General features: G+C 69.5%; 43 protein-coding genes and 3 pseudogenes. 36 read left to right on the top strand and 10 right to left on the bottom strand.

Features of this window, described 5'->3' with window-relative positions; translation table 11 throughout:
• Positions 1-98: 98 nt before the first annotated feature.
• Positions 99-974: a transposase gene (locus KUM38_RS41280; protein WP_308409167.1), complete on the top strand. Its 876-nt coding sequence runs from the start codon at positions 99-101 to the stop codon at positions 972-974.
• A 54-nt stretch (positions 975-1,028) separates the two neighbouring features.
• Positions 1,029-1,466, top strand: coding sequence for a DUF4259 domain-containing protein (locus KUM38_RS41275; protein WP_217137281.1), 438 nt, complete (start codon positions 1,029-1,031; stop codon positions 1,464-1,466).
• Positions 1,467-1,920: 454 nt separating this feature from the next.
• Here the strand turns inward: KUM38_RS41275 and KUM38_RS41270 are convergent, their stop codons facing one another.
• Both KUM38_RS41270 and KUM38_RS41265 read right to left on the bottom strand, forming a co-directional pair.
• Positions 1,921-2,766, bottom strand: a complete 846-nt coding sequence (locus tag KUM38_RS41270; protein ID WP_217137280.1) for an SDR family oxidoreductase — start codon at positions 2,764-2,766, stop codon at positions 1,921-1,923.
• 98 nt (positions 2,767-2,864) lie between these two features.
• Entirely contained in the window at positions 2,865-3,629 is a 765-nt protein-coding gene (locus KUM38_RS41265; protein WP_217137279.1) for an SDR family NAD(P)-dependent oxidoreductase, read from the bottom strand.
• Between the two features lie 241 nt (positions 3,630-3,870).
• Between KUM38_RS41265 and KUM38_RS41260 the strand changes: the two genes are divergently transcribed.
• Complete coding sequence (locus KUM38_RS41260) at positions 3,871-4,761, top strand: helix-turn-helix transcriptional regulator (RefSeq protein WP_217137278.1); 891 nt, start codon at positions 3,871-3,873, stop codon at positions 4,759-4,761.
• A gap of 287 nt (positions 4,762-5,048) precedes the next feature.
• Positions 5,049-6,635, top strand: coding sequence for an ISL3 family transposase (locus tag KUM38_RS41255; RefSeq protein WP_308409166.1), 1,587 nt, complete (start codon positions 5,049-5,051; stop codon positions 6,633-6,635).
• A 9-nt stretch (positions 6,636-6,644) separates the two neighbouring features.
• Here KUM38_RS41255 and KUM38_RS41250 read toward each other — a convergent pair whose 3' ends face one another.
• The gene (locus KUM38_RS41250) at positions 6,645-6,908 is read right to left on the bottom strand and encodes a hypothetical protein (RefSeq protein ID WP_217137277.1); all 264 of its coding nucleotides are present in this window, start codon (positions 6,906-6,908) and stop codon (positions 6,645-6,647) included.
• Positions 6,909-7,156: 248 nt separating this feature from the next.
• Between KUM38_RS41250 and KUM38_RS41245 the strand changes: the two genes are divergently transcribed.
• The 20 genes from KUM38_RS41245 to KUM38_RS41150 all read left to right on the top strand — a co-directional run bounded on the left by KUM38_RS41245 (position 7,157) and on the right by KUM38_RS41150 (position 23,668).
• A complete protein-coding gene (locus KUM38_RS41245; protein WP_217137276.1) occupies positions 7,157-7,633 on the top strand; it encodes a hypothetical protein in 477 nt (158 codons plus the stop codon).
• 76 nt (positions 7,634-7,709) lie between these two features.
• On the top strand, positions 7,710-8,396 hold the full coding sequence (locus tag KUM38_RS41240) for a hypothetical protein (RefSeq protein ID WP_217137275.1): 687 nt from the start codon (positions 7,710-7,712) through the stop codon (positions 8,394-8,396).
• A gap of 125 nt (positions 8,397-8,521) precedes the next feature.
• Positions 8,522-9,010 (top strand): hypothetical protein, encoded by a 489-nt coding sequence (locus tag KUM38_RS41235; RefSeq protein ID WP_217137274.1) that lies wholly within the window; start codon positions 8,522-8,524, stop codon positions 9,008-9,010.
• 49 nt (positions 9,011-9,059) lie between these two features.
• The gene (locus tag KUM38_RS41230) at positions 9,060-9,554 is read left to right on the top strand and encodes a hypothetical protein (RefSeq protein ID WP_217137288.1); all 495 of its coding nucleotides are present in this window, start codon (positions 9,060-9,062) and stop codon (positions 9,552-9,554) included.
• 144 nt (positions 9,555-9,698) lie between these two features.
• Positions 9,699-11,225 carry a ParB N-terminal domain-containing protein gene (locus tag KUM38_RS41225; protein WP_217137273.1) on the top strand — a complete coding sequence of 509 codons (1,527 nt, stop codon included), beginning with the start codon at positions 9,699-9,701 and terminating at the stop codon, positions 11,223-11,225.
• Between the two features lie 86 nt (positions 11,226-11,311).
• Positions 11,312-11,686: a hypothetical protein gene (locus KUM38_RS41220; protein ID WP_217137272.1), complete on the top strand. Its 375-nt coding sequence runs from the start codon at positions 11,312-11,314 to the stop codon at positions 11,684-11,686.
• A 164-nt stretch (positions 11,687-11,850) separates the two neighbouring features.
• On the top strand, positions 11,851-12,396 hold the full coding sequence (locus KUM38_RS41215; protein ID WP_254398569.1) for a hypothetical protein: 546 nt from the start codon (positions 11,851-11,853) through the stop codon (positions 12,394-12,396).
• A gap of 89 nt (positions 12,397-12,485) precedes the next feature.
• Positions 12,486-12,827 carry a hypothetical protein gene (locus KUM38_RS41210; RefSeq protein WP_217137270.1) on the top strand — a complete coding sequence of 114 codons (342 nt, stop codon included), beginning with the start codon at positions 12,486-12,488 and terminating at the stop codon, positions 12,825-12,827.
• 101 nt (positions 12,828-12,928) lie between these two features.
• Positions 12,929-13,348 (top strand): hypothetical protein, encoded by a 420-nt coding sequence (locus KUM38_RS41205; protein WP_217137269.1) that lies wholly within the window; start codon positions 12,929-12,931, stop codon positions 13,346-13,348.
• 40 nt (positions 13,349-13,388) lie between these two features.
• The gene (locus KUM38_RS41200) at positions 13,389-14,000 is read left to right on the top strand and encodes a cell envelope biogenesis protein OmpA (protein ID WP_217137268.1); all 612 of its coding nucleotides are present in this window, start codon (positions 13,389-13,391) and stop codon (positions 13,998-14,000) included.
• Between the two features lie 29 nt (positions 14,001-14,029).
• A complete protein-coding gene (locus KUM38_RS41195; protein WP_217137287.1) occupies positions 14,030-14,176 on the top strand; it encodes a hypothetical protein in 147 nt (48 codons plus the stop codon).
• A gap of 109 nt (positions 14,177-14,285) precedes the next feature.
• Positions 14,286-15,200, top strand: coding sequence for a hypothetical protein (locus tag KUM38_RS41190; RefSeq protein WP_217137267.1), 915 nt, complete (start codon positions 14,286-14,288; stop codon positions 15,198-15,200).
• Positions 15,201-15,309: 109 nt separating this feature from the next.
• On the top strand, positions 15,310-15,534 hold the full coding sequence (locus KUM38_RS41185) for a hypothetical protein (RefSeq protein WP_254398568.1): 225 nt from the start codon (positions 15,310-15,312) through the stop codon (positions 15,532-15,534).
• A gap of 44 nt (positions 15,535-15,578) precedes the next feature.
• A complete protein-coding gene (locus KUM38_RS41180) occupies positions 15,579-16,118 on the top strand; it encodes a single-stranded DNA-binding protein (RefSeq protein ID WP_217137266.1) in 540 nt (179 codons plus the stop codon).
• A gap of 297 nt (positions 16,119-16,415) precedes the next feature.
• Positions 16,416-17,636, top strand: a complete 1,221-nt coding sequence (locus KUM38_RS41175) for a hypothetical protein (RefSeq protein WP_217137265.1) — start codon at positions 16,416-16,418, stop codon at positions 17,634-17,636.
• A gap of 33 nt (positions 17,637-17,669) precedes the next feature.
• Positions 17,670-18,704 carry a phosphoadenosine phosphosulfate reductase gene (locus KUM38_RS41170; protein WP_217137264.1) on the top strand — a complete coding sequence of 345 codons (1,035 nt, stop codon included), beginning with the start codon at positions 17,670-17,672 and terminating at the stop codon, positions 18,702-18,704.
• Positions 18,705-18,722: 18 nt separating this feature from the next.
• The gene (locus KUM38_RS41165) at positions 18,723-19,064 is read left to right on the top strand and encodes a hypothetical protein (RefSeq protein ID WP_254398567.1); all 342 of its coding nucleotides are present in this window, start codon (positions 18,723-18,725) and stop codon (positions 19,062-19,064) included.
• Positions 19,065-19,433: 369 nt separating this feature from the next.
• Positions 19,434-20,135 (top strand): hypothetical protein, encoded by a 702-nt coding sequence (locus tag KUM38_RS41160; protein WP_217137262.1) that lies wholly within the window; start codon positions 19,434-19,436, stop codon positions 20,133-20,135.
• Between the two features lie 469 nt (positions 20,136-20,604).
• Entirely contained in the window at positions 20,605-21,444 is an 840-nt protein-coding gene (locus KUM38_RS41155; protein ID WP_254398566.1) for a replication-relaxation family protein, read from the top strand.
• Between the two features lie 283 nt (positions 21,445-21,727).
• A complete protein-coding gene (locus KUM38_RS41150; protein WP_217137260.1) occupies positions 21,728-23,668 on the top strand; it encodes a pentapeptide repeat-containing protein in 1,941 nt (646 codons plus the stop codon).
• Positions 23,669-23,855: 187 nt separating this feature from the next.
• On the opposite strand, the pseudogene KUM38_RS41145 reads toward KUM38_RS41150, so the two are convergent.
• From KUM38_RS41145 to KUM38_RS41135, 3 genes and pseudogenes are all read right to left on the bottom strand, one after another.
• Positions 23,856-24,406, bottom strand: a pseudogene (locus KUM38_RS41145) (XRE family transcriptional regulator).
• Between the two features lie 12 nt (positions 24,407-24,418).
• Positions 24,419-26,727: pseudogene (locus KUM38_RS41140) on the bottom strand (helix-turn-helix domain-containing protein).
• Between the two features lie 102 nt (positions 26,728-26,829).
• Positions 26,830-28,302, bottom strand: coding sequence for a hypothetical protein (locus KUM38_RS41135; RefSeq protein WP_217137259.1), 1,473 nt, complete (start codon positions 28,300-28,302; stop codon positions 26,830-26,832).
• Between the two features lie 714 nt (positions 28,303-29,016).
• Here KUM38_RS41135 and KUM38_RS41130 point away from each other — a divergent pair.
• From KUM38_RS41130 to KUM38_RS41090, 9 genes are all read left to right on the top strand, one after another.
• A complete protein-coding gene (locus tag KUM38_RS41130) occupies positions 29,017-29,955 on the top strand; it encodes a conjugal transfer protein (RefSeq protein WP_217137258.1) in 939 nt (312 codons plus the stop codon).
• Entirely contained in the window at positions 29,955-30,293 is a 339-nt protein-coding gene (locus KUM38_RS41125) for a hypothetical protein (RefSeq protein ID WP_217137257.1), read from the top strand. The genes KUM38_RS41130 and KUM38_RS41125 overlap by 1 nt, the downstream gene beginning before the upstream one ends.
• On the top strand, positions 30,290-30,886 hold the full coding sequence (locus KUM38_RS41120) for a hypothetical protein (protein WP_217137256.1): 597 nt from the start codon (positions 30,290-30,292) through the stop codon (positions 30,884-30,886). Before KUM38_RS41125 ends, KUM38_RS41120 begins: the two co-directional genes overlap by 4 nt.
• Positions 30,883-33,585, top strand: a complete 2,703-nt coding sequence (locus KUM38_RS41115; protein ID WP_217137255.1) for an ATP-binding protein — start codon at positions 30,883-30,885, stop codon at positions 33,583-33,585. Before KUM38_RS41120 ends, KUM38_RS41115 begins: the two co-directional genes overlap by 4 nt.
• Positions 33,582-33,941 (top strand): hypothetical protein, encoded by a 360-nt coding sequence (locus tag KUM38_RS41110; RefSeq protein WP_217137254.1) that lies wholly within the window; start codon positions 33,582-33,584, stop codon positions 33,939-33,941. The genes KUM38_RS41115 and KUM38_RS41110 overlap by 4 nt, the downstream gene beginning before the upstream one ends.
• Positions 33,941-36,742, top strand: a complete 2,802-nt coding sequence (locus tag KUM38_RS41105) for a hypothetical protein (RefSeq protein ID WP_217137253.1) — start codon at positions 33,941-33,943, stop codon at positions 36,740-36,742. Before KUM38_RS41110 ends, KUM38_RS41105 begins: the two co-directional genes overlap by 1 nt.
• A gap of 95 nt (positions 36,743-36,837) precedes the next feature.
• Positions 36,838-37,896, top strand: coding sequence for a bifunctional lytic transglycosylase/C40 family peptidase (locus KUM38_RS41100; RefSeq protein ID WP_308409165.1), 1,059 nt, complete (start codon positions 36,838-36,840; stop codon positions 37,894-37,896).
• 263 nt (positions 37,897-38,159) lie between these two features.
• Positions 38,160-38,561: a hypothetical protein gene (locus KUM38_RS42765; RefSeq protein ID WP_254398565.1), complete on the top strand. Its 402-nt coding sequence runs from the start codon at positions 38,160-38,162 to the stop codon at positions 38,559-38,561.
• Positions 38,537-41,161, top strand: a complete 2,625-nt coding sequence (locus KUM38_RS41090) for an ATP/GTP-binding protein (RefSeq protein WP_217137252.1) — start codon at positions 38,537-38,539, stop codon at positions 41,159-41,161. Before KUM38_RS42765 ends, KUM38_RS41090 begins: the two co-directional genes overlap by 25 nt.
• Positions 41,162-41,311: 150 nt before the next feature.
• Here the strand turns inward: KUM38_RS41090 and KUM38_RS41085 are convergent, their stop codons facing one another.
• Genes KUM38_RS41085 through KUM38_RS41070 form a run of 4 tightly spaced genes read right to left on the bottom strand, consistent with a single transcriptional unit; the run spans position 41,312 to position 45,078 of the window.
• Positions 41,312-42,712: an FAD-dependent monooxygenase gene (locus KUM38_RS41085; protein ID WP_217137251.1), complete on the bottom strand. Its 1,401-nt coding sequence runs from the start codon at positions 42,710-42,712 to the stop codon at positions 41,312-41,314.
• Positions 42,705-43,895 carry an MAB_1171c family putative transporter gene (locus tag KUM38_RS41080; protein ID WP_217137250.1) on the bottom strand — a complete coding sequence of 397 codons (1,191 nt, stop codon included), beginning with the start codon at positions 43,893-43,895 and terminating at the stop codon, positions 42,705-42,707. The genes KUM38_RS41085 and KUM38_RS41080 overlap by 8 nt, the downstream gene beginning before the upstream one ends.
• On the bottom strand, positions 43,892-44,503 hold the full coding sequence (locus KUM38_RS41075; protein ID WP_217137249.1) for a toxin: 612 nt from the start codon (positions 44,501-44,503) through the stop codon (positions 43,892-43,894). The genes KUM38_RS41080 and KUM38_RS41075 overlap by 4 nt, the downstream gene beginning before the upstream one ends.
• Positions 44,500-45,078 (bottom strand): hypothetical protein, encoded by a 579-nt coding sequence (locus KUM38_RS41070; RefSeq protein ID WP_254398564.1) that lies wholly within the window; start codon positions 45,076-45,078, stop codon positions 44,500-44,502. The genes KUM38_RS41075 and KUM38_RS41070 overlap by 4 nt, the downstream gene beginning before the upstream one ends.
• A gap of 761 nt (positions 45,079-45,839) precedes the next feature.
• Between KUM38_RS41070 and KUM38_RS41065 the strand changes: the two genes are divergently transcribed.
• The 3 genes and pseudogenes from KUM38_RS41065 to KUM38_RS42760 all read left to right on the top strand — a co-directional run.
• A complete protein-coding gene (locus KUM38_RS41065; protein WP_254398563.1) occupies positions 45,840-46,130 on the top strand; it encodes a hypothetical protein in 291 nt (96 codons plus the stop codon).
• 281 nt (positions 46,131-46,411) lie between these two features.
• A complete protein-coding gene (locus KUM38_RS41060; protein ID WP_254398562.1) occupies positions 46,412-46,972 on the top strand; it encodes a hypothetical protein in 561 nt (186 codons plus the stop codon).
• Positions 46,966-47,395, top strand: a pseudogene (locus KUM38_RS42760) (ATP/GTP-binding protein); the annotation flags it as partial. The gene KUM38_RS41060 and the pseudogene KUM38_RS42760, both read left to right, overlap by 7 nt.

The raw sequence follows: 47,395 nt of genomic DNA, 5'->3' as shown, positions 1-47,395 counted from the left end.
GGCGAAAGTCGCATGCGTCGTTCGGGCTGGGGGCCGTTGGAAAAGGACCTGCTCAGCAGGTACCTCGCTGACGGCCCACCAGTACCCTCTGGCACAACGTGAGCGAGGCTGCCGAACGGGCCGTCGCTCAGCACCGCCGCTGCCTCCGCGCCCTTGTTACGGCCGCCCCCGCCCCCGATCCCGAGCCTGCGCCGGAGAAAGATTCCTCTGGCTCGCCATGGCCGACCGGCCATCGTTTCGCCGACCGCACAAGGGCTCGGCACGCCGATGTTCACGCACTGCTGGAAGCCGGGCACAGCCGTCGCTCTGTCCAGCGGCAGCTCGGCATGACCTGGCGGACCGTCAAGCAGCTCGCCGAGGCCAAGGCTCCGGAGGAGCTGTTCACCGGCCAGTGGCAGAACCGGCCTTCGGTCCTCGATGACTACAAGCCCTACTTGGACGACCGGTGGAACGAGGGCTGCACCAACGCCTGGAAGCTGTGGGAAGAGATCGTGCCGCTCGGCTACAAGGGCAGCTACCAGCGCGTCCGCGCCTACCTGCACAAGAAGCGCACTTCCCCACGACTGGCAGTCGCCCGGCCGCCCTCGCCCCGAACGGTCGCCGGATGGATTCTCCGGCGACCGGAAACCCTTCCCGAGCCCGAACAACTGCTGCTCAAAACCGTGCGCACCCACTGCCCCGAGATCGACGCGCTCACCCGACACGTCCGCGCCTTCGCCGTCATGCTGACCGAGCGCCAGGGCGAGCGTCTCCCGGACTGGCTTGTTGCCGTCCGGCAGGACGATCTGCCCAGTCTCCATACCCTTGCCGCCGGCATCGACCGCGACCGCGATGCCGTCATCGCCGGTCTCACCCTGCCATGGAGCTCGGGCGCAGTCGAAGGCCATGTCAACCGCATCAAAATGATCAAGCGGCAGATGTATGGACGCGCTGGCTTCAACCTCCTGCGCAAGCGGGTACTGCTTGCCTCCTGAGCGCACTGTCAGTGGCCAGTGCGACGATCCCCAGACGACCGCGCGAGGAGAGACATGGGCACCTGGGACATCGGCCCCTTCGACAACGACACCGCCGCCGACTTCGCCGATGAACTGGACGAGGCAGCACTGGAAGAGCGCGAAGCCATGATCCGGGGCGTGCTCAAGCGTGCCGCCGGGCCCGCGGACTTCCTGGGTATCTACGACGGCGAGCGAGCCGTGGGCGCGGCGGCCCTGGTCGCCGCCCAGCATCCTGACTGTGATCGGCCGTGCTCGAACTATGGCCCTTCAGAGCCGCTACCGGAGTTGCCTGCAGACCTTCGAATGCTCGCCGTCGACGCCCTGGATCAAGTGGTCTCCAACCGGTCTGAACTCGCCGAGCTGTGGGCCGAAGCCGCGAACTGGTCGAAGTGGCGCCAGGACATCACTCGCCTCCGCGACGTCCTTGACCCTCCGCTCCCGCCACAAGAGGACGCCCTGTTCGAGATTTAATCGGTGACCCGCAGTCACGGAGAGTGGCCGTGTCACAGAAGTTGAGCCAGAGCCCGAGATTGGGAGGCGCCTGGAGGCCGTCAAGATTCGAACGAGCCCAGCCGCCCGAGCCGAGGGCGGACGCCGCGTCCATGTCGACGGCGCGATTCTCGGCCGTGCCTTCGGCTCCGGTGATTACTTGGTGTATCTGCACAGGGCCAGCCTGAACCCCGATGACATCGATCTGGGCGAGGGCCTACTGAACGAATGGCGCAGCGGAGGGCCGACCCTCTGGACCCCTGACAGCGGCGGGACACGAGCGCAGCAGTACGGGCCGCCACCCAGGGAGAGGCGGCCCGTACCAGCGCGCCGGGGACCACTGGCGCCCGCGCCCGGGGACGGGTCAGCTGACTGTGACCGCGTCTTCTTCGCGCACCGGGCGGGTCGGTTGTCCTGTCCGGTGCGTGGGGTGGTGTCAGGCGTTGGTGTCGTCGTGTGCGAGGTTGCCGCCCAGTTCGCGGGAAGCTTCGGCCTGGGCGAGGAGTTCCTGGGCCTTGGCGGTGACGCCCTCGATGGCGTCGGCGCCGGCGACGAAGCGCAGCGGCGGCTGGTCCTGGCCGGCAAGGGTCAGCAGGGCGTGGGCGAGCTTGACGGGGTCGCCGGGCTGCCGGCCGTTGATGCTCTTCCAGGCTTCGACCGTGGCGGTGGTGCGCTCGGCGTAGTCGTCGATGGTCGGCTCGGGCCAGGTGGTGGAGGCGTCCACGAGCAGCTCGGTGCGGAAGTAGCCGGGCTCGACGATGGTGGTGCGGATGTTGTACGGGGCGATGTCGTGGTGCAGGGCTTCCATCCAGCCCTCGACGGCGAACTTGGACGCGGCGTAGGCGGAGGTGAACTCCGTGCCGACCTGACCGGCGAGCGAGGAGATCGTGATGACGTGGCCGTCGCGCTGGCTGCGCATGACGGGCAGGACGGCGCGGGTGACGTTCATCGGGCCGAAGAGGTTGGTCTCGATCTGCTGCCGCATGTGCTCCGGGGAGACCTCTTCGAAGTAGCCGGCGAAGAAGTTCCCGGCGTTGTTGATCAGGACGTCGATGCGGCCGAAGCGGTCAACCGCAGCCTGAGCGGCCGCGTGCGCGTCGTCCAGGCTGGTGACGTCCAGCTTGGTGACCAGCAGGTTGTCCTGCGGGCCGCCCAGGGTCTTCTCGACCTCCTCGGGGCGGCGGCCGGTGGCGACGACCTGGTGGCCGGCCGCGAGGGCCTGGCGGACGATGTCCGTGCCCAGACCGCGTCCGGCACCGGTGACGAAAATGACCTTGCTCATGAGGGATTCCTTCTCGGGTGCCGCGTGCGGCACCCGGCGGGTTGGGGAAGTTGGCGGGTGGCGTTGGCCAGGCTGTGGCGGGTCGGTGGTGGAGGTGTTCACGCCTGTTCGGTGGGCATGATCCACAGCTCACCGACGGCGGCGTGGCGGGGACGGGTGACCATGTAGGCGACGCCGTCGGCGATGTCCTCGGCGGCCAGGACCTCGGTCCCCTCGAAGTAGGGGTCGATCAGTTCACCGCGGACTTCGGGCTTGTTGTGCGTGCCCAGTTCGCTCTCCACGGCGCCCGGTTCCAGGACACCGACGCGCACGTGGCGCTGGGTGACTTCCTGGCGCAGGGACTCGGTGAAGGCGTGCACGCCGAACTTGGTGGCGTTGTAGACGCCGAAGCCCTTGCTCGCCACGCGCCCGGCGTACGAGCCGATGTTGACGATGTCGGCGACCTGGCGCGGGTCCTGTTCGGCGGCCTTCAGCAGGTGCGGCAGGGCGGCGCGGGTGGTGTAGAGCAGACCCTGGACGTTGACGGCGATCATGCGGTCCCACTCCTCGGCATCCGCGTCGACGACGGGCCCCAGAAGCATCAGGCCGGCATTGTTGACCAGGGTGTCCAGCCGTCCGAGCCGGTCGACGACCTGCTGTACGGCGTCCTCGGCCTGGAGGCGGTCGGTGATGTCCGCCGCCACCACCGCAGCGGTGCCACCGGCCTGCCCGATCTCAGCGGCAAGAGCTTCCAGGCGGTCCTTGCGGCGGGCCACGAGGGCCACCGAGGCCCCGTGCTCGGCGAGCCGGCGGGCGGTGGCGGCGCCGATACCGCTGCTCGCGCCGGTGACGAGTGCGACGGTGTCGGTCAGTTTCGAAGCCATGGGGGGTCCTGTTCTTCAGACGTACGGCGTAAGGGCAGACGGCGGGCGGCGGCAGCGACGATCTCCGACGGCCGTCACGGCGCGTACTTCTCGAATGGTCGGTGCCGTGCACCGGGCCCGCTATCCAGGCAACCACCCGCGAACGTCCCGTGGGCCGCTGTAAAGGGCACCGCTCTTCCAGGGGTCTGCCAGTACCCCTTTCAGCACGCTGACCTGCCAGGTACGGCCGTACGGTGGACCCATGGACCGCAGCAGCGAGATCCGTGAGTTCCTGCGCACCCGCCGGGCCCGGATCACCCCCCGCCAGGCCGGGCTCACCCCGCACGGCGGCGCCCGCCGGGTGCCCGGACTGCGCCGTGAGGAAGTCGCCCAGCTCGCCGGAGTCAGCGTCGACTACTACATCCGTCTGGAGCGGGGCCGCACCCAGGGCGTCTCCGGAACGGTCCTGGAGGCCGTCGCCCGCGCCCTGCACCTGGACGAGGCCGAACGCGCTCACCTCTTCGACCTCGCTCAGCCCACCGCCACCACCCGGGCCCGCCGCCGGCGCCCCCTCGCCCCTCAACGGGTCCATCCGGTCCTCTACCGGACCCTGGACTCCCTCAGCGTCCCCGCGGTGGTGCAGGGGCGACGCACGGACGTCCTGGCCGCCAACCGGCTCGCTCACGCCCTCTACACCGACTTCGAGGCCCGGCCCCGCCGCGAGCGCAACTTCGCCCGCTTCGTCTTCCTCGACGAGGCCGCCCGCGCGCTGTACGCCGACTGGGAGCGGGTCGCCGGTGACTGCCTGGCCATGCTGCGCCTGTACGCCGGACGCCACCCCGACGACCCCCAGCTCACCGAGCTGATCGGGGAGCTGTCCCTCCACAGCGACGCCTTCCGCCGCATGTGGGCCGACCACGACGTCCAAGCCCACACCACCGGCACCAAACGCCTCCACCACCCGCTCGTCGGCGACCTCACCCTCGACTACCTGGTCCTGGCCGTCGAAGGCGACCCCGAACAGACCCTCACCATCTACACCCCCGAACCCGCCTCCCCCTCCGCCGAAGCCCTGGCCCTCCTCGCCAGCTGGACCGGCACCTCCGCTTCCCGGCCGCAGGCTCCCGAAGAGACACACCACCGGGCCGGCTGACCCGAGAGCTCCCGCCACGCAACGGCACCGAACCCCAGCGGGACGTCGGCCCGGCGAGGTTCCGCACGATCGTTCTCACTGATAACCGCCGCTGGACCGATGTTCCCCGAGGCCGTAGTCAGCGAACTCACCTCGACGCTCTCGCACCAGCAGGAGGATTCGAACAGTCACCAGTCCTCCTGCCTCCCGAAGTAGTGAACATCTGCTGCTCGTTCTCGGTTCTGGCACACATTCCGTGAGGACGATCACCTGGGTTCTGCCACGGTGACCTGCCGTCATCTGGGACCGTGGTGCGGTGTGATGACCTCATATCGGTGCTGTTTCCGCACTTCAACGGGGTGCTGGTGGAGCGGGTGTTCACGGAGTGCGGGGTGGTGCACATTGTGGCGAGGACCCTTGATGGCAGTGCTTCGTGCCCTGACTGTGAGCTCCCGTCGGATCGTGTGCACAGCTGCTACGGGCGTCGGCTAGCTGATACCCCGGTCGGCGACCAGCCGGTCGTGATCGAGCTGACCGTGCGACGGTTGTACTGCGACAACGACCGGTGCGGGCGTCGTACGTTCGTCGAGCAGGTCGAGGGGCTGACGTTCCGCTATGGGAGACGGACGTCTGCTTCGCGCCGGCTCCTGGAGGCCGTGGCCGTCGCGCTCGCCGGTCGGGCGGGAGCCCGGCTGGCCGTGGTCCTGCACAGTGTGGTCAGTCGGACGATGCTGCTGAGAATGCTGATGGCGCTTCCTGACCCAGCCTGGAAAGTGCCTAAGGTGCTTGGGGTCGATGATTTCGCGACCCGCCGCGGGCAGCACTACGGGACCGTGCTCATCGACTGCGAGACCCGCAAGCCACTTGGCCTGCTGCCAGGACGGGACGCCGGGACTCTGTCCGCATGGCTGCGTGAGCATCCTGGCATCGAGGTGATCTGCCGAGATCATGCTGGCTCCTACGCGGAAGGCGCCCGCACCGGGGCCCCGCAGGCCGTCCAGGTCGCTGACCGTTTTCACCTGTGGCAGAACCTCGGCACCGCGGTGGAACAAGGCGTGCGCCGGCACAACGGATGCCTGCGATCACCCGCCTCCGGTCCCGGTGACGTGCCGGACACTGAGCCGCCGCCGGCAAAAGAGATGTCACCGTTCGAAGCCCGTATCCGTGCACGTCACGCCCTCGTCCATACGCTCCTCGACCAAGGCCATGGCATACGGGAGATCGCCCGCGAGTTACACATGGGCGGGAACACGGTCCGGCGATGCGCCCGTGCGGCAAGTCCAGAGGAATTGCTCGGTGGCCGGCGGCAACCACGACCCAGCCAGCTCGACCCTTTCAAGCCCCACCTGGACAAACGCTGGGCAGAAGGACTCACCAACGCGATCCAGCTGCACTCCGAGCTCCAGTCTCTCGGCTACCGCGGCAGCTACCAGATCATTAGTGACTACCTGCGGCCACGACGCCGACGTCGCATCCGCGCCGTCGGGCCCGTGCCACCAGGGGCCCGGCAAGTCACCAGGTGGATCATGCGTCACCCCGACCGGCTCTCGGAGAGTGAGAACCAGCAGCTGACTGGAGTCCTCACCCGTTGCCCCGAACTCACGGCAGCCCACCGTCTCGTCCGCAGCTTCGCCGAGATCCTCTCCACCCGCACCAGCCAGCATCTGAAGGATTGGGTCGCCAGCGCGCGAGCCGAGGCACTTCCCGACCTCCACTCTTTCGCCACCGGCCTGGAGAAGGACTGGGACGCCGTCGTCCAGGGCCTGACCAGCCAATGGAACTCCGGCCCAGTCGAAGGCCGGGTGAACCACATCAAGATGATCAAACGCCAGATGTTCGGCCGCGCCAAGCTCCCACTCCTCCGGAAACGGGTACTTCTCACCGCCGCCCGATGACCGTCCTGCTCAGGCAGGACGAAGCCGTCGGAGTACGTAATCCGACGGCCAGCAGAGGGCTCGAACAACCGCATTGGTGACGACGAAGTACTCCGGGCTCACCCAACCGTCCTCTTTGCTCACGAGCCCCGGACCGTCCTCACGGTAGTAGCGGCGCAGCATGCGGCGCCGCAACGGAGTCCCGGCGACCAACAGAACCGGAGCAACGACGATTGCACCGATCGTCACGGCGAGCCGGACTGCCTGGATCCCGACGACGCTCTCTATCCGCATCGCCCCAGTCTGCCGATCAGAAGAGACTCGTCCACCACTCTCACGGAATGTGTGCCAGAACCTCGTTCTCGTGAACAAAGCCACAGGTGCCCGCGCTGCCACACCATCACAGTGGACAGCCCTTCTTCCGGCGAGGTGTATACGTGCTGTAACTGCGGCACCCGGTTCGCCCGTTTCCCCGCCTGCAACGCGCCCTGCGTCACGCCGGCATCACCTGCGAGGCGTGCACCAAGCGGCACCCGATACCCGTGGACGGCCGTGCCTTCGGATTTCTGCGCCGCCACCACGCGGGTGTCGGCACGTCCGCACGACGCCAGTTCGAGGCATGGCTGCATGAGACCGATAAGGTCCCCGACCACCGGGACCGCGTGCGCTACCTGAACACGCTCACCAGTCGCGCGGACGCGATAGCCGAGATCGCCGAGTGGCAGACCTTCTGCCTCCACGAGGAAGAGGACCGCAGCCCCGTGATCGCCGTCGTCGTCGACGAGGACTACGACCGGTGGGGACCCAAAACCCCGCTGGTGGTGCGAGACGGCTTCGTCGACGGCTCACTCGAGGTCTACGGCGTCGGCATCATGGGACCCCATCCCCGGCGCGGGCGTTTCCACGCCGTCCCGGGCACCTTCACCTGGAGTCTGATCGCCCCCTGCGGCCTGGAAGGTCTGTACTCACAACCTCGGCTTCTACCTGAGGCACTGCTCCCGTACGCCCCACAGACCTGACCTCCGTTCGCTCAGGCCACCCCCTTGCCTCTGGGCTGCCCCTGCCGGGGCAGCCCGCACCAGAAGGAGTCCCGTCATGTCCCGCCGCCGTCCCCAGCCGTCCGTCCGGTACGCCGTCGCCGAGCACGAGGGTGCGCACCAGGTGGTGGATCAGCTCCACGGGTACGCGCTCAGCAGCCACACCGCCCGCGAGGCCGCCGAGGCTGCGGCGTGTGAACTGGCCGCCGACCCGGCCGCCGCAGTGGTGACTGTGGAAGCGCTCGACGCCGCCCAGGGCGGTCCGGCGGCCGCCGAGCGGCGCATCCTGCGCCGGTTCGGGTACGCCTGGAGTCTGCGCCAGGACGAGATGCTGTCCCTGATGCGGGAGTTCAGCCACCACCGTCTGGAGGCCCTGGTCTCCGCCGGCCATCTGGCCCTGGTGTTCAGCCCGGTCGGGCAGCCGTACTACACCACGCCCGAGCGCTTCGAGCAGCTGTCGCCGCGCTGGGTCCGCGACGGCGAGGTGTCCTTCCCGGCCGCCGACCTGAGGCGCCTGGAGCGCCCCCGTCCTGCGCTGGAGGCCCTGCCGCAGCGCGAGCGCTACCAGCCGTGCGAGCTGCACGGCATCGCGCTGTGGCGGTGCCTGCTGTGCGGGCCGCGCGAACAGTTCGAGTGCCGATGGGGCGAGTGCACCGCCAACCGCGTGACCGTCTACTGCGAGCAGTGCGCGCGGTTCGACCCTTGGCGCACCTTTCCGCTGCCGCCGCGCCACGACCGCGACTAGCAGCAAAACCCCAGGTCAGAGGCGGGTTCACACCCAACAGAATTACCCTATTATTGGAAGTGTTGGTGATGCGGCAGCCCGGACGGCGGGCCCCGCCGCCACCTCGCACGAGGAGGACGCCACCCATGAACCCGATCGAACTGGCCGGACTGCTGGCCACGCCGACCGAGTCGCCGGTGCGCGACGCGCTGCGCCGCCTCGCACCCAGGGCGCTGGACGCACTGACCATCGAAGCCCTCTCGGCCACCGAGGAGGCGTGGCGGCGGGTCGTGGTCGACCGGGTCGCGGCATTCGCGGCCGGGCAGCCCGGCGACCGCCCGGTGGTGGCCGCATATTTCACGACGGCCGAGCGCCGGACGGCAGAGGGCATGCGCGTCGGGTGGAGCCCGTTCGTCGCGGCGCTCGCCAGCACTGAGGAGATCCCGGACCTGCGGCACACCAGCACCACGGCGACCGCCGTGCCGATCGGCGAGGCGGCGATGGCCGAGGAGGTGTTCGCCGACCCGGAACTGGCCGCCGCGCTCAACCGGCTCGCGGCGCTGGACCCGCCCCGGCACGAGGACGTCCTGCGCGTCCACCTGCCCACCGGCCAGATCACCCGCCTAACCCCCTGACGTCGACGCGGGCGGGCGCTGCGGCGCCCGCCCGAAGGAGGCATACGAGATGCCGGTCCCGATCCTGTGCCACGTCTGCCACGGGGGCCGCTACGCGCCCCAGGGCCCAGGCCTTTACGCCTGCCGATCCTGCGGCAACCGGGCCACCGCGGCAACCTTCCCCGTGCAGAGCGACGAACGGCTCGTCGTGCTGGCGGGCGTGCTCCAGGTCCTCACCGTCCCGGCCGGCCATCAGGTGATCACCCCCACCCGACGCTGCCACGCCCCGCACCTGGGCGCCGGCCTGGCCCTCGCCCTGCGGCTCAGCCGGACCCAACCGGTGTACCGGCGCCCCGAGGACATCGCGACCGCCGAAAGCCTGCTGGCCACTCTGGACGCCGACGAACAAGGCCCCTGGGTCTTCTCCCCCGAGCAACTGGACGTCCTCACCCGGGCCATGGCCGCCCGCAACGCACAACTGCCCTCAACCGCCCGGCAGCACCCCGACTTCGACGCCGCAATCCGGGCCGCCCACACCCGCAGCCGACCCCCGCACCTCGGCTGACCCCACTCACCCCGCAGCCCGCATTTCCGCAGGTCAGGGGGTATCTGGACCCACAAAAAGAAGTACCTATTATGGATATCGAGAGGTCGCCCGACCTGCAAAGCACCTCCGATACGCCACTACGGCAAGGAGAAGGAGAGCCCCATGGCTACCGCCGTCTCGACCCCGACCAGTACGCCCGCCACCCCCGAGGAGGACACCACGCAGGTGGTTGTGCTGGACGCCGCGCTGCTGGTGCGCGACGAGTGCAACGCCCGTGAGCACGACACCGAGCCGGACGAGAAGCTGATCACCTCCGTGAAGGAGATCGGCGTCGAGGAGCCCATCAGCGTCCGGCCCCGGCCCGACGGCACCTACGGCGTGTTCAAGGGCTGGCGGCGCGCGCAGGCCGCGCAGGTCGCCAACGCCACCGCCGAGGCGGAGGGCCGCCCGGTGCGCCCGGTGAGGGCGTACGTGCGCCAGGACCTGGTCGGCCGCGATGGTTGGACGCGGTTTTTGTCGCTGGTGGAGAACGACCACCGTGAGGGCATGAGCGCGCGTGACACCCTGCGCGCCCAGGAGTTGGCCCTGATCGACATGAGCGAGGTCGACCGCCGCACGGCCGCCAAGGCGCTGGGGGTCGGCCGCAACGCGGCCAGGCAGGCCAAGGCGGCGCAGAAACTGGACGACGCCACGCTGCGCCGGGCGACGGCCGGAGGCATGGACCTGGAGCAGACCGCCCAGCTCGCCGAGGTCAGCGACGTGCGCGGCGCGGAGAACCGTCTGCTGCGGGCGCTCCAGCGCGACCACGAGGAGGGCAGCGGCGGGCGCGGTCACTGGGACCAGGAAATGGCCCTGCTGAAAGCCGAGCAGGCCGACGCCGAAGCGCGGGCCAAGGCGGTGGAGGAGCTCAAGACGGCGGGGATCCCGCTGCTGGGGACGGTGGGGTACGGGCAGAAGGACCCCTCCCGGCCGCTGGCCGAGCTGACCACGGGTCTGGGTGCGCCGCTGACCGAGGACAACCACAAGGGCTGCCCCGGTCACAGCGCCCGGCTGGACGAGGAGCACCGGCCGGTGTGGCACTGCGTCGACCCGGCCGCGCACGGCCACAAGATGCGCCCCAAGCCCAAGCAGCCCAAGACCGAGGAAGACGAGCGCCGGGTCGAGGAGCGCGCGCGGACCGTGGCGTGCAACCGCGCATGGAAGGCGGCTGCCGGTCCCAGGCAGGAGTTCATCAGACGGCTGGTGCGCGGCAAGACCCTGCCCGAGGAGGCCCGCCAGTTCGCCCAGCGGATCGTGCTGGACCTGCCCCGCTTCTACGGAAAGTGGGCCGACAAGCAGCGCACCGAGACCCTGGCGCTGCTGCTGGGGGCCACCGACCCGCAGAAGGAGGCACCGTCGCAGGTCGCGGCCGGCTTCCCCAAGAACCGGCTTGCCAACGTGCTGTTCGCCCAGGTCGCCGCCGCGTTCGAAGACGACATCCGCGAACCCAAGCAGTTCGACACCGCCCGGGGAGCCCACGTCTGCCTGTGGGAATCGCCCAGCCCGCTCCAGGCCTCCTACCTGCTGCTGCTGGAATCCCTCGGCCAGGCCGACAACGGCAGCTACCAGCTGTCCGAGGTCGAGCAGCAGGCCGTCGCCAGCCACCGACCCAACGCCGACGCCGACAGCGACGCCAGCGCCGACGCCTGACCCTCCCTCCCCCCTTCCCCAAGGCTCCGGCCGGGCGCGCCCGGTGCCCGGCCGGTCATCCCCCCTCCCCTCAGAGAGGAAGAACTATGTCCATCGGTATCGACGAGGTGCGCGCCTTCATCCGGCAGCTGCCGGATGCGGCAGCCGTCGCGCAGGTGCAGGAGGCCGCCGCCCGGCGGCTCGGCGAGCTCGACAAGGCCGCCCACGACGGAATCGTGGCCGGTCGCCGGGCCCGCATCAACGACTCGCTGCGCCCGGCCTTCCTGCGCCGCCTGACCGGCACCGTGCAGGAGCGCAACCGCACCGGCACGCGCGCGGGCTTCCTGCTGGACGAGGAGTCCACCCGGCTGCTGCGCACCGACCTGCGCAACAACCGCTACCGCATCCCGGAGGAGACCAAGCGCTACCGGCTGCCCGGCAGCGGCATCCCCGTCTCCTGCCTGGACCTGATCGAGGACTGACCGCCCCATGCACCGCCGGGCAGAGCACTCACCGCCCTGCCCGGCGGTGCCAACAGCCGCGCAAGCGCGGCCACTTCCCCTCCGCCAGACCGTTCACGAAATCAGAGGCGACCATGGTCATCTCTCCCGACGCCGTTGCAGCCGCCCGAGCGTACGCACGCGACATGAGCGGCGTGCCCCTGCCCGAGCCATCACCCGCCGATGCGGACGCCGGCCCGCTGGAGCCGGCCCACGAGGCGGCCTACTACCTGGCCATGGCCGAGACGTTCCGCATCCTCACCCGGCCCGGCGAGCCGGCCCCGCCGGACGTGAAGGAGCTGACCACGGCCGTGCGGGCGGTATCCGGCGGCGGCACCTGGTACCGCCGCGGCGACGAGGCAGCCCGCCGCATCACCGCCTCCGACCAGCGCATCCGCAACCTGCCCCAGGACCCCGACCAGCTATGGGCACTGCTGGCCGACGTCCTCCAGGCCCTGGACCTGTACGGCCAGGCACCGCAACTGGACGGCAGCAACCTGCGCCGTGACCACCTCCTCGGCTACCCGGCGGCGATCCGCCGCACCCACCCGATCTACGGCGGGGGACCCACCCGCGTGAAGTGGAACCCCGACGGCGCCCACCGCTGGACGGACCTCCACCACGGCACCTGGCACTGGCCCGGCCAGACAGCCGAACCCGCCGAACCGGACCCGACGACGCCACGCGACTGACCGCCCCCCGCCACCGGCCGCCTCGTCCTGCCCGGGGCGGTTGTGCACGAACAACCGCCCCGGCCTCCTTCCCCTCGCGAAAGGCCGCCATGTCCGAGAAGACCCCACCCGCCGGCGACGCCCTCGCCGAAGCCGAGGCAGCCGAACGCCCGCTGACCCTGGCCCTGCTGCGCTACCTGGTCAACCGCCTCTGGCGACACCTGCCCGGTGACCGCCTGGTCGTGCTCGCCCTCGACAACGAGGACAACGGCTACTCCCCGCTGGCCACCTGGGGCGAGGGCCGTTACGCGCCGCTGCCCGACGACGAGTTCACCGGCGAGCTCTTCCCCACCCCGGAGGAGATGGCCAAGGACCAGGAACTGCGGGAGCTGTTCAGCGACGGCATCCCCGACACCGCCGTTCCGGCCCTGGTCCTCTACCCGCTCGGCTGACCCGACCGGCGCGGGGGCGGGACCGCCCACACAGGTTGTCCCGCCCCCGCCTGCCCGGCCCTCAACCTATTCCCCGATGACGAAAGCGAGGCGTTCCCGCCATGCCCAACTCAGCGCCAGCGCCCCAGGAGCGAGCGCGTACGCCGGTGCTGGTCATCAGCGATCACCCCGACGACGACCCGATCGGCCTGCGGCCCTGCCCGGTTCCGCTGCGGCGGCTGCCCTCCCCGCTGTTCAGCGCCGAGGAGTACCGGCTCGCCCCGCTCGTGATCCTGGACGACCGCAGCTACCCCGCCTTCACGCTGCGCCACATGCCCCACCGCCCCGGCCTCATCCTCACGCTCGCCGACCCCGGCGACGACACCGTCCACCCACGGGCCGCGGCCATCGGCGCCGAAGCCGTCCTGCGCACCGGACAGGACCTGTCCTGGCTGCACCTGCGCCTGCACGAGGCAACCGACTGCCGCTACGCCCACTGGGAGGAACTCCTGACCGGCCCTCCCCCGCCGCCCGGCACCTGACGCCCAGCTGCCCCGCCCCGCCATCCGAAGGAGACAACCGATGCATTCGATACCCCAGCGCTGTGCGCGCCGGCCGCTGTCGGGCGGACTGGTCGTGCCGTGGGTGTCCCTGATCCACGGCGGCCACGCCGCCTTCGGCAGCCTGGACGCCGACCGGGCCCGCACCGCCTTCCTGCGACGCCTGTGCCAGATCTGCGGCCAGTTCCTGGACGAGCGGTGCTGCCTGATCGTCCGCCCGGCCGACGCCGCCCGCGGGCACTCTCCCGAACCGGCGCTGCACCCCGAATGCCTGCCGTATGCCGCTGCACGCTGCCCCATGCTCAACGGCACCACCACCCATTACCGCCGCCGCCCCGTCCTGGCCACGCATCCCGCCGGACGGCCCTGCACCGACCCGTCCTGCGCGTGCCCGTCCCGCTCCCCCGACGAAGGCCACACCGCGCGCAGCGGCAGCCCCGCCGACCGCTACGAGGCGTGGATGATCCACACCCGCACCTACCGCCCGGTCTTCACACCCGGCCGGCCCGGCGCGCCCGTCGGCATCAGCGTCGACGTGCCCGTCCTGCGCCGGCGCCTGCTGCGCACCGCCACCCTCACCCCCGACCAGCAACGCCTGATGGGCCTGTGGAGCGCCTTGTGGAACGGGTCCTGACCACCCCTGCCGCATGAAAGGAGACAGCTGTGTCGATCACACCGGACCCGGCCATACCCGAAGGCGCGGCCGTCATCGAACTGGCCGAGCTGCTGGACGACCTCCAGGAACGCACCGGCGAATGGCCCGGCGCGGACATCAAGGAGTGGGCCGTGCACCACAGCTGCCGGTCATGACGCGCTCTGGCTGCCGACGAGATTGACAGCCACCCATCAAGAGCGTCATATCCTGTCTGCAGATCCGCCGACGATGGTGACGGCCCAGCGCCTCACAATGGAGGCCCCCATGTCGCAAGCCGATCACGTCCTTCATGTACTGATCGACCCGCTCGTGTCTGCCGAGGACGCCGCGCTCATCGCCAGCGTGCCGCCGGAACTGCTTCCGCCCCCTGAGGGACCCGTTCCTGACAGGCCTAAATGGGCAGGCCGGCCGCCCAAGCGGCGCGAGCAAGGGGATTCCTACAGGTGGCTGTGCTACCGGGACGGCTATCGGGCTGCCGCTCGCCACCGCGGAGGCTACCGCGTCGTCAAAAAACCGGTGCTATGGAGAGAGTTGGAGCCATACCAGGAGAGCCTCGACCGCCTGACGGCTGCCATGATCCACGACGAGGTGGCGCGCGCCACCGTGCGGGACGAGGTGTGGGCACTCACGCAACTGCTCTGGTCGTATGCCGAGTTGACGGCCAAAGTCACCGTACTGGAGAGGCAGGCCGACAACATCGACGCAGGCCCGCTTTCCAGCGTTCCTGCCCAGCCCCTCGACTCAGCGCGGAGTGCGATCGCCGACCGGATCAGCCGCCTGGAGTACTACGTTCAGACCGTACAGGCGGCGGAACAGGCCGAGCTGGACGCGGTCGAGCAGGAGGAACGGCGTACCGTCCTGCAGCCCTTGCTGCATGATCAGGCTGTCCAGTACGGCGATCAGGCTCTCGACTTGCTGGCCCAAGCGAGCGTGGGTTCCCTGGCTCCAAACCTTCCAGCTCCATCGCCGAAGGTACGCGCACCCGCGACTGCCCAGCCTCCTGCGCATGATCTCCGCCACAGGGCTGACGACCTGGTAGAACGCATTCAAGCGCTGGGGGCCGACGCACCGGCTGAACTCGCCGCAGCAGCACGACACCTCAATGCCTGGCTAGAAGACCAGCGCGAGCCACCTACAGAGCTCCGCCCGGCCATCGAAGTCGACAGAGCCCCCACATAACCCGCAATACGCCGTCGGGAAAGCCGGCGCATCGGCCCTACACGCTCCGGCTCAGGCGCACAGCGTCCTCCTGGCAGGGATCCTCGCCTTCGCCTACCTGGACACCGGCATGCGGGCCGCCCGGGTCTCGGTACATCTCGACACCGTCGACCAGCAGCTCGTCCACCCCGACCATACGCTCCCGCTCCAGGTGGAGGTCGAGGACGCCACCGTGTTCAGCACTCTCGGGGCGCGGCCGGCCCTGGCACGCGTCCCCGCGTGGAAGGCCCGCCTTCGACGGCTCGCCGGCCGTACCGCCCTCCACGCCGCCGGAGCGCAGCGAAAGGGGGATTGACCCATCCAAGTAAGTAGCTATTATGGGAACAAGGAGGTGTTCGTATGGCCCCGTCCGTCACGCACGTGTCCGGCACCGTCACCGGCGACGTGGAAGTCCGCTTCACCGACTCCGGTGTCGCCGTCTGCCGGTTCCGCCTCACCCAGACCCCCACCCAGTGGGACGCAGCCGCGCGGCAGTGGCGCGACGGGACCGCGATCCGCTACGTGTGCACCGCCTGGCGGGGCTTGGCCCGCAACGCCACCGAGTCCCTCACCGACGGGGTCAACGTCCTGGTCACGGGGCGCATCACCGAGATCCGGGAGAACGCCGTCTACCTGAGCGTGGACGACCTCGGTATCAGCCTGCGCCAGCGCATCGCCTACACCGAGACCAGCCTGCCCAGCCCGGCCGCCGCCGCCCCCATCTCCCCCACCGCTTCGGTCGCTTCGGTCGCTGCCCCCGCAGCGGCGCAGCCCGCCGGGATGGGTGCTGGTGGCCCGGCCGCCGGTCAGGCGAGCGGCCCGCCCGCCTGGTGGGAGCGGCGGCGGACCGCCGGATGGCACCACCCCGCCGCCCGTACTCCGGCCGACGTCGGCCCCTGACCCCTTCCCTTCCGCCCTTCACTTCGCCGCCGGGTACGGCACCGGTTCGCCTGCCGGTACCGCACCGCCGCTCCTCCCCTTCACCGCGCCACTCGGTGCGGCACCGGCTCACCCGCCGGTAGCGCTCTCCCCCTTCACCCGCCCCACCTCGTGGGGCGCTGGTTCGCCTCCCGGCGCCCCACAACTTCCCTCGGCCGCCCCTGCCAGGCCTGCGACCCGTGGCCCGCCCACGACCTGGTCTTCATCATCCCCGCCCACCGCCTGCCCGAGCAGAACGCGAAGGAGTGAGCAACCGCCATGTCTATAGCCCTCTACACGCCGTCGCTGCCCGGCCTGAGCACCGCCGACGAGGTGGACACCGTCATCAACTGGGGCCTGGGCGCCGACTCCACCGCCTGCCTCGCGCGCATGCTCACCGACCCATCCGCGTACGGCATCGACCTGGAGCGCACCGCCGTGCTGTACATGGCCACCGGCAGCGAGTGGCCCGAGACCCGGATGCTGGTGGAGGAGTTCATGCTGCCGCTGCTGCGCGAACACGGGGTGCGGTTCGTGCAGCTGTCCCGCTCCGGGCATCTGAAGGCGGCCGGCATCACGGTCCTGGACGACTCCCGCCGCCCCGAGCGGCTCTTCGCCCGCGGTCCGTGGACGCTGTGGGACGAGCTGGAGTCCGTCGGCACCGTCCCCCAGCAGGCCGGCACCCGCAAATGCAGCCTGCGTGCCAAGGGCGAGGTCGGCGACCGGTGGCTCGTGCAGGTGATGGGCGGGCGCCCGTTCCGGCAGATCATGGGCTTCAACGCCGACGAGCCCGGGCGTCGCTTCGGCGACGCGGCCGCCTCCAAGATTCCTGGGCGCACCGGGGTCTATCCGCTCATCGACTGGGGCTGGCACCGCCGGCAGTGCGAGGACTACCTCCTGGAGCGCTTCGGCGTGCACTGGCCGAAGTCGTACTGCACCTTCTGCTGCTTCCCGGTCTCCATGGGCGCGCTGCCCGCCCATCTGGAGCGCATGCGCTCGCACCCGGACATCGCCGGTGAGGTGCTGCGCCTGGAGTACACGGCGATGAGCCTGAACCCCAACGCCAGGCTGTACGGCAAGCGCAGCCTGCTGGAGCTCCTCGACCCCGCCCGGCCCAGGGACCGCGCGTGCGTGGAGGCGTTCGAGCGCGAGCTCGATGTGCCCTGGGCGCTCTACCACGTGCGCCGCCTGTTCCTGCTGTCCGAGTCCGGCAAGCGCCGGCCGGTGATGCGCTCCACCGAGCGCGTCGACATCGGCCGCCCGCGGCAGCTGGCCCGGCGGCTGATCACCGTGTCCGAGCGGCACGGCGTCGACGTCGAGCACGACCCTCTCTACGGGCGCGCCCGTGCCTGGCTGCGCCCCCGCCGTGAGGCCTGGCCGATGGCGGAGGAACTGTTCGTCACCGCCCCCGCCCGCGTGATCGACAAGCAGGACAAGTGCTTCGAGCGCGAGTGGCGCGCCCTGCTCTCCGGCTCCGCCGCCCGGCTCCCCCTCGCCTGATCCCTCTCCTCCTCTGCCTTCTTTGGAGCAGTCATGCCCGTACGCCCCACCGTCTGCCCGTCCGACACCCCGGACCTGGCCGCCTACGACCTGCTCGCCCCGCAGCTGTCCGGCGGCAAGGACAGCGGTGTGATGCTGTGGTCGTTCATGCAGGACGCCGTGGCGGCCGGGGTCACCGACCGGGTGATCAGCTATCACGCCACGCTCGGGCCGCTGGAGTGGCCGGCCGTGCACGTCGACGGCACGCGCTATGCGTCGATGTCCGAGCTCGCCGCCGCCCAGAGCGCAGCCTGTGGCATCCCGCCCGACCGCCATGTGGAGGTCGCGCGGCCCGCGTTCCTGCTCACCGAGATCGCCGCCTACGGCCGCTTCCCCCGCATGGGCAGCCCCTACTGCCGCAAGTACGCCAAGGAGTCGATCATCTCCACCGCCTGGACTCCTCTGGTGCGCCGGCTGCGCCGCGAGCTCGGCCGGCCCGTGCGGATCCTGAAGGTCATGGGGCTGCGGGCCGACGAGAGCCGCGACCGCGCCCAGCACCCCGCCTACCGCAATGTCCTGACCAACGGCGCACGGATCGTGGACGAGTGGCTGCCGGTGAAAGACTGGCCCACCGCCGCGGTCCTGGAGTGGTACCAGGACGCTCCCCTGCCCTACCACTGGACCTACGACTCCTTCCCCGGTGCCGGGGACTTCAAGGGCACCAGCCGCTGCTCCTGTTCGCTGTGTGTGTTCGCATCCAAGCGGGACCTGCTGCTGGCCATCGCCCGCCGGCCCCGGCTCGCCGAGCTGTACGCCGAGGTCGAATCCGCCCGCGGCGACAGCTTCCGTCCCGACTGGCGCATCACCGACCTGATCGAACAAAGCCGCCTGCCCACCGCCCCCGACCCGGGCATCGTCCTGCCCGACGACTGCCCCGACATGGACCTGCTGGAGAGGCAGATCCGCACCGCCCTGCAACAGTCACCCCGCAAGGCCGTCCACCTCGCCGCCCGCCCGGCCTCCGGCCCGGCCTGCGGCGGCTGCGCTGCAGGCCCCACCGCCCCCGACCTTCCTTCCCAACCCTTCTAGAGAGGCATACTGACCATGATGACAACGAGCACCCAGCGCCTTTTGGAACTGTCCGCTGCCGCACCAGCCGCCGACGGCGAGGACCTCCTGGACCTGCTGCGCGAAGGCAACGTCCTCTACCACCAGGGCCTGCAGGAGACTCACCAGGCGACCGCGACCCGCCTGCAGGGACTGTCCACCACCGACCTCGCGGCCGCAGCCGATGCGGCCAAAGTCCCCTACGACGCCACACGGGACCATGCGGAAATGGTGCTGCTCCTCGCCCTGGCCGAGTGGGACATGACCCCTGCAGCACTCGCCTACTCCGCCATGGTGGAAGACGCCGCCCGCCGAGGGATCAGCCTTCTCCCTGAGGAGTGACGTCTCGTCCACGACCTAGACCCGAGGCAAACGGTGGGCATGCGGCCCTTTGGCATCCGGCGTGGGCGGCCCGGGCGCGCTGGCACACCCGGGCCGCCCACGCCGTCGGGGGTCGACGTCTCGGGATCGAAATTCTGACCGTTCCGAGAAGACCACCAAGCCATGGTCCACCGCCTTCGCCCTGTGATGTCCCAGTCGCTGACACCTCAAAACGCCACCACCGGGCAGACAGGCTGATACCCGAGGCAGGCCCGGGCCGGCTGACCTGAAAAGTGTCGATCGGCTGGACTTCACCATGTGACTTACGCCATTATGAGCGACGTGAGCCGGACGGGCCGGCTCCTCGCTACACGACGGGATGTTCAGGTCATGGCTGCCCAATCCGCGCCACGCCTCATCGACGCTGCAGGGATCCGCGCGGAACACGGACTGAGCGCGCAGAGCGTCAGCCGCCTGTACGCCGAGCGGGAGACCAACGGCTTTCCCGAGGCCGTCGGGCAGCGTGGCCGCGGCCGGGCCCGGCTATGGAACAAGGACGAGGTGGACAAGTGGATCGCCCAGCGCAAGCTGTCCCGCTTCCAGGATCACAAGCCGCCCACCCGCGACCCGAACGAGCTGCTCAACGCCGCCCAGGCATCACGGTTTCTGGGCTACAAGAGCTCCAAGCAGGTCACGACCTACATCCGGGAGCACCCCGGCTACTTTCCCGAGCCTGACGTCGTCGAGGAACTTGGCACACCTGAGCGGCCCTACCGCCGGCATCTGTGGCGAGTACAGACGCTTTTGGACTGGATGACGACCCGGCCCGGCCGCGGCAAGCGCAGCAACGCCAAGCGCTCCGCCGCACTTCCCCCGGATGTGCCCGTCGATGGTGATCCGGACGAACTTCTGGGGGCCTCTCAGGCCGCCGTCCTGCTCGGGTTCAAAAGCATCAACACATTCAGCAGCAGCCTCGCCCAGGGCAACCTGCCACTGTTGAATACCGTCGATGCATACAGCGAGAAGGGCGGATACCGTCGGTGGACGCGCCGGCGCGTCCTCGAGCAGGCCGCCCAGCGCAAGGTCAAATAACACAACGGGCAGGGAAGCAACTCGCTCACAGCCCCTCACAAACGCGGTCTCCGGCTATGGGTTGTTGATCCCCGTGCGGGCCGGATACCGCAACGATGGCCGGCATGGCGTAGCTCGCCACTACGCCCCGCAGCAGCAGATGCTGCTGCGGACCGGCCATCGCCCGGCCACTGCTCGGCTCCTGCCGTCTGTGCAACCCAAGAAGTCCGTGGTCGGGGGGACACGGGGCCGACCACGCGCCGACCACCGGGATGTTTTCCATTCGTGACCATGGTCGGGCCTTGGTGGTCGGTGGTCTGGTCGGGGCTGTTGGGTTTCCTCGTCGGCAACTGATGCCGTCGGTCGAACGGCCCGTGCTCGGCTCAAGCCGCACGTGCGCCGAAAGGAAGTTCCCATGCCCCGCTCCGCTTCGAGGACACGCGTTTCCCCTCTGTCTCCCAGCCCAGTCGAGGCTTTGAGTGATCAGATCATGACCGCGCTCGCTCAGCACCGCATCGCCACTACCGGTCAGCTGCGCCGGATGCTGCGCCCGGACGGCACCCGTCAGCTGGTCTCCCGTGCCCTGAACAAGCTGCGCTCCGACGGTTTCGTGGACTACACGGTGCTGCCCGGCTCGGACCGCTCTGCCACCCACGCCTGGTACCTCACACCCGACGGCGCGCGCCTGACGAGGGACCTGCCGGTCCTGCGGGGGCGGCCCCCCTACCCGATCACCTCCACCACGGCGGCGTCGCTGAAGACAGCGCACACCCTGACCGTGGTGCGCGCCCATCTGGCCTTCGCCGCCGATGCCCGCCGGCTCGGGCACGAGCACGGCCCCTGGGACTGGACGCCGGAGGTGTCGCACTCCATCGGCGAAGGGGAGCGGGTGGTGGCCGACGCCGTCATGTACTACACCGTCGTCAAAGGCGAGCAACGGCGCAAGCTGCGCGCGTTCGTGGAGGTGGACCGCGCCACCATGAGCGGCGAGCGCCTGGCGGTGAAACTGATCGAGTACGCCCGGCTGCATCAGTACGAGGCCCAACCCGTCGGCCGACGCCGCCACGTCGCCGCGGAGCCCGGCTGGATGCGCTGGTATCCGGTCTTCCCCCGCGTGCTGTTCGTCCTCACCGGCGCCTCCCGCAGCCGATTGGAGGGCAGGATCAGCGACCTGCAGGCGATGACCGCCCAGCACCCCCTCGTCACCGCGCTCGCCCGCGAGGTGCCGCTGGGAGCCGCCGTGCTCGAGGACCTCGAACAGCACGGCCCCGCCCAGAACGTGTGGACGCCCCTGACCGGCGGCAGACCCCGCCCCTGGACCGACCTGTAACGCGGTCGGCCACCTCTGCCAGTGGATAGGCGAGCGCGCCCCGGACCGATACGGTGTGACTGAGCACTTCAATTGGCCAGTTGGGCACCGCCCTCAGCCCGCCGGTCACCGACCACCGGGCGACAGGTCCTTCTTGTCGGTGTCGGGATCGAGGACCTCGATACACCCCTGCGGCAGGTTGAACCAACCAACGCCCTACCTCCCTGGCCATGTGGCGAACGGCGTGACCGAGGATCGCTCAACCCGCTGGTAGTGGTTGAGGCACCTGCAATTGAATGAGTCCATGACGATGCCCCTGCCGCCCGCAGACCCGCCCCTCGTGCAGTCGCGGGAGGTGACGTTCGACAGTTGGAGCGAGGCGTTGCGGTGCAGCGCTGCGGACTGCTTCGGTCGACGCCTAGCCACCTGGAGCCCCGCCAGGGGAAGGTGGGAGCCGATCCGTACTGCGGGGAATGATGCCGAGGTCTGCCTCCACCACGCCGACCCTGGCCAGCGCGACGTCTACTGGAATCTGCTACGGCCCGGCTCTCCCGTCGATCTACGGCGCACTCCACTCACCGAAGCAACACTGTATAAGTTGAGGGAGAGTCTCCAGAACCGCTTCGGTGCGGCTGACTTCCAAGAAGCGAATTTCACTCAGTACGCAAATTTTATTGGAGCATGCTTCAACGGCAACGTGCGATTCTCCTGGGCAACCTTTGCGCAAGGTGCACGCTTCGCCGGAACGACCTTCAGTCGGGAAGCTAACTTACACGGAGCTTCTTTCGCGCAGGACACGGAATTCATTGGAGCAAACTTCACCAATGGCGCAGACTTCGAAAAAGCCAGTTTCGACCAAGATGTGAATTTCTATCAGGCACGCTTCGCCCAAGATGTGCGCTTCAACCTGACGTCCTTCGCGCAAGATGCCAACTTCCTCGAAGTGTTCTTCGCGCAGGACGCGATATTTAACGGGGCATATTTTAGGGAGGGATGGGTGGCAGCTGATTTGCGATGCGCGGGCGACATACTCTTCTTTCGCGCCAGGTTTGATGGGCCAGTGGACATCAGGGTCCAGGCGCGGAACCTTGACTTCACCTTGACGCGTTGGGAGCACAACGTAACGCTGCGACTGGATGGCGCCCACGAGGTGAACCTCGCTCACCAGGTAGCTGGCCGCCGCGCCGTTACGCGGCTCAGGCTCGCGGATATGGTGCGCAGTGCGGAGTATCCGTTTCTTGTCCTGGCCCCTGATCCTTTCCTTGAACCCGGCGAGGTTCTCGCCTCAGAAGATGCTCTCGACCACGCACCAGATGCAGGGAGTTCCGCGCGGGCTGTGGCTCTAGAGGACTTGTCAGGTACGGACACGACGCGAATGGTCCTGACCAACGTGGACGTGTCACGCACGGACTTCGTCAACGCGCTCAACCTCGACCAGATCCGTCTGGAGGGCCGCTGCCGCTACCTGCGCACGCCGCGTCCCGGCTGGAAGCGCCGCGGGACCTGGCGCCACACCGGACGGAATATCATCGTGGCGGAAGACACGTGGCGCCGTACCCAGACGCGACAAACGAGCAGATCACTGGTGCACTCCCCACCTGCAACCGCAGCATCCGTCCCGCAGCCGGCGTCCCTGGCTCCTGTCTACCGTTACCTACGCAAGGCATTGGAGGACGGCAAGGACGAGCCGGGGGCAGCGGACTTTTACTACGGTGAGATGGAGATGCGCCGTTTCGACGGTACTCGCCCGTGGGCCGAACGGTGGTTGCTCACCCTCTACTGGGCAATCTCAGGTTACGGACTGCGTGCCTCCCGAGCGCTGTGCGTGCTCTTGGTGGTCATAGGTGTCTCGTTTACCCTTCTCATGGTGTTCGGGATTCCGGCGAAGGAGACTAGTACCTCGACCGTGGGTTACATCAGCGCCGACGCCACCGCCTTGGCCGACGCTAGTCTGAAGCTCCCGAACAGCTGTAACGCCGACTTCCCATCAGGCACGGAATGCCGGGTAATGGTGACGGTCGGCGATTCGGTCGACCCCACCGCTCCGACCAACGCCTTGGCTGATCGATTCACCTTCGAACGCGCGGGCAAGGCGCTGGAAATTGTATCCTCGGTCTCCTTGTTCAACGCTGACGAGCAGGAACTCACCGGCTGGGGCAAGGTCACTGCCTTCTCCTCCCGCCTACTCGGTACGCTTCTGCTTGGCCTAGCCATCCTCGCCGTCCGCAATCGAGTCAAACGCTGATCTCTGCCCTCGGTGCGCCAAGACCGGCTTACGGGCCATGGCTAAGCAATTCAGTTCGTCGACGCCCACGCCGAGCAGCTCAGCCCCAATATCGACACGGAGTACTCAAAGGGCTAACTCGCACGCTCAGCGGCCAACTGGGACGCTCAGTCACAGTCGGTCCGGGGCGCGCGTGGGGGCGGGGCGGTTACAGCTCGAACTCCAGGTGTTCGATGTCAGTGAAGCGGACCTCGTCCAGGCTCCCGGCTCGGCGGCCGCCGTCTTGGAAGTACACCTCGCGCAGCGCGTCGGCGGCAATCTGCTGGAGCTGCTGGTCGCTGGCGCCGGCCTGCTGGGCGTCGAGGAGGCGTGCTGCGGGGGCAGGGCGACGGTCAGGTGGCGGATGCGGGACTCATCCGTCGATCCGATCGGCGCGGTGTAGCCGAGGCGGGCGCGGGTGTCGATGACGATGCCGCCGGTGATGGCCGCCCTCTGCCGGGCCCTGGCGCGGACCTGCGGCTGCCACCGCTTTTTCACCTCGCGTTCCATCCGGGCGGCGAGGTCGGGGCGGGGCTTTTTGATCTGGTCCTTCACGTACCGTTCGACGGTGCGCTGGGAGATCCGCAGCATCTGGGCGACCGCCTTGGTGCTCTTGAGCTGCTTGACCAGGTACCGCATCTGCGCACCCGCGCTCTTGGGCGCCGGGCGGGTGAACGCCTTGTGCACTGCGGCTTCCAGGCCGTCCCCGAACAGGCTCATCGTGGCCTTCTCCTACTCTCCGTTGTCGACGTCGGTGACGGTGCCGTCCTTGATGTAGCGGGCGAGGTTGAGTTCCGGGGCGTTGAACCGCTCGCGGACCTCCTCGCCCCATAGGACGGTCTGGGTGCCCTCGTGCTTGACTAGGCCGGGGTTGATGCCGAGCTTGAAGCCGCCGGGCAGCGGCTTGTCCTCTCGGTAGGGCAGGAAGTCCAGCGGCGACGTGCCGTCGGCGGCGTAGACGACGCAGTCGGACAGGATCGCGACCGGGTACTGGCCGGTGAACGCCGCGTGCTTGACGATCTTGCGGTGCAGGTTGATCCGGGTGCGGGAGATGACCGCCGCGCGGATGTCCGGCCGCCATGTCGGGCGGGACAGCGCCCGCCACGGCTGCCCGGGCCGCCAGCCCTCCCCGCGCGGGCGCTCGCGCAGCTTGCCCAGGCCGCCCTTGACCGTGGCCTTGATCGCCGCAGCGACGATCGCCAGCTGCGGGTCACGGCTCTTGTAGCCGTCCATGGCCGCCAGGAAGTCGGTCGGCGCCATGTCCGCGTGGACGCCGAGGTCGGCCATCGTGGCGAGGTAAGCGTCCCGCAGCCGCTGGTACCAGCCGTCCAGGTAACGGCCGTTGTCGTACCGGACGTATGCCTCCAGCGGGCGGACCTCGTAGCCCAGCTCGACGGCGTAGGCGACGGTGGGCGTGGCGTACCAGGCTAGCCCCTCAGGGCGCTCCCCCTTCGGGGTGAACGGGCTGGGCAGCAGGTCGCCGTCCAGCTCCACCCACTCCTTGCCGACCTTCACCCTCGACAGGTCGACGTGGGAGAGATCAACCAGCCAGGAGCCGGGCAGCTTCGGGTCGAAGACCGGGTTGGTGACGTGGGTGGGTGCGCCGAGGCCGACGATCAGGCCGTTGGCTCCGGCGGCGAAGGCCATGTTCACGTCGAGGCCGACCAGGTGCCGCAGGGTGCACTCGGCGTCCGTCATGGGGCGCACCCAGTCGTAGGCCTCCTCGAACAGCTTCTCGGCGGGGCCGCGTACGTGAAAGCGGGGCAGGTTCGCCAGGATCGGGTGCCCGTCGGGGGCCTCGCACGGGGCGCAGTCGACGGGGTCCTTGCCCAGGCTGCCGGGGTTGTGCTCGGAGTGCCGCCTGCCGTCGGCGCCGGGTTCGGAGGCGCGGGTCGGCGGGTGCAGCACGGTCATCAGCTCCAGGCCCGTCACGGCGGTCGAGCCGCGCGGCGTCATCACCCGGGACGCGTAGACGCCCAGGACGCGGGCGAGGTCCGCCGGCGGAAGCTGGGCGGCGTTGCCCCAGTGGCGGGAGTCGAGCGCGTGCCACGACGGGATGCACAGCTGCACGCAGGCCCGCTCCGAACCGGTCGCGGGGCGGTAGATCCGCGCCCACGGTCCGAGCCCGCGCTTGGTCAGCTTCCAGTCGGCGCGGGCCAGCTGCTTGATGACCTTGTGGCCCTCCGGCAGGCGCCCGGCGAGGCGCTCCTCCTCAGTGAGGGCCACGGGCAGGCCGTAGCGCTCCAGCGCGGCCTCGGTGAGCACGAGCAGCGGGTCGGCGTCCTTGCCCGGACCGGACAGCCTCGGCTGCCCGAGCCTGGCCTCCTGCAGCGTCCACTCCACCAGGGCCGGCAGGGACTTGGCGGGCACGTCCAGGACCAGGCCGCCGGTGCAGTACGCCAGGACCTGGCCGTCGGTGTCGACGTCGACGACCGCCAGGGGCCCGTTCTCAAAGCGTGGGTCAAAGCCGCCCGCCGGGCTGCCGGCCGGAGCCGCCTTGCGTGCGCCGGGGCGCCGCGACGTCGACGTGCTCCCGGTGGTGCGCGCCGAAGCAGGCGCGGTCGGCGGAACAGGAGGCGGAGGGCCCGGGTTGATCTGAGGGTTCTCGGTTGCAGGCGTGGCAGCCAGAGCAGCAGCAGGAGGAGGGCCCGGGTTGATTCGGGTGTTCTCGGTTGCCGTCGTGGCCGCGGTATCGGGCGCCGGGCTGGGGGGCGGAGTCTGTGCTTTTGCCGGGGCGGGTGCGGCGGTGAAGGCGGCCGGCGCCGCCGGGGCGGCTGCCCCCTCTGGCACTGAGGGTGGGGGGTAGAGCTCCGCGAGCTTGTTCAGCAGCCGCGCATACGCCTCACGCTCCGGGCCCGCGGCTCGACCGTCTTCTTCACCGACTCCCAGCCGGACACCGTCGCCCGGCGCACCTTCAGCGCAGCGGCCACCTCGTCCAGCGTCAGCCCATGAGCCTGACGCAGCCGCTTGCGCTCCTGCGCCGACGGCAGCGGAGCACGAGACGCAACCAGCGCGTCGACCGCCTCGAACAACTCGGACATGAAACACCTCCTGACCAGCGTTCCACCCCTTTAACCGTACGCATAGCGCACTTTCTCCGTACGAATCGCGTACGAATAGGGCAGCGAGATAGCAGAACGGGCTCATTGCGAGGTGCTCACCTGGACGGAGTGGGTCAGTGCGGTGGCGCAGGTGGTGCAGCAGCCGTCGCCGTCCGGATGGGCGCGGCGGGGGGTGGGGCCGGGGCAGGTGCGGCACGGCGGCCAGCCCAGGCAGGTCGGGCAAAGGTCCTCGCCGGGTGCGGTTCCGGGGACCCCGCAGCCCGCACACTCGACGAGCGCCCGGTAGGTGAGGGCCTCATTGACCGTACGGGCAGCGGCCCTGGTCGAGGAGCGCTCCGCCCACGACTGCTCAGTGGCCGGCTCGGTGAGCGGCTCAGTCGGCCGGAGCGTACCCGGGTGGCCGGCCACGGTGGCGGGCGGCGGGTAGGCCTGGGCGGCGCGCAGCCGGGCGGCGATGATCGCGCCGACCGAGGTGCGCACCGGGTGGGGCAGGGGCCGGTCGGTGATGACGTGGCGCAGCAGCTCGGCACTCCAGCCGGCTTCCAGCATGACGGTGACCACGCGGCCCTGGTCGGTCAGTGCCTTGCCCGTCAGCAGCAGCTCGGGACGGCTCGCTCCGATCTCCAGCAGCAGCCGGATCCCCGGGTGCATCTCGTCGGCCGGCGGAGCGGGCGCGGGAGCGGTCGGCGGGTGTGGCTGGTCCGTCCGTCCGGGGATGCGCGTGGCGGTGTCGTGGGCGCACGGATGGAAGGGTCTGGTGTTCTGCTTGTTGGTCTTCTTACTCATGGTGTTCTTAGTGCCGGGATTAGCCAATACAGGTTCAGCCAATCCTGGAAAACCCGACTCTGGCTGTGAGCTGGGGTTTTGCAGTGCAGGCAGGTCGGTGATGCAGTATGCGGCCGCGCCCAGGGTGCCGTCGGGGTTGCGCAGGCGTTCACGCAGCAGGAAGCCGTACTTCTCCAGCTCTTTGAGGCCGGTGGTGACCGCGTCTATGCCTTCTTTGCCGCGGCGGACCAGCTCGCTGACGGTGATCTGCCAGCCGTCGCGGTGTGTGGAGATGTAGCCGAAGATCCCCTTCGCCTTGTATGACAGCCGACCGTCACGGAAGAGACCGTTGGCGATCTGAGTGAACTGATCGGCCGCCATCACCCCGCGCCGGACTCCTCCCGCGAAATCGGTGTCACCGTCGGCAACCGGGGCTGCGAGGGCAGGGGGAACCTCGTCCGGGGCTGCGTCGAGCATGGTGGGCTGGTCGGTGATGGAGTAGACGATCTCGCCGAGTGTGCCGTCTGCGCGGCGTAGGCGTTCCCGGATGAGGTAGCCGCAGTGCTCCAGTTCTTTCAGGGCGACACGGATGGCTTCCTTCCCGTCGGGGCCCACGGCGGCCAGGTCGGCGATGGTGACCTGCCAGCCGTCGCGGTGCGTGGAGATGTAGCCGAAGATCCCCTTCGCCTTGTATGACAGCTTGGCGTCGCGGAAGAGGCGGTTGGCGATCTGGGTGAACTGATCGGCTGCCATCACCCCGCGCCGGATCCTGGCGCCGAAGCGGCTCACCGTGCTCCCCCACGCACCGGAAGCGCGCCGGCGCTGAGGTCCTGCGGCCAACGTGGCGCCGGAGGATGACCAGGGTCGCTGGGTGGAAAGTGGTGGACGAGATCCATGCCGTCAGCTCATCGGGCGCCCCCGACCAGACTGCCGACCACCAGACCCGACCACAGGTCACGATCGGGCAACATGCGCCGTGAGCTGCCGTGGTCGGTCTCATGGTCGGGCCGACCACGATCCTCACCACCCCAACTACGAGACCGACCACGGGGGTTTCGGTGGTGCGGACGGCTGCGCAACGCAGGGCATCCGACTGCGCAGACCTCTGCGTAATGAGGGTGGGGTCCTGCGCAATCGGCGTGCGCATCCGATTGCGTACAGCAGAATGCGCAAGTCCGCCGTGAGGCTGCGCAACCGGCAGAGTCTGCGCAACCGACCTGCCCTACCGACTTCTGAGAACACGTCCGACCCGCCGGGGATCTCGCCCTGTGCGCGGCCGTTCGGCCCGCTGCGGCCAACTCCCCTGCCCGGTAGTGGACTCAGGCATGCCCGGTCGTGTCCGGGGCCGTGGTCGGTCTCGTGGTCGGGCCGACCATGAGACCGACCACGGGTTTTGTGTCCTGTTCGTGACCGTGGTCGGGCCTTCGTGGTCGGTGGTCTGGTCGGGGTCGGCGGGTTTTCTCAAGGTCAGCACGTACACGTTGATGACCTGGGAGTTTGACCATGTCTCCTGGCAAGCAGGCCACCGAACCCGAGACGGTTGCAGTGACCGCGGGCGTCCGGCTGGAGAAGATGCACCGCCGAGTACGCCTGTCGCGCCTGGCCCTGTTCACCGCGATCGCGGCCGGGCCCGTCGCCCTGGGCGTGGCGGTGGTCTCCGGCCCAACCACGGTCACGGCCGTCCCGAAGGCCGAGCCCACCACGGTGCGCACCACGGCGGCCGCGACCGACCCGTCCGGCTATGCGCAACTGTTCCTCGGTGCATGGTTGCGCAGCAGCGCCGATGACGCTGCCACTGCGCAGGCCCGGTTTGCGCAGTCGCTGGCGCCGGATGTCGAGCTGCCCGACCGGGCCGCCGATACGCATGATGCGCAGGCGCGGCTGGAGTCGGTGACCGCGGTGCGCAGTGCGCAGCACGAGGCCGGCCGGTGGTGGGTGACGGTGGCCGCACAGTATGCGAACGCCTCGGTGCGCTACTTCACCGTCCCCGTAGCCACTGACCGCACGGGCGGCTCGTTCACGGTGACCGGCGCGCCCGGCGTGGTGGCCGGCCCGGGCCAGGCCGAGGCGGCGCCGTCGCCGTATGGCGTGACCGTTCCCAAGGGCGAGCTGTCCTCCACGGTCGGGCAGTTCCTGGGCGCGTATCTCACCGGGGCCGGGGAGGTGGAGCGCTATCTCGCGCCCGGCGTGCACCTGCCGCCGGTTGCTCCAGCCCCGTACAGCGCGGTCGCCGTCCGGCAGGTCCTCGCCGTCGAGGAGGCCGCGGCCGGGGAGAAGGTGCCGGGTGACGGCACCGCAGTCCGGGTCCTGGCGCAGGTGGAGGCCCGGGATGAGGCCGGGCGGTGGCCGCTGGCCTACGAGCTGGAGCTCACGGCCCGCTCGGGCCGGTGGGACGTGACGGCGCTCGAATCCGGGTCCGTCAGGAACGGGGGCCGGTCGTAATGAAGGAACACGGTGTGGTGCTCGCCGGACAGCTGGACGATCTCGGCGACGGCTGGATCGCCATGTTCGAGGGCTGGGCGACCAAGGGGCTGCAGGCCGGCCTGATCATGCTGGTGGTCGTCATCATGATCCAGAAGTTCAGCCTGAAGGCCGGCATCGGCGCCCTGCTGCTGATGATCATCGCGCTGGGGCTGTACAACTCCCGCGAGGACTTGGCGGACATGTTCGAGGACGAGGTGAAGAACCCTGCCCAGGGCGCCCCCGCCATCCCCGGCCCCGCAGGCGGTGCCGATCCCCTCGCTCGAGCGCACTCCGCCGGTGCTGGAGGTGGGCTGTGAGCGCGGCCGCAGGACGGGTCGGGCGGTTCTACACCTCGGCTCGTCGTCATCCGTGGGTGCTGGGCAAGGTCGCTGACTGGAAGATTCCGCTCGGCCCCTACACCCCGGCGCAGATCGCGGTCGCCGTCGGCGGCGGCTTCCTGCTGGTCAAGACGATCCCACTGTGGTCATGGATGGGGCCGGTGCCGATCGCGGCCTGGGTGCTGGCCGTCTGGGCGACGCGCCGCCCGAAGATCGGGGGCCGTGCCCCGTTGCAGGCCGCGCTGGGCTGGGTGCTGCTGGCCTGGCAGCCGCACGGCGGCCGGATCGGTGGCCGCGCCGCCCGCGACCGGTCCTCCCGCGCGCTGCTGGGCGGCTTCACCCTCGAGGGCGCCCCCACCATCGAGCACGACGCTGTCCCCTCTTCGTCGCCTGCGGCCGTACCGGATCAGACCGCGCAGCACGCTGCCAGCCGGAGGCCGCGCTGGAGTTCGGTGACCCGCATGCCCACGCCGCGGCGCCAGGCGGCACCTGCGCGCCAGGAGCCGGTGGGGCCGGTCTCGGGGGTGCAGCGGCTGCTCGCGCTCACCGAGCAGGGTGGGGGTGTGCGGTGAGGGTGCCGATCCGTCACATCGCCGGGCACTTGGTGTGGTCCACGCACGGCAGCGTGTGGGCCGTCTACCGGCTGCACCCGGGCCCCGACGCGCAGGGACGTCGCGAGGAGAGCGTGCAGGGCACCTATGTGCCGGCCGCGGTCCGCGACGAACAACTCGCCAGGATCACGCATCTGGTGCGTTCGCTGTCCGGGGCGCCGCGCCTGTTCGGGCTGTGCGCGCAGGTCGATGCCGGGGAGATCGCCCTGCGCATGATCGAGGGCATCGAACCCGCGGGGCAGGCGCCGGACGGGGAGCCGCATCCGTGGGTGGAGAACGTCGAAGCCACCCTGGACCTGCTGGGCAGCCAGGAGATGCACCGCCGCACCCTCTGGCTGGCCGTACCACTGCACAACGATGCCGCGGGCGGGCAACTGGCTGCCTCGCTGGGAGCGATGTGGGCGGACGTCGCCCCGATGCTGGGCATGCGGACCGCTCCCGTGGCCCGGCGCGAGGTGACCGCCTACCGCGAGCAGGCCTCCCGCGTGGAGGCCGCGCTCGCCGGCGGCATCGCCTTCCGCCCGGCCCGTCCGGCGGAGATCGTGTGGATGGTCCAGCACGCCCTGCACCGCGGCACGCCCGAGCCACTGCTGACCGAAGCCCAGACGAGCGAGCTGTACGGCGGGCAGGTCCGCAGCGGGGTGCTGCACTCCCCCAGCTACGCCGACCTCGGCCAAGTGCGCCTGCAGGAGGGCGGCATCGACCCCGCACTCGACGACGTCGACGAGCTGAACGGCGCAGGTCAGCTGACGCGGTCGGGCGGCAAGGCGTGGTGGCGGTTGAAGGCATCGTCTCCGCTCAGACGGCGGTGGCTGCAGGTGGAGTCCGATGCTGGGGTGGGTTACCAGGCGCAGCTGGTGCTGGCCGAGTGCCCGCCCGCCGTCAGCCAGGATGCCGCTGATCTGTTCGCCCAGCTGGAGACCCTCGACTTTCCCGTCGACTACACCATCGACCTCACGCTGGTGCCGGCGGAGAAGGCCCGTGATCAGGTGCGGCGCAAGAGGACTGAGTTAATCGACCAGGCCGACCAGTATGACGCCCGTCCGACGGGGATGCCGGCCTCGCTCACGGAGGCCGCCCGTGATCTGGGTGAGCTGGACGCCCGCCTGTCCCGCACCAGCGTGGAGGTCGAGGTGCAGTCCGTCACCGTGCTGACGGTGTGGGGGCCGACCGCCGCGATCTGTGATGCCCGCGCGCGGGCCTTGTCGGCGCTGCTGGGCGGCGCCGACTACCGGGCGGTGCGCCCGGTCGGTCTGCAGGAGGCCCTGTTCACGCTGGGCCTGCCCGCAACGGTGCGGCCCGGGGTGGTGCGCGAGTTCACCCAGCACCAGCTCTCCGAAGACTGGGCGTTGGGCGGAGCCTTCACCGCCGCGGAGGTCGGTGATCCCAACGGCATGTTCCTGGGGATCGATCTGGACTGCGGCACCACCCGCCCGGTGATGATCAATGTGGCCGATGCGCCGAAGCAGGACGCCTCCGCGTCCATGGGCATCGTTGGTGACCTGGGCGCCGGCAAGAGCGTGCTGGAGAAGCTGATCGCCGAAGCGGTGTGGGCCCGCGGCGGGGTCGCGATCTGTATCGACCGCACTCCGGTACGCGAGTGGGCGACCTTCGCACGCACCGCCGCCGCGGGCCGCTGCCAGATCATCGACGCCGCTCAGGCGGAGGTGTCCATCGACCCGCTGCGCATGTTCACCGGGCCGGAGGGGCGTCACTACGCCCTGTCCTATCTGACGCTGCAACTCGGCATCGGGCCGATGTCCACCAGCGGCGAGGTACTGCACCACGCCGTGGAGCAGGCCGCCGCCGGCGAGCAGCCGTCGATGCACCGCGTGCTGGAAGTCCTTCAGGAGATGGCCACGCGGGAGGCGGGCAAGCGGCAGGACGCGGCCGCCACTCTGGCCGGCCTCATCAAGGTGGTGGCCAGCAATCCGCTGGCGGCCATGGTGTTCAACCCGGCGCTGCCGCCGGTGCGGCTGGACGCCTCCAGCGCCTGCGACATGATCGTGATCACGACCACGGGGCTGAAGCTGCCGCCCAAGGCCGCGTTCGACAAGCCGGAGGTGCTGCACCAGCAGCCGCTGGAGGCACTGATCGGCCGCGCGGTGCTCTACCTGATCGCGGCGATCGCCCGGCAGACCGCGTTCGAGGACCCTGAGCGGTTCACCGCGGTGGTGCTGGACGAGCTGTACTGGCTCACCTCCTCCGCCGAGGGCACCGCGTTGGTCCACGAGATCCTCCACGACGGCCGCAAGCACGGCGCCGGCCTGATCGCCGGCTCCCACGACGCCGAAGAACTGGGCCCGGACCGCGGGCTGATGGCCTACCGGGCGCTGGCCCGCACCACCGACCGCGAACGCGCCCGGCGCGGGCTGGAGTTCGTCGGCCTGGACCCCACCGACCCGGAGCTGCTGCGGCTGGTGACCACCGGCCTGTCGCCGGTTGGCCAGAAGGGCCGGGAGGGCGAGTTCCTGCTGACCTGCCCACGGCAGAACACCGGCCGGGTCAAGGCCGTCATCCCTCGCATCGCGCGCATCGCCACGTCCATCACCACCACACCGGGACACCGCCCCACCGCCCCCACTCCCGCATCCGCGCCGCTCGCCGGTGCCACCACTGGTGATCGTTCAGGTGGCCGTCCAGAGGAACCCCTCGCATGAGCTCTTTCTCCCCCAGCCGCTCCCGGCGCATCGCCACTGCCGCGAGCGTCCTCACCGTCATCGTCATGGCCGTCGGCGTGCTCGTCCTGGTGCTGTCGGTGAGCCTGCCGGAGGCGTGGTGGCCGCGCACCGGGCAGGCCTTCGCCGCCGAGGACCATCCCGCCCGGCACGACCCGTGCGGCCCGATCGTGGGCCCGGCCAAGGAGTACTGCAAACGCGGCACCGCGGCCTCCGCCTCCGCCGGGCACCACGAGGCGAGCGGGACGGCGTGGTGGAGGCTGGTGCCGGCTGGAGCGGGTCTGGCCGCCCTGGTGCTGTGGCGGGGACGGAACACGGCGGGACGAGGGCGGGGCTGATGGTGCGTGCAGACCGCGGCACGCTGCGCTCAGCCGGTTTCGTTGCGCTGCTCACCGTCGTGTTCGTCATGGTCAACAGCCAGGTCGTCTACGCGGCGGGCAGCAACGGTGAGAGTGAGGGCCTGCTCGAGCCGCTGAACATCGACTCCTCCGAGGGTGTGCCGATCGACGGCTACGAGCTGAACGCTTCGGGTGGCTCCATCCTGGCTTTCAAATCCCAGGCTTTGACGTTCGCGCTGTCGGGGCTGTTCACACTGATCCGGCTGCTGGCCGGTCTCGCCGGGTGGGCGATCGAGGTGGCGTTCCGGTTTCCGCTACTGAAGATCCTCACCTCTCCGGCGCAGAAGGTCGCCGACACCTACGACACCGTAGTGGTTGACACGCTCGGGCTGAAGGGTCTGCTGCTGGCCTGGGCATTCGCGTTCGCCGGATTCATGATCGTGCGCGGGCGGGTCGGCCGCGGCCTGGGCGAAATACTCCTCACCCTTCTCATCGGGGCAATCGCCGCCTCGGCTCTCATCCGCCCCGACACCCTGCTCAGCACAGGGGGCCCGCTGGGACAGTCCCAGCAGGTGGCCGCCGAGGTCGCCCAGCAGAGCGTCAACTCCTACGACTGGGGCGGCAAGCTCTCCAGCTACGACCCGTGCTCCCGCATGACAGGCAACGCCGAATTCGCGTGCGGGAAGCGTGAAGGCGAAGGGCCAGTCTCCTCAGCGGCGGTGGCCCGCCCCATCCAGGACTCGGTCACCAACGCCCTGATCGTCAAGCCCTACATGCTTCTCCAGTACGGCCGGATTCTCGACCCCGCCAACAGCTCCGATCTCAAAGCCTACGCCGTCCATCTCAGATGGGTCAGCGGTGGCTACAAGGCGGGAGACGTCCAGGTCTCGGACCGTGGAAAGGACATCTGCAGGAAGATCAAGGGGCCTGCCAGAGAGTACTGTGAGCGCCCCTACGAGGAGGGTGTCCGCAGCGAGGACGACCCCCTCGGCTCGAAGCCAAGCGAGGCCCTGCCCCCGGGACTAAGTAGGGAGCTGGAGGACGCCGCCGTCACCGACGAGGACCACGAGTTCGCCGAGTTCCTCGCCGATATGAAGCAGGCCGGCGATGTCGGCAAGGCATGCGCCGCCTACGCCGAGAAGCCGACCTGGTGGCGGCTCGGCGGAGCCTTTCTGCTACTGATCGCCGCGCTGTTCATCTGCGGCATGCTGCTCTCCAGCGCCATCGTGCTGCTGGGCACCCAGGGCATCTGCGTGGCGGCCGCGGCTGCGGGTGGTATCGCCTTCATCGCCGGCATGCTGCCCGGGCCCGCACGCCAGTCCGTGTGGAAATGGCTGTCGATCTGGGGCATCTCGGTCCTGACCGTGGTCGGGATCTGTGCGTTCATCCCATTCTTCGGCATCGCCATGGACGCCACCATCACCGACGGGCCCGACTTGATGGTGGAGCGGATCCTGCTGATCGACGTCCTGGCCGTCGCGGGCGCGGCCGGGCACCGCAGGCTCCTGACCGGGATCGCCTCCTTCGGGCGGCGTATGGCCATGCGGATGCGCTACGCCAAGGTCGGCGGCACCCACATGCCCGGCGACACCTCCGAGCTCGGCGCCGCACTCGCCATGAACTCGCCTGCTGCGCTGGGCGGTTACGGCGGGAGCTTGCGCGCCTTCACCGGCGGCGGGGGCGGCCGGTTCGGGATGCTCGGCACCCGGCAGCGGCTCATGGGCGCCCTCGGCTCCCTGGTCGACGGGGCAGGCATGCCCGTCAACACCGGACGGATCCTCGCCGACGCGAGCGCCGAGGCCGGGCGCGGACTCGCCCCACTGACCGCGGCGGCAGCTGTGGGTGGGCTGGGAGTGCGACTGGGCGCGAAGGGCGGCCACTGGTTACTGATCGGCAAGCGTCCAGACAGGGAGCAGCTGGCCAAGTGGCAAAAGCCCACAGCTGACGGTGACGAACCGCACGCCGACGGCCAGCCCGGTCAAGAACCGGGCAGGCCGGGCAGCGGCGGGCTGGCAGGCCCGGGCGCAGGAGCGCACAGGCCCGGCGGCCCGCGCGACCGCTACCGCGACGACGACGGCCAGATCATCAACACAGCCACAGGTGAGATCCTGCACGACCAGCATGCCGACCGCACCCTGCTGTCCACCCGCGCCCACAACCGGCTCGTGCGCCTTCGCGGCTACCGCATCCTGCACCGCGGCGGCCGGGCCGCCTACGGGGCGACCATCGGCCTGCCGGCCACTGCCCGTCAGGCCAAGGCAGCCGGTTCGCGCTACTCCAGGGACGCCCGCCAGCAGGTGCGGGTGTGGGGCAACACCGTTCGCGAGGACAGCCGGGCCTGGAGCGGCACCGCCCGGCAGATCTCCCGCGCGCTGCGGGAGAACCCTGACGTCCCTGACAGCTCTGCGCCGTCGGGCGCCCGCCGGCTCCCTACCGCATCGGCGTCGGCTCCCGGCCGACGGCCGAACACCCCGCAACAGACGGCAAGCGCTGGCAGTGTCACGAGCAGCCCTCAGTCCTCCTCTACACGCAGCAGCACGTCGGCGTCCTCAGCCCAAGGCAGCACCACGCCAGCGAGCGCGCCAGCGACGTCCCCGAACCGGCTCCCGAGCGGTACCGGCTCGGGGGAGCAGGGGCCGGTGCTTCCCGGCGGCGGCAACGCGAACAGCCGTGCGCGCGATGAGGCCCGCGCCCGCATGCAGGAGCTGATGCGCAGGACCGCGCCCGAGGCCGAACGGCTGCGCCAGGAGCGAGACCGACAGCGATCATCCGGGGCGCCCGAGGGCGGTGAGCAGGAGTGAGGCCAAGGCCAACTCGGCGCTGCCTGGGGCGGTGGGGGTGCGTCGGTGTGGTGGTGCTGTTGTCCGCAGTGTGCTGTGCAGCTCCAGTCTCGAACGTGATCAGTGCCTATGTCGCGCTGCAGAACGCCGCGAACGGCGACGGCACCGTCGTCGACGGCGGTACGGCGGCGGACATTCCGCCGCGCATGCTCGCCGCGTACAAGAACGCCGTGCAGCGAGTGGGTCGGCACGTGCCCCGGTGCCGGGGCATGCGCTGGCCGGTCCTGGCCGGGATCGCCAAGGTCGAGTCCAACCACGCCACCGGTCGCACCGTCAGCGCGAGCGGGGACATCCGTCCGAAGATCTACGGGGTGCTCCTCAACGGCTCCGGCGCCGGCGGCAACACCACCGTCTTCCCCGACACCGACAACGGCCGCTACGACGGCACCGCATCCGGGGAACGCGCGGTCGGCCCGTTCCAGTTCCTGCCCTCCACCTGGGAAGGCGTCGGCCAGGACGCCAACGGCGACGGCACGGCTGATCCGCACAACGCCGACGATGCTGCCCTCGGCGCCGCGATCTACCTGTGCGGCAACGGGCGCGACCTGGGCCAGCGCTCCCAGCTCAAAGCAGCGATCTTCCAGTACAACCGCTCCAACGCATACGTGGCCAACGTGCTGGGCTGGATCGACCAGTACACCACGGCCGCCAAGAGCCCCGACCTGAAGGACGTGTCCGGCAAGGTTCGCACCGTGATCGAGGCGGCCCTCGCCCAGCGGGGGGTGCCGTACTCGTGGGGCGGCGGCAACGCGAACGGCCCCTCCTACGGGATCTGCTGCTCCCCCAGCGGCAAAAGCGGCACGGCCATCAAAGGCTTCGACTGCTCGGGCCTGACCGTCTACGCCTACGCCAAAGCCGGGATCCGTCTGCCGCGCACCGCTGCCGCCCAGGCGGGTGTGGGACGGCGGATCCCCGCCAGCGGCGGTACCCGGGCGCTCAAGCCCGGTGACCTGGTCTTCTACGCCTACGCGCCCGGGCGGGACTCGACGATCTACCACGTCGGCATCTACCTCGGCGGCGGCCGAATGATCAACGCCCCCCGGCCCGGCGCCGTCGTCCGCCTGGACCCCATCGACGCCATATCCGGCTACGCGGGAGGAGCCCGCCTGTTATGACCCCATCCTCGCCGTACACGCCGCGCTCGCCGCGTCCGCTGGCAATCACCGCCATGGTCCTGGCAGTCGCCGGGCTTGTCCTGCTGGCCATGCCGCACCCACCCACCACGCCGGCCCCTGCGGATGCAGCGACCGCTCCTGCCACCCCGCCTGTGCGTTCCTCAAAACCCGCTGCCGGGCGTCACTTCACCGGCAGTGCCCCGCCGGCTTCCCGTTCAGCTCGCGCGACCGCCTCTGCACCGAGCCGATCGGCGCCTGCCTCGATGCTGCCGCCACGCGGAGAAGGCGCGGCCGGTGACCGGGCCATCCAGCAGACCCTGGAGGACGCGTGGCCCGCCGACCTTCCGGCCGGTGATGAGCGGCAGCTACTCACGGCCGGCCGGGCACTGCTGCGGGCCGACGCGACGGGTGAGGGCCGCGACCGGTGGCCCGCGTACTTCGTCCGGCAGGAGACGGTCGCGCCGGCGTTCTCCACCGCTCGCTTCCGTATCCAGGCCGCCATCGCCCGTCGCGGCGGCCGGCCGGACCGGGCGGTGGTGCATCTGGTGTGGGCGGGTGCCGACCGCGGCGGCACCTACAGCGACGGCCGCATCACCGACCTGCACTTCACCCGCACCGCTTCGACGAAGGGAGCCTCCACATGGGTTCCGCAGCCCCGTACCTGAGCGGTCAGGCCGCCGCATCGATCTTCGGTGAGGCACTCGGCCTGCTCACCGGCCTCACCCACACCGCCGGCTGGCTGATCACCCACTGGTGGGTGCCCGCCACGGCCGTCCTCATCGGCTGGGGCGTGAACGAGATAGTGATGCGCCGCCTGGCACGCGCGGCCTCGGCCCAGCGGATGGCGCTGGAACTGGTGCCCTCACGGCACTTCGACCCGTCCTTGGAGGAGATCTTTCGCCGCGGAGTGCAGCTGGCCAGGGCTTCCACGTCCATGCCCTGGTGGGCGCCGCGCCGGTCCAAGACGGTGCAGATCCGGCTGCGCGCCGACGGCACCGCGCCGCTGCGCTACCGCATCGAGGGACCAGCCGGCGCGCAGCGGCTGCTGTCGATCACCCCGTTCGGACCGGACGTCACCGTGAAGAAGGCCTCTGCCCTCAGAGACAAGCCACGCAAGCATGCGGTGCGGGCCGAGTTCGTGCTGCGGGGCAAGCCCACCGCGCCGCTGCGCGAGGTGCCCCTCGAGCCCGACCCGCTGCAGCCCTTGGTCGACGCGGTGTCCGACCTGCGCGCGGAGCTGGGTGACCTTGCCGAGGTCCGTCTGGACATCCAGCGCGCTCCGAAGTGGGTACTGCGGGCGCGTCGTGTGCAGCTGATGGCCCAGGCCCGCCGCGTCGAGCGGCGCGAGGCGCAGCGGGCCGCCCGCTGGGTACGCCAGGACGCCAGCGGGATTGAGGACTCCCTGACCTGGCAGCTGCAGCAGCTGGTCGCAGGAAAGCAGGGCGGGGGCGTGGGTGGGCGCCGTCTGGTCATGCCGCCCGTCCCGCGCCGGGTGGAGGCGGCCGAGGCGTTGGGCAAGCTCGCCGAGGACGACCATCTGGTGCGGGTGCAGCTGCTGGTGATGTGCGCCTCCGACACCGAGGGTCGCGCCCAGGCCCGGCTCGCCCAGCTCCAGGCCGCCTTCGACGTGTTCGGTGGTGGTGCGCGCTGGGCGATGCGCGGCTGGCGGCTGGGGCCCTGGCGGTTCGGGGCGGACCGCTGGCCCAGCCGGCGGGGCTTCGAACGCCGCTGGAAGCTGGGGCACTGCCAGCCGCCCCGGACGAACTGGGTCCGCCTGGAGGAGCTGACCGGTCTGCTCAAGCCACCCACCGTGCACTGCCGCCTGCCACTACTCGCCACCGACCTGCCGACCTTCCAGCACGGCAATCCTGACCTGCTACTGCAGGGCATCTACCGGGCACCGGACGGACGGCGGCGCCTGGTCGCCACCCACGCGCGCGAGACGCTGTTCGAAGTCGGGGTGGGCAAGGCCGGTGGCGGCAAGACCGAACGCGCCCTGGCACAGGCGATCGGCTGGGCGCACGCCGGCGGCGGACTGATGTTCCTCGACCCGCACCGCGACTCCTGGCCCCGCGCCCTGCCGTTCCTGGCCCACGACCATCTGGCCCAGCGGATCGCACTGATCGATCTCAACGCCGTCGGACCCACCCCGCAGATCAGTTCGTGGAACCCGATCGGTATGCATCAGGGCCAGGTGGCGCACGAGGTCGTCGAAGCCGTCACTGACGCCTACGCCTCCGCGCTGGGCTGGGACGACGCCAGCGCACCCCGCGCACTGACCATCCTCACCGCCGCTGTGGCCGTCCTGGTGGCCGTCAACGAGGCCGTTTGCCGGGCCGGGCGGCCGGAAGATCAGGCGACGGTCTTCCACGTACGGGCCCTGCTCACCGACGCCGGCTTCCGCAAAGCAGTCCTCGCGGCGGTGGAAGGTCGGCTGGGCGAAGAGACGCGCTCCTGGTGGCGCACCGTGTTCCCGACCTTGCCGCCTGACGCGTTCGCCGTCGTCCTCAACCCGATCGCCCGGCTCGCCGCCAACCCCGTCACCCGCGCCTTCCTCGGCCAGCCGGTCGGCGTCTACAACATCCGTGCCGCCATGGACGACCGGATGATCGTGTGGGTGTGCCCAGGCGGCAACGGCCCCACCGACCGGCTCATCACCGCCCTTCTCGCCCGGGACCTGCTGCGCGCGGTGCGTTCCCGCCGCGACATCCCAGAAGCCCAGCGGGTGCCGTTCCGGGCGTACTTCGACGAGCTGATCACGTTGACCGGCGCCGCCCCGGAGACCATCGCCGCGATGTTCGAGGACTTCCGCAAGTACAGAGTCCATGTCCACGGCATGACCCAGCTGCTGGCCCGCCTGCCCATCGCGGTGCGGCTGTCACTGGTGCAGAACGCCTCCACCCTGGCCACCACCGCAGGGTCGCGGTCCGCCATCGCCCCGATCACCTCGGAGTGGGGTGACAACCCCAGCCCCGACGTCGTCGCCGCCCTGGACCGCTTCGAGCACTACATGTCGCTGACCGTCCGCGGCCACCGCGTCGGACCCGTCCGAATCACCGGCCCTCACCTCGACGAGGTCTTCGCCGACCACGCTCGCCCCCACCGAACCACCGCACTCGAGAACGCCGCCCGCGCCAACGCCGAAGCCGCATCCCTTAGCCAGCTCACCACTCGCGCCACCGAACAGCTCAGCCGGGTCAGTACCCTCCTCACCCAACTCACCCCTACTGCGGCGCGAGCCTCGAAGGAGAATCACTACAGTTAACCGCGGCCAGGGCCTTGCCGACCGCTCACACTCCGGGTCCGGTCGAGTCGCTGCTGCATCAGCTCCTGGTCGTGCTCGGACAGCATCAGATAGCGCCCCGGCCAACTCCATGACCTGCTGCGGCCAATCGCTCCCGCGGAGAAGCACGCTCTATGACAAAGCGGTCTTTCGCTCTGTTTGAGTGAGGGGCGGGCCTTGCAGGTGCGGTTTTTTCGGACCGATGAGCATGGGGATGAGCATGTCGGGCGAGAACAGACGGGTCGCGGGTAGCTCCAGGCTCATGACGTCCAGCAGGGCTTCCATGGCGCGTGGATTGCGTGCGCCGGTTTCCACGGCCTTGTCGACGAAGCGTGCGAGAAGGCGTTCGATGCTGTTGGGGCGGGTGTCACTGGCTCCCGGATACTGGGCGTCCTGGCCGACGGCCAGGTCCCAGGCGGCGGCCACCGGCCGCGCGGCAGCGCGCTGGAGACGGCGTGCAAGGCCCGGCTGTCCTGGCTCTGTGGTGCTGAGCACGTTGCGGACAGCGAGGGCGCACTGGGCGGCGACAGTGAGACCGTGGCCGTAGACGGGGTTGTAGCCGGCGATGGCGTCGCCGAGGACGAGGAAGCCGTCCGGCCAGCGTTTGGCCTGCTCGTAGTAGCGGCGGCGGTTGGCCGTGGCGCGGGTGGTGGTGATGTCCCCGAGTGGCTCGGCGTCTTTGATGAGTTCGCCGATGACGGGGTCGTCCAGGCCGAGTGCGAAGTCGATGAAGGCGTCGGGGTCGTCGGTGGGTTCGCCGCCGCGGGTACCCGACAGCGTGACGATCCAGCGGTTTCCCTCGATGGGCAGGATGATGCCTCCTCGCCCTGGTGCCTTGGCCGGGTTGGCCTGCACGTTGACGAGGGGGAAGTTGATGTCCCGGGTTGCCTCGGGGGCGGCGTAGAGGCGGGTGGCGTAGGCGACGCCGGCGTTGACCTCTCGCTCCGTGATGCTCGGTGCTCCCAATTCGGCGAGCCACTGTGGCGTGCGGGAGCCTCGCCCGGAGGCGTCGATGATCAGGTCGGCGCGGAGGGTGCTTTCCTCGTCGTTCGTGCGTATGCGGACGCCGGTGACGGCTGTGGCGTCACCTTCCAGGCCGAGTGCACTGGTCTCTTGGCGAAGTGTAATGCGCTCGTCGGCCAGGACGCGGTTTCGCAGGACGAAGTCGAGGAGGTCGCGGGAGCAGACCAAGTTGCGGTGATGGGTGGCTGTGAAACGGCGGAACCACACTTCGTTGGGGGCTCGGGAGACCATGTCGCCCATGATGTGGACCAGGCGGCCGCCGTGGGCGGTGATCTCGCCGGTGAGGCCGGGGAGGAGGTCGTCGAAGGCCTTGACTCCTCCGCTCCACACCAGGTGGGCGTGGCGGGCCTGGGGAACGCCCCGGCGTGGTTCGGGTCTGTCGGGGAGGCGGTCGCGTTCGATGACGGTGACGTCGGCGAAGTCCATGAGGGCTGCCGCAGCGAACAGGCCGGTGGCGCTGGCTCCGATCACTACGGTGGTGGGCCGACGGGTGACGGTTTCTTCAGCCATGGTGATTCGCGCTTTCTGTGCTGGTCATTCGCCGGCGGACGTTTTCGAGAATGTGGGGGTGGCTCAGGGCGGATGCGATGCCTTCGATGCGGTCGCTCACAACTACGCCTCCCTGTAGTCCTTGGGGGTGCGCGGTTGGGGGCCCGCCCTGCTGATAGGTGCTGATGGCGGCGCTGATCGTTATAGCTCCGGCGATATCGTCCGCGGTCGGGGTCTCGTGCCTGGCCTGTGCGGCTTTACGGGCCCGCTGGTGAAGAGCCGGGTCGAAATAGGGGCTGAGTACGCGCAAGGCGTCGTGGATTCGCTGTCGGCGTTGCATGAGGCGCAGGTCGAGAGGAGTCCATGGTCCGAAGCGTGCTTTGGCCGCCGCTGGTGCAAGGACGCGGAGTGCGCACCACAGCGGGCCCAGCCGCCGGTATTCGCGTTGGTCTCGGATCCATTTCTGCAGGAACGGTCCGGCTTGGGGGACGATGAAGCCGAGCGCGACGAGGGCGGCTTCCATGAGCGCGAACGGGGGTGCGGCCTGGGTGCTGAGTACGTCCCAGTCGTGTCCCGACCAGCGAGCGCCGATCGCAGCCATCTTCGCTACGTCGAAGACGAGTCCTGATGCGAAACCGAGTTGCAGGAAGACCACGCCCGCCTTCAGCCAACGGTTGGCGACGTCGGGGAACCACTTCCACAGCATGGAGACCGCCACGAGGGACGAGACCATGTGCGCAGCGATGTAGAGAAGGATGTGTTCGCGCATCCAAGGGGTGCTGGCGTAGTAGGTGTCCAGGTCATAGATGCGTGCCGTGGGAACGTCCGCCAGGATGAACGTCAGCCACAGGACGGCGATGATGCCTGCGTAGAGCCAGTAGATGCGGCGGATTCTGCGGCGGCGTCTTTCCGACGGTTCCTCCCGCCAGCGCATGATCATGGTCAGGCCGGTGGCGCAGAATGCGGTGAGGAACGAGTAGGCCCAGGGGGCGGCGATGTTCGGTATGCCCGTGAGGACGTTGAGCCGTTCTATGTTGACCGGGGTGATCACGACAAGGACGGCGGTGGCCCAGGTCAGCAGGAGGGTGGTCGCCCTGACGTCGGGGTCGCGCGAGGCCCGCAGGAACGTGGGGAGCTTCAGTACGAGGGCCAGCGCCAGCAGTACTGTGGGCAGAATGTAGGGGACGTGGAAGGACGGGCTCATGGCAGAATGTGCCCGACGCGGTTACTCAGAGACAGGTTGATGCGGCCTTCCACGGTGTCCGCGCTGACCGGGCCCTGCGCGTAACGGCCTTTCATCCAGGTGCGGACCTCGCGTCCGAAGAGCAGCCCGAACGTTTCGGCGTCCGCCTCATGGTCGTCGGTCGATTCGGCACGGGCCGCAACGGCAAGGAGCGCATCCAGGGGTATTTCGTGCGCTGCGAGGATCTGCTCGACGGCCCGCTCGATCACTTCCGCGGCCTGCTCGGTGGGCAGTGCACGGGCGGCTGTCGGCATTCCCGCGACGTGGTGTCCGCAGTCCCCCTGCTCCTCGTGCCACAGCTCATGGCCGAGGATAACCAATTGGGCCTCGGGGACCGTGCGTTCCTCCACGACGATGATGGAGTGGTCTCCGCAGTCCAGGCGCATGCCGGAGACGGGAATGTCCGGCGGGAAGGCCCGGAACACAAGGTGGATCGGCCGACCGGTTCGTGCGCTCATGGCCGCGCAGAACGCTTCCATGACCTCCTGGGGTTCGGCCGGCCGTTGAACGGCCCCCGCCGCGCGCCGACCCAGGACGGCGAGTAAGGACTTCATCGCCTTGGTGCTCACTGCTCGCGACCTCCTTCCGGAGGCACGACGGACCGTAGAACTCCTTCGAGGAGGCGCTCCAGCTGCTCACGGGTCAGGGAACCGTGCATGCGCAGGTCGGTGGATCTCACGCCGTAGCGGTCCATCAGGGCGAGCACGGGATCGCTCTCGGGATGTTCGAGCTTGTGCAGGAGTGGGAGCAGGGCGCGGTTGAGCGCGTCGGCGGCTGATGCGGTGAAGAACGCCTCTCCCTCCTCGACTTCGAAGTATTCGACGAGCCCGTGAAGAAGTTCGACGCTGGGTACTTTTTTGCCGTCGCAGATCTGACGTGCCCAGTACCCGGAGACACCCAGTTGGTGGGAAATGTCCGAGGCCAGGTCGGACATGCGTCTGCCGGTCGCGGCCATGTGGGCTTTGGCGAGCGCTGCGATCCGCGTCCGGACCCGGTCGTTGACGGAGTCGTCCGGTGATGTGCCGCCCTGGAGCAAGGTGCGGACCGTGGACGTGGGCAGGGCGGTCTTGGCGGCGAGTTCTGCTACGTCCAGCAGGTCCGAACGGATGCCCTTCTCCTGGATGGCCTTGTCAAGACGCCGCAAGGTTTCGGAGAGAGGAGGGGGTGATGCCACCGTTGCACTCCCGGGTCGGGGGACTGACGCCTGGTGTTGCTGGCGGGACCATACGTGACGAACACGCCAAGCAGCAACGATCGTTGAGTACAAGCAATCGATGATTGTCCAGATTGAGCCACGAGGCGGCGACTGCGGCCAGCCCGCACAGTCGCTCCCGCACGCGGAAGCGCCTCATCACTTTGACGTGGTTCAACCGATAAGCCCAGGAGGCGATTCGGGCGGCGGGTGCCCAGTACGCCTCATTCCGGCCTGCCGAACGCCGAAATCAACGATCGATGAGTAGCTTAAATCTATCGTTGACAGCTTTTCATGCCCATAGCAACATCTTGAGCACCGCTGCTCTCCTCGGTTTCCGCAAGTGGCCGGGCCGGCGGCGGTGCATCGCGACACCCTGCACGACAGACACATGATCAAGAGGGCGCAAGCGGAAGGGCTGCTGGCGCACGTGTCACTGGAAAACCGGGCAAGCACGGCTGACGGGCCTGCCCAATGATCCACATGACTGAAAGCGCCCTCGTGGTCCACGATGCCGCGGGCCGGACCCCCGCACAGAGCAGCGGGGGTCGGCATAACGAAGCCCTGGTTGCCCTTCGCCCGCCACATCGCCTTAAGCCTTTCAATCGACCTGGAGGGATGCACATGCCATGGCTCCGGCCTGAGGCTCACCAAACGAAGGCAGCAGTGAGAAACCCGGAGGCTACGGCACCTGGAGCGTTAAGGGGGATCTGTTGAACACGCCGCCGTCCCTGCTCCCGGAGCACCTCACCCGCACGGAAACCGAAGAGTTCCTGCGGCTGATGACGCACCTGGTCACAACGTGCCGGTCGGTCGCCGAGCAGTACCCCGACGGATGGCGGCCCCCCTCACCTGACAGGCCCGCCGACTTCGGTGCGTCCATGGCGCTGATCGCCGAGATCTCCCGCACGCTCAACCAGACGCGTCGCGGCATCCGCCGGATCAGCGACGGCGCCCGCTACCGGCTGCACACCCCCGGGGCGCCCGTCAGTCTGCCGTACTAGGCAGGCCAGCCCTGAGCAGCTCCTGGTGCCAGCCCCCTCCCCCGCCGAAGCCCGGTACTGACCGGCCTTCTTCGGGCCAGTCCGCGTCCCGGCCGCGCCTCTAGGACCAACACCAGCCGCTGCCTGGCGGCCAGTGGCCGGCCAGAGCGAGACAGCACTGTCTTGCCGGGCAGCACAAGGCGCCCCGAGTGCGCCCGGGCGCACTCGGGGCGCCATCAACAGTTCAACTGCTCACGCCACAACATCACTTCAGGAGTGACCCCCACGTGTCCCCAGCACCGATGACCACCATGACTGCCGCATCGCTCACGCTGTGTGCTTTGGTCGCCCTCTCTGCCTGCGGCGCCTCCGACGGTGATGGTGAAGCTGCCGTCGAGACATCACCGACGCCCTCGGCATCATCATCTGCCTCCTCCGATCCAAAGGAAGCCGTCAAGCGGGAGGCGATCGCCGCCTATCAGGGCTACTGGCAGGAGATGGAGAAGCTGTACGCCGACGAAAGCGGTGCTGGTGCGAACCTCAAGAAGTACGCCGCCTCGGCCGCCCTGAAGAACGCTACAGCTGACGCCAAGCGCACCCATGACCGTGGGCTCATCAACATCGGTGACGTCCGCGTCATCGACCCGGCCGTCACCAAGTACGACGCCAAGGGAAAGATCCCGAACGCCACCATCTCCGGCTGCCTGGACATCTCCCAGTGGCAGACCGTCGATGTCGACACCAAGAAGCCGGTCACCCTTCCCAGTAACCGGCTGACCAAGTATCTGATCGTCAGCACACTCGAAAAATGGCCCGAGGGCTGGCGCGTCATCCGTGACAAGCCCCAGGGCAAACCATGCTGACCCGCCGTATTACCGCCGTGGCGACGTGCCTTCTCACAGCTTTATCCATGCCGAGGGTCGCGGTTGCCGATGAAGAACCGAAAGGCAACGGCAACACCGAATGCGGGATGTACACCTGTCAGGTTGAGGTGGAGGTCCCCGGCCAGGCCGGCGGCCAAGGCAGTGGCGGCAGCGGAGCGGGCGGCGGCAGCGCAGGAGACGAGGCAGACGGCGGCAAGAGCACCGACCTGACCAACTGCACCTACAAGCTGGTAGATCCGCAGCCGCCTGCCGGCAGCTTGGACTGGGACGGACATGGCCCCGGCGATGGCGCGGTCTATGAAGAGACCTGCAGATGGAATGACAGCGGCGACACCATCGTCCGCATGGTGTGGCTTGCCGAGCCGCCTGGGGACGAGACCACCGTTGACCCGGCTGTGCTCG

Source organism: Streptomyces sp. AC558_RSS880, assembly GCF_019049255.1.
Taxonomy (GTDB): domain Bacteria; phylum Actinomycetota; class Actinomycetes; order Streptomycetales; family Streptomycetaceae; genus Streptomyces.
This window is presented reverse-complemented; position numbering and strand designations above follow the sequence as displayed.

Bases quoted from the DNA above. Each gene is read 5' to 3' on its own strand.
- KUM38_RS41270 (WP_217137280.1), bottom strand. From the start codon at position 2,766: ATGAGCAAGGTCATTTTCGTCACCGGTGCCGGACGCGGTCTGGGCACG.
- KUM38_RS41165 (WP_254398567.1), top strand. From the start codon at position 18,723: ATGACAACGAGCACCCAGCGCCTTTTGGAACTGTCCGCTGCCGCACCA.
- KUM38_RS41175 (WP_217137265.1), top strand. From the start codon at position 16,416: ATGTCTATAGCCCTCTACACGCCGTCGCTGCCCGGCCTGAGCACCGCC.
- KUM38_RS41230 (WP_217137288.1), top strand. From the start codon at position 9,060: ATGCCGGTCCCGATCCTGTGCCACGTCTGCCACGGGGGCCGCTACGCG.
- KUM38_RS41250 (WP_217137277.1), bottom strand. From the start codon at position 6,908: ATGCGGATAGAGAGCGTCGTCGGGATCCAGGCAGTCCGGCTCGCCGTG.
- KUM38_RS41085 (WP_217137251.1), bottom strand. From the start codon at position 42,712: ATGGCTGAAGAAACCGTCACCCGTCGGCCCACCACCGTAGTGATCGGA.
- KUM38_RS41185 (WP_254398568.1), top strand. From the start codon at position 15,310: ATGCGGGCCGCCCGGGTCTCGGTACATCTCGACACCGTCGACCAGCAG.
- KUM38_RS41110 (WP_217137254.1), top strand. From the start codon at position 33,582: ATGAGCTCTTTCTCCCCCAGCCGCTCCCGGCGCATCGCCACTGCCGCG.
- KUM38_RS41190 (WP_217137267.1), top strand. From the start codon at position 14,286: ATGTCGCAAGCCGATCACGTCCTTCATGTACTGATCGACCCGCTCGTG.
- KUM38_RS41125 (WP_217137257.1), top strand. From the start codon at position 29,955: ATGAAGGAACACGGTGTGGTGCTCGCCGGACAGCTGGACGATCTCGGC.
- KUM38_RS41160 (WP_217137262.1), top strand. From the start codon at position 19,434: ATGGCTGCCCAATCCGCGCCACGCCTCATCGACGCTGCAGGGATCCGC.
- KUM38_RS42765 (WP_254398565.1), top strand. From the start codon at position 38,160: ATGCTGCCGCCACGCGGAGAAGGCGCGGCCGGTGACCGGGCCATCCAG.
- KUM38_RS41210 (WP_217137270.1), top strand. From the start codon at position 12,486: ATGTCCGAGAAGACCCCACCCGCCGGCGACGCCCTCGCCGAAGCCGAG.
- KUM38_RS41080 (WP_217137250.1), bottom strand. From the start codon at position 43,895: ATGAGCCCGTCCTTCCACGTCCCCTACATTCTGCCCACAGTACTGCTG.
- KUM38_RS41260 (WP_217137278.1), top strand. From the start codon at position 3,871: ATGGACCGCAGCAGCGAGATCCGTGAGTTCCTGCGCACCCGCCGGGCC.
- KUM38_RS41235 (WP_217137274.1), top strand. From the start codon at position 8,522: ATGAACCCGATCGAACTGGCCGGACTGCTGGCCACGCCGACCGAGTCG.
- KUM38_RS41105 (WP_217137253.1), top strand. From the start codon at position 33,941: ATGGTGCGTGCAGACCGCGGCACGCTGCGCTCAGCCGGTTTCGTTGCG.
- KUM38_RS41240 (WP_217137275.1), top strand. From the start codon at position 7,710: ATGTCCCGCCGCCGTCCCCAGCCGTCCGTCCGGTACGCCGTCGCCGAG.
- KUM38_RS41200 (WP_217137268.1), top strand. From the start codon at position 13,389: ATGCATTCGATACCCCAGCGCTGTGCGCGCCGGCCGCTGTCGGGCGGA.
- KUM38_RS41180 (WP_217137266.1), top strand. From the start codon at position 15,579: ATGGCCCCGTCCGTCACGCACGTGTCCGGCACCGTCACCGGCGACGTG.
- KUM38_RS41220 (WP_217137272.1), top strand. From the start codon at position 11,312: ATGTCCATCGGTATCGACGAGGTGCGCGCCTTCATCCGGCAGCTGCCG.
- KUM38_RS41150 (WP_217137260.1), top strand. From the start codon at position 21,728: ATGACGATGCCCCTGCCGCCCGCAGACCCGCCCCTCGTGCAGTCGCGG.
- KUM38_RS41215 (WP_254398569.1), top strand. From the start codon at position 11,851: ATGAGCGGCGTGCCCCTGCCCGAGCCATCACCCGCCGATGCGGACGCC.
- KUM38_RS41205 (WP_217137269.1), top strand. From the start codon at position 12,929: ATGCCCAACTCAGCGCCAGCGCCCCAGGAGCGAGCGCGTACGCCGGTG.
- KUM38_RS41275 (WP_217137281.1), top strand. From the start codon at position 1,029: ATGGGCACCTGGGACATCGGCCCCTTCGACAACGACACCGCCGCCGAC.
- KUM38_RS41060 (WP_254398562.1), top strand. From the start codon at position 46,412: ATGACCACCATGACTGCCGCATCGCTCACGCTGTGTGCTTTGGTCGCC.
- KUM38_RS41155 (WP_254398566.1), top strand. From the start codon at position 20,605: ATGACCGCGCTCGCTCAGCACCGCATCGCCACTACCGGTCAGCTGCGC.
- KUM38_RS41130 (WP_217137258.1), top strand. From the start codon at position 29,017: ATGTCTCCTGGCAAGCAGGCCACCGAACCCGAGACGGTTGCAGTGACC.
- KUM38_RS41225 (WP_217137273.1), top strand. From the start codon at position 9,699: ATGGCTACCGCCGTCTCGACCCCGACCAGTACGCCCGCCACCCCCGAG.
- KUM38_RS41090 (WP_217137252.1), top strand. From the start codon at position 38,537: ATGGGTTCCGCAGCCCCGTACCTGAGCGGTCAGGCCGCCGCATCGATC.
- KUM38_RS41265 (WP_217137279.1), bottom strand. From the start codon at position 3,629: ATGGCTTCGAAACTGACCGACACCGTCGCACTCGTCACCGGCGCGAGC.
- KUM38_RS41170 (WP_217137264.1), top strand. From the start codon at position 17,670: ATGCCCGTACGCCCCACCGTCTGCCCGTCCGACACCCCGGACCTGGCC.